62 protein-coding genes, 2 tRNA genes and 1 other RNA gene (2 of these 65 cut by a window edge) are annotated in these 57671 nt (G+C 34.1%); 43 read left to right on the top strand and 22 right to left on the bottom strand.

Translation table 11 applies throughout. The features are described 5' to 3' along the window. Together NPX36_RS09165 and NPX36_RS09160 are read left to right on the top strand one after the other, a co-directional pair. Positions 1–204 carry the end of an SDR family oxidoreductase gene (locus NPX36_RS09165; RefSeq protein WP_257498435.1) on the top strand. The gene continues 678 nt to the left of window position 1, outside the view, so the window shows 204 of its 882 coding nt (coding positions 679–882); the start codon falls outside the window, past its left edge; the stop codon is at positions 202–204. A gap of 63 nt (positions 205–267) precedes the next feature. Then, positions 268–1653: an ATP-dependent nuclease gene (locus NPX36_RS09160; RefSeq protein ID WP_257498434.1), complete on the top strand. Its 1386-nt coding sequence runs from the start codon at positions 268–270 to the stop codon at positions 1651–1653. 153 nt (positions 1654–1806) lie between these two features. On the opposite strand, the gene NPX36_RS09155 is transcribed toward NPX36_RS09160, so the two are convergent. After that, positions 1807–2721 carry a phosphatase PAP2 family protein gene (locus tag NPX36_RS09155; protein ID WP_257498433.1) on the bottom strand — a complete coding sequence of 305 codons (915 nt, stop codon included), beginning with the start codon at positions 2719–2721 and terminating at the stop codon, positions 1807–1809. A gap of 232 nt (positions 2722–2953) precedes the next feature. Between NPX36_RS09155 and NPX36_RS09150 the strand changes: the two genes are divergently transcribed. The 7 genes from NPX36_RS09150 to NPX36_RS09120 all read left to right on the top strand — a co-directional run bounded on the left by NPX36_RS09150 (position 2954) and on the right by NPX36_RS09120 (position 9118). After that, positions 2954–3724: a ParA family protein gene (locus NPX36_RS09150; RefSeq protein WP_257498432.1), complete on the top strand. Its 771-nt coding sequence runs from the start codon at positions 2954–2956 to the stop codon at positions 3722–3724. A gap of 2 nt (positions 3725–3726) precedes the next feature. After that, the gene (locus NPX36_RS09145; RefSeq protein ID WP_257498431.1) at positions 3727–4629 is read left to right on the top strand and encodes a ParB/RepB/Spo0J family partition protein; all 903 of its coding nucleotides are present in this window, start codon (positions 3727–3729) and stop codon (positions 4627–4629) included. Then, complete coding sequence (locus NPX36_RS09140) at positions 4629–5201, top strand: DUF5683 domain-containing protein (RefSeq protein WP_257498430.1); 573 nt, start codon at positions 4629–4631, stop codon at positions 5199–5201. The genes NPX36_RS09145 and NPX36_RS09140 overlap by 1 nt, the downstream gene beginning before the upstream one ends. Positions 5202–5234: 33 nt before the next feature. Beyond that, the gene (dapB, locus tag NPX36_RS09135; RefSeq protein ID WP_257498429.1) at positions 5235–5936 is read left to right on the top strand and encodes a 4-hydroxy-tetrahydrodipicolinate reductase; all 702 of its coding nucleotides are present in this window, start codon (positions 5235–5237) and stop codon (positions 5934–5936) included. Between the two features lie 216 nt (positions 5937–6152). After that, positions 6153–7724 (top strand): signal peptidase I, encoded by a 1572-nt coding sequence (gene lepB, locus NPX36_RS09130; protein ID WP_257498428.1) that lies wholly within the window; start codon positions 6153–6155, stop codon positions 7722–7724. Beyond that, positions 7724–8341 (top strand): WbqC family protein, encoded by a 618-nt coding sequence (locus NPX36_RS09125; protein ID WP_257498426.1) that lies wholly within the window; start codon positions 7724–7726, stop codon positions 8339–8341. The genes lepB and NPX36_RS09125 overlap by 1 nt, the downstream gene beginning before the upstream one ends. A 66-nt stretch (positions 8342–8407) precedes the next feature. Beyond that, the gene (locus tag NPX36_RS09120; protein ID WP_257498425.1) at positions 8408–9118 is read left to right on the top strand and encodes a YebC/PmpR family DNA-binding transcriptional regulator; all 711 of its coding nucleotides are present in this window, start codon (positions 8408–8410) and stop codon (positions 9116–9118) included. Positions 9119–9168: 50 nt separating this feature from the next. Here the strand turns inward: NPX36_RS09120 and NPX36_RS09115 are convergent, their stop codons facing one another. Then, positions 9169–9327, bottom strand: coding sequence for a hypothetical protein (locus NPX36_RS09115; RefSeq protein ID WP_257498424.1), 159 nt, complete (start codon positions 9325–9327; stop codon positions 9169–9171). A 156-nt stretch (positions 9328–9483) separates the two neighbouring features. On the opposite strand from NPX36_RS09115, the gene fumC reads away from it, so the two are divergent. The 3 genes from fumC (at position 9484) to NPX36_RS09100 (ending at position 14015) form a co-directional block, all read left to right on the top strand. Next, on the top strand, positions 9484–10869 hold the full coding sequence (gene fumC, locus NPX36_RS09110; protein WP_257498423.1) for a class II fumarate hydratase: 1386 nt from the start codon (positions 9484–9486) through the stop codon (positions 10867–10869). A gap of 83 nt (positions 10870–10952) precedes the next feature. Next, positions 10953–12242, top strand: coding sequence for a UDP-N-acetylmuramoyl-tripeptide--D-alanyl-D-alanine ligase (locus NPX36_RS09105; RefSeq protein WP_257498422.1), 1290 nt, complete (start codon positions 10953–10955; stop codon positions 12240–12242). A gap of 531 nt (positions 12243–12773) precedes the next feature. Then, positions 12774–14015, top strand: coding sequence for a DUF445 domain-containing protein (locus NPX36_RS09100; RefSeq protein ID WP_257498421.1), 1242 nt, complete (start codon positions 12774–12776; stop codon positions 14013–14015). Between the two features lie 29 nt (positions 14016–14044). Here NPX36_RS09100 and NPX36_RS09095 read toward each other — a convergent pair whose 3' ends face one another. From NPX36_RS09095 to NPX36_RS09060, 8 genes are all read right to left on the bottom strand, one after another. After that, the gene (locus NPX36_RS09095; RefSeq protein ID WP_257498420.1) at positions 14045–15424 is read right to left on the bottom strand and encodes a nucleoside permease; all 1380 of its coding nucleotides are present in this window, start codon (positions 15422–15424) and stop codon (positions 14045–14047) included. Positions 15425–15486: 62 nt separating this feature from the next. Then, positions 15487–16176: a (d)CMP kinase gene (gene cmk, locus NPX36_RS09090; RefSeq protein ID WP_257498419.1), complete on the bottom strand. Its 690-nt coding sequence runs from the start codon at positions 16174–16176 to the stop codon at positions 15487–15489. Positions 16177–16202: 26 nt separating this feature from the next. Continuing rightward, positions 16203–17213 carry a type IX secretion system protein PorQ gene (gene porQ / locus NPX36_RS09085; protein ID WP_257498418.1) on the bottom strand — a complete coding sequence of 337 codons (1011 nt, stop codon included), beginning with the start codon at positions 17211–17213 and terminating at the stop codon, positions 16203–16205. 107 nt (positions 17214–17320) lie between these two features. After that, the gene (locus tag NPX36_RS09080) at positions 17321–17950 is read right to left on the bottom strand and encodes a hypothetical protein (protein ID WP_257498417.1); all 630 of its coding nucleotides are present in this window, start codon (positions 17948–17950) and stop codon (positions 17321–17323) included. Positions 17951–18018: 68 nt separating this feature from the next. Continuing rightward, complete coding sequence (gene lon, locus NPX36_RS09075; protein WP_257498416.1) at positions 18019–20484, bottom strand: endopeptidase La; 2466 nt, start codon at positions 20482–20484, stop codon at positions 18019–18021. A 144-nt stretch (positions 20485–20628) separates the two neighbouring features. Beyond that, on the bottom strand, positions 20629–21225 hold the full coding sequence (locus NPX36_RS09070) for a hypothetical protein (RefSeq protein ID WP_257498415.1): 597 nt from the start codon (positions 21223–21225) through the stop codon (positions 20629–20631). Between the two features lie 84 nt (positions 21226–21309). After that, positions 21310–22620, bottom strand: coding sequence for an MFS transporter (locus tag NPX36_RS09065; protein WP_257498414.1), 1311 nt, complete (start codon positions 22618–22620; stop codon positions 21310–21312). Between the two features lie 38 nt (positions 22621–22658). Then, the gene (locus NPX36_RS09060; protein ID WP_257498413.1) at positions 22659–23465 is read right to left on the bottom strand and encodes a M48 family metallopeptidase; all 807 of its coding nucleotides are present in this window, start codon (positions 23463–23465) and stop codon (positions 22659–22661) included. Between the two features lie 90 nt (positions 23466–23555). Here NPX36_RS09060 and NPX36_RS09055 point away from each other — a divergent pair, with 90 nt between their 5' ends. Further along, positions 23556–24410 (top strand): alpha/beta fold hydrolase, encoded by an 855-nt coding sequence (locus tag NPX36_RS09055; RefSeq protein WP_257498412.1) that lies wholly within the window; start codon positions 23556–23558, stop codon positions 24408–24410. A gap of 82 nt (positions 24411–24492) precedes the next feature. Continuing rightward, positions 24493–24876 carry a peptide-methionine (R)-S-oxide reductase MsrB gene (gene msrB / locus NPX36_RS09050; protein WP_257498411.1) on the top strand — a complete coding sequence of 128 codons (384 nt, stop codon included), beginning with the start codon at positions 24493–24495 and terminating at the stop codon, positions 24874–24876. Here msrB and NPX36_RS09045 read toward each other — a convergent pair. Further along, a complete protein-coding gene (locus tag NPX36_RS09045) occupies positions 24873–25601 on the bottom strand; it encodes a biotin--[acetyl-CoA-carboxylase] ligase (RefSeq protein WP_257498410.1) in 729 nt (242 codons plus the stop codon). The two genes, msrB and NPX36_RS09045, sit on opposite strands and share 4 nt — an antisense overlap. A gap of 86 nt (positions 25602–25687) precedes the next feature. Between NPX36_RS09045 and rsfS the strand changes: the two genes are divergently transcribed. From rsfS to NPX36_RS09010, 7 genes are all read left to right on the top strand, one after another. Continuing rightward, positions 25688–26068 (top strand): ribosome silencing factor, encoded by a 381-nt coding sequence (gene rsfS, locus NPX36_RS09040; protein WP_257498409.1) that lies wholly within the window; start codon positions 25688–25690, stop codon positions 26066–26068. Between the two features lie 7 nt (positions 26069–26075). Then, positions 26076–28016: an ATP-dependent zinc metalloprotease FtsH gene (gene ftsH / locus NPX36_RS09035; protein ID WP_257498408.1), complete on the top strand. Its 1941-nt coding sequence runs from the start codon at positions 26076–26078 to the stop codon at positions 28014–28016. A 108-nt stretch (positions 28017–28124) separates the two neighbouring features. Further along, positions 28125–28724: an LUD domain-containing protein gene (locus tag NPX36_RS09030; RefSeq protein WP_257498407.1), complete on the top strand. Its 600-nt coding sequence runs from the start codon at positions 28125–28127 to the stop codon at positions 28722–28724. Position 28725: 1 nt separating this feature from the next. Continuing rightward, complete coding sequence (locus NPX36_RS09025) at positions 28726–29520, top strand: phosphatidate cytidylyltransferase (RefSeq protein ID WP_257498406.1); 795 nt, start codon at positions 28726–28728, stop codon at positions 29518–29520. Continuing rightward, positions 29520–30173 carry a phosphatidylserine decarboxylase family protein gene (locus tag NPX36_RS09020; RefSeq protein WP_257498405.1) on the top strand — a complete coding sequence of 218 codons (654 nt, stop codon included), beginning with the start codon at positions 29520–29522 and terminating at the stop codon, positions 30171–30173. The genes NPX36_RS09025 and NPX36_RS09020 overlap by 1 nt, the downstream gene beginning before the upstream one ends. Further along, the gene (locus NPX36_RS09015) at positions 30174–30434 is read left to right on the top strand and encodes an acyl-CoA-binding protein (RefSeq protein ID WP_257498404.1); all 261 of its coding nucleotides are present in this window, start codon (positions 30174–30176) and stop codon (positions 30432–30434) included. A gap of 4 nt (positions 30435–30438) precedes the next feature. Further along, positions 30439–31203, top strand: coding sequence for a superoxide dismutase (locus NPX36_RS09010; RefSeq protein ID WP_317618255.1), 765 nt, complete (start codon positions 30439–30441; stop codon positions 31201–31203). A gap of 49 nt (positions 31204–31252) precedes the next feature. Here the strand turns inward: NPX36_RS09010 and NPX36_RS09005 are convergent, their stop codons facing one another. Genes NPX36_RS09005 through NPX36_RS08995 form a run of 3 tightly spaced genes read right to left on the bottom strand, consistent with a single transcriptional unit; the run spans position 31253 to position 36154 of the window. Continuing rightward, the gene (locus NPX36_RS09005) at positions 31253–31996 is read right to left on the bottom strand and encodes a hypothetical protein (protein WP_317618254.1); all 744 of its coding nucleotides are present in this window, start codon (positions 31994–31996) and stop codon (positions 31253–31255) included. A gap of 20 nt (positions 31997–32016) precedes the next feature. Continuing rightward, on the bottom strand, positions 32017–34473 hold the full coding sequence (locus NPX36_RS09000; protein ID WP_257498403.1) for a TonB-dependent receptor: 2457 nt from the start codon (positions 34471–34473) through the stop codon (positions 32017–32019). A gap of 10 nt (positions 34474–34483) precedes the next feature. Continuing rightward, positions 34484–36154 (bottom strand): M23 family metallopeptidase, encoded by a 1671-nt coding sequence (locus NPX36_RS08995; protein WP_257498402.1) that lies wholly within the window; start codon positions 36152–36154, stop codon positions 34484–34486. Between the two features lie 156 nt (positions 36155–36310). Here NPX36_RS08995 and NPX36_RS08990 point away from each other — a divergent pair, with 156 nt between their 5' ends. The 4 genes from NPX36_RS08990 to rny all read left to right on the top strand — a co-directional run bounded on the left by NPX36_RS08990 (position 36311) and on the right by rny (position 38701). After that, positions 36311–36610 carry a hypothetical protein gene (locus NPX36_RS08990; protein ID WP_257498401.1) on the top strand — a complete coding sequence of 100 codons (300 nt, stop codon included), beginning with the start codon at positions 36311–36313 and terminating at the stop codon, positions 36608–36610. A 9-nt stretch (positions 36611–36619) separates the two neighbouring features. Next, a complete protein-coding gene (locus tag NPX36_RS08985; RefSeq protein WP_257498400.1) occupies positions 36620–36925 on the top strand; it encodes a cell division protein ZapA in 306 nt (101 codons plus the stop codon). A 55-nt stretch (positions 36926–36980) separates the two neighbouring features. Beyond that, positions 36981–37087: non-coding RNA, 6S RNA (gene ssrS, locus NPX36_RS08980), on the top strand. Positions 37088–37135: 48 nt separating this feature from the next. Beyond that, on the top strand, positions 37136–38701 hold the full coding sequence (gene rny, locus NPX36_RS08975) for a ribonuclease Y (protein WP_257498399.1): 1566 nt from the start codon (positions 37136–37138) through the stop codon (positions 38699–38701). A gap of 49 nt (positions 38702–38750) precedes the next feature. On the opposite strand, the gene NPX36_RS08970 is transcribed toward rny, so the two are convergent. Both NPX36_RS08970 and NPX36_RS08965 read right to left on the bottom strand, forming a co-directional pair. Then, positions 38751–39017: a ferritin-like domain-containing protein gene (locus tag NPX36_RS08970; protein WP_257498398.1), complete on the bottom strand. Its 267-nt coding sequence runs from the start codon at positions 39015–39017 to the stop codon at positions 38751–38753. A gap of 14 nt (positions 39018–39031) precedes the next feature. Continuing rightward, positions 39032–41590, bottom strand: a complete 2559-nt coding sequence (locus NPX36_RS08965; protein ID WP_257498397.1) for a T9SS type B sorting domain-containing protein — start codon at positions 41588–41590, stop codon at positions 39032–39034. 107 nt (positions 41591–41697) lie between these two features. On the opposite strand from NPX36_RS08965, the gene NPX36_RS08960 reads away from it, so the two are divergent. The 6 genes from NPX36_RS08960 to NPX36_RS08935 all read left to right on the top strand — a co-directional run bounded on the left by NPX36_RS08960 (position 41698) and on the right by NPX36_RS08935 (position 45696). Continuing rightward, positions 41698–42069: a helix-turn-helix domain-containing protein gene (locus tag NPX36_RS08960; RefSeq protein WP_257498396.1), complete on the top strand. Its 372-nt coding sequence runs from the start codon at positions 41698–41700 to the stop codon at positions 42067–42069. A 74-nt stretch (positions 42070–42143) separates the two neighbouring features. Then, complete coding sequence (locus NPX36_RS08955; protein WP_257498395.1) at positions 42144–42899, top strand: SDR family oxidoreductase; 756 nt, start codon at positions 42144–42146, stop codon at positions 42897–42899. A 68-nt stretch (positions 42900–42967) separates the two neighbouring features. Then, positions 42968–43318, top strand: coding sequence for a DoxX family protein (locus tag NPX36_RS08950; protein WP_257498394.1), 351 nt, complete (start codon positions 42968–42970; stop codon positions 43316–43318). 1 nt (position 43319) lies between these two features. After that, entirely contained in the window at positions 43320–43748 is a 429-nt protein-coding gene (locus tag NPX36_RS08945; RefSeq protein WP_257498393.1) for a hypothetical protein, read from the top strand. A gap of 231 nt (positions 43749–43979) precedes the next feature. After that, positions 43980–44645 carry a potassium channel family protein gene (locus NPX36_RS08940; RefSeq protein ID WP_257498392.1) on the top strand — a complete coding sequence of 222 codons (666 nt, stop codon included), beginning with the start codon at positions 43980–43982 and terminating at the stop codon, positions 44643–44645. Positions 44646–44694: 49 nt separating this feature from the next. Beyond that, positions 44695–45696 (top strand): bestrophin family protein, encoded by a 1002-nt coding sequence (locus NPX36_RS08935; RefSeq protein WP_257498391.1) that lies wholly within the window; start codon positions 44695–44697, stop codon positions 45694–45696. A gap of 104 nt (positions 45697–45800) precedes the next feature. On the opposite strand, the gene NPX36_RS08930 is transcribed toward NPX36_RS08935, so the two are convergent. Genes NPX36_RS08930 through NPX36_RS08920 form a run of 3 tightly spaced genes read right to left on the bottom strand, consistent with a single transcriptional unit; the run spans position 45801 to position 48131 of the window. Beyond that, the gene (locus NPX36_RS08930; RefSeq protein WP_257498390.1) at positions 45801–46610 is read right to left on the bottom strand and encodes a hypothetical protein; all 810 of its coding nucleotides are present in this window, start codon (positions 46608–46610) and stop codon (positions 45801–45803) included. Between the two features lie 2 nt (positions 46611–46612). Next, entirely contained in the window at positions 46613–47377 is a 765-nt protein-coding gene (locus NPX36_RS08925; RefSeq protein WP_257498389.1) for a hypothetical protein, read from the bottom strand. Between the two features lie 4 nt (positions 47378–47381). Further along, positions 47382–48131 (bottom strand): hypothetical protein, encoded by a 750-nt coding sequence (locus NPX36_RS08920; RefSeq protein ID WP_257498388.1) that lies wholly within the window; start codon positions 48129–48131, stop codon positions 47382–47384. A gap of 276 nt (positions 48132–48407) precedes the next feature. Here NPX36_RS08920 and NPX36_RS08915 point away from each other — a divergent pair, with 276 nt between their 5' ends. From NPX36_RS08915 to NPX36_RS08870, 10 genes are all read left to right on the top strand, one after another. After that, complete coding sequence (locus tag NPX36_RS08915) at positions 48408–49109, top strand: hypothetical protein (protein ID WP_257498387.1); 702 nt, start codon at positions 48408–48410, stop codon at positions 49107–49109. Positions 49110–49239: 130 nt separating this feature from the next. After that, positions 49240–49719 carry a hypothetical protein gene (locus NPX36_RS08910; RefSeq protein ID WP_257498386.1) on the top strand — a complete coding sequence of 160 codons (480 nt, stop codon included), beginning with the start codon at positions 49240–49242 and terminating at the stop codon, positions 49717–49719. A gap of 171 nt (positions 49720–49890) precedes the next feature. Beyond that, entirely contained in the window at positions 49891–50574 is a 684-nt protein-coding gene (locus NPX36_RS08905; RefSeq protein ID WP_257498385.1) for a hypothetical protein, read from the top strand. 216 nt (positions 50575–50790) lie between these two features. Further along, entirely contained in the window at positions 50791–51420 is a 630-nt protein-coding gene (locus NPX36_RS08900) for a hypothetical protein (protein WP_257498384.1), read from the top strand. A gap of 23 nt (positions 51421–51443) precedes the next feature. Then, positions 51444–52043, top strand: coding sequence for a hypothetical protein (locus NPX36_RS08895; protein WP_257498383.1), 600 nt, complete (start codon positions 51444–51446; stop codon positions 52041–52043). Further along, positions 52040–52393, top strand: coding sequence for a hypothetical protein (locus tag NPX36_RS08890; RefSeq protein WP_257498382.1), 354 nt, complete (start codon positions 52040–52042; stop codon positions 52391–52393). The genes NPX36_RS08895 and NPX36_RS08890 overlap by 4 nt, the downstream gene beginning before the upstream one ends. Next, the gene (locus tag NPX36_RS08885) at positions 52386–53660 is read left to right on the top strand and encodes an energy transducer TonB (RefSeq protein WP_257498381.1); all 1275 of its coding nucleotides are present in this window, start codon (positions 52386–52388) and stop codon (positions 53658–53660) included. The genes NPX36_RS08890 and NPX36_RS08885 overlap by 8 nt, the downstream gene beginning before the upstream one ends. Before the next feature lie 21 nt (positions 53661–53681). Beyond that, positions 53682–54173, top strand: coding sequence for a hypothetical protein (locus tag NPX36_RS08880; protein ID WP_257498380.1), 492 nt, complete (start codon positions 53682–53684; stop codon positions 54171–54173). Positions 54174–54185: 12 nt separating this feature from the next. Next, a complete protein-coding gene (locus tag NPX36_RS08875) occupies positions 54186–55031 on the top strand; it encodes a hypothetical protein (RefSeq protein ID WP_257498379.1) in 846 nt (281 codons plus the stop codon). Positions 55032–55035: 4 nt separating this feature from the next. Then, positions 55036–56052 (top strand): hypothetical protein, encoded by a 1017-nt coding sequence (locus tag NPX36_RS08870; RefSeq protein WP_257498378.1) that lies wholly within the window; start codon positions 55036–55038, stop codon positions 56050–56052. A gap of 53 nt (positions 56053–56105) precedes the next feature. Here the strand turns inward: NPX36_RS08870 and NPX36_RS08865 are convergent. After that, positions 56106–56179: transfer RNA gene (locus NPX36_RS08865), tRNA-Arg, on the bottom strand. A gap of 24 nt (positions 56180–56203) precedes the next feature. Beyond that, positions 56204–56277 (bottom strand) — tRNA-Arg (locus tag NPX36_RS08860). 61 nt (positions 56278–56338) lie between these two features. On the opposite strand from NPX36_RS08860, the gene NPX36_RS08855 reads away from it, so the two are divergent. Continuing rightward, positions 56339–56959, top strand: coding sequence for a hypothetical protein (locus NPX36_RS08855; RefSeq protein WP_257498377.1), 621 nt, complete (start codon positions 56339–56341; stop codon positions 56957–56959). On the opposite strand, the gene NPX36_RS08850 is transcribed toward NPX36_RS08855, so the two are convergent. After that, positions 56956–57372: a DoxX family protein gene (locus NPX36_RS08850; protein ID WP_257498376.1), complete on the bottom strand. Its 417-nt coding sequence runs from the start codon at positions 57370–57372 to the stop codon at positions 56956–56958. The genes NPX36_RS08855 and NPX36_RS08850 overlap by 4 nt on opposite strands. A 164-nt stretch (positions 57373–57536) precedes the next feature. Between NPX36_RS08850 and NPX36_RS08845 the strand changes: the two genes are divergently transcribed. Next, positions 57537–57671: the 5' portion of a cob(I)yrinic acid a,c-diamide adenosyltransferase gene (locus tag NPX36_RS08845; RefSeq protein WP_257498375.1), read on the top strand. Its footprint extends 438 nt past the window's final position; only the first 135 of its 573 coding nucleotides appear in the window; the start codon lies at positions 57537–57539; its stop codon lies beyond the right edge, outside the window.

Here is a 57671-nt window from a genome sequence, read left to right as displayed (position 1 = left end):
AGACGCGTAGGTAATCATCAAGAATTGGCGAATTTAGCTGCTTACTTAGTTTCCGATTTTTCACAATACATCAACGGCGAAGTGGTAACAATTGACGGAGGTGAATGGTTGCAAGGTGCCGGCGAATTTAATATGCTGGAAAATATTCCAAAAGAATTGTGGGACATGCTGGAACAAATGATTAAAGCAAAAGGGAGTAAATAATAAAAAAATAGTTTATTTTTAGGTGCTAATCGAAATATTATATGTAAAAAAAGATAACATTTTATGTTCAAAAAAATTTCAATTTCTGGCTTAAGAGGCTTTTCTCAAAAAAGCGAGTTTATACTTAGTATTCCAAATGATAAATTGGGAAGTGGTCTAACAATATTAGTTGGTCCAAACAACTCCGGTAAATCAACTATTATTGAAGCCTTTAAAGCTTTAAATAGTATAAAAAGTTATAATAAACCAAGTTTTACTGAAGGTAAGAGAAATAAAATTGCTAATGATAGAGTTGAGATTATTCTGGAGAATGTTAATGCAAATAATATAATTTTAAAAACCTCAAGTCACGGAGGAAGTGAAATTGAAACAATCGAAAATGATCTAATTGCAAAAGATGTAAATATTTTTGTAATAAAATCACGGAGAACTTTTGAACCTTATTTTATAAAAAATAGTTGGTCTAGAAATGATTTTTTTCAAAATGATACTTTTGAAAGTCAGAGAAGCGCTAACTACAATAATTTCTCCTATAGACTTTTCAATATAAATAAAAGCCCGGACGAGTTTAATAAAGTTTTGTCAAAAGTATTAAACCCTTTACCTAATTGGACTATAGACCAATCAGATAATGGGAATTACTATATTAAATTTAATTATGATAACCATTATCATAGTAGTGAGGGGGCAGGAGAAGGCTTGTTAAGTATTTTTACAATAATTGATGCTTTATATGATTCGAAAGAAGGCGATATTATAGTAATTGATGAACCTGAACTTTCATTACATCCAAGTTTACAAAGAAAATTATCTGAGTTATTGCTAGAATATTCAGCTACCAGACAAATTGTTATCTCTACCCATTCACCATATTTCATAAGTTGGGAATCATTGATTAACGGAGGTTCCCTAGCAAGAGTTATTAGAAAAAATAAGGGTACTCAAATAAATCAAATAGAGTCAAATCAAATTGATTCCATAAGAAGTCTATTAGGAAACTTATTCAATCCACACACTCTTGGAACAGACGCTAAAGAGATATTTTTTCTAGAAGACAACTTAATTCTCGTTGAGGGTCAAGAAGATGTGATATATTTAAAAAAAATAATAGAATTACTAAACCTTAATATTTCAGCTAATTTTTTTGGCTGGGGTATTGGAGGAGCGGGTAATCTGGATAAAATTTTAGATTTATTAAAAAAACTAGGCTATGAAAAAATTAGCGTAATCTTAGATAAAAATATGGAAGTAGAAATTGAGAAAATTTCAAAAAAATATGAAGAATATCAATTTCAAGTAATCCCTACTAATGATATTAGAGACAAAGATGCTACAACTGAAAAACCAAAAGTAGAAGGATTAATTGATAAGTCTGGTAAAAACGTAAAAGAACAATATATTAAGGATATCAAAATAATATTTGAAAATGTAAATAATTATAATTCATAAATACTAAAGATCAACCTTTTTGAATAACATTGTTAATTGTAATGTAAATTAAATTATTCACAACGTTTGCCATACCGTAAGCATCTCTTCAAAAGATTAATAAATAATAAAAAAAATCCTACGGAATGACAACCTGAATCGGTAAATATTATCCTAAAAAGTCCCAATTAATCCAACTCCGTTACCTGAAAGAGAAAAATTCCAATTGATGTTTTTCTTTTTAAACTTTTCCCAAGGGTTTTCGTATTTGGTTTGATCAAATCGTTTAATAACCGTTTTGGTGCAAAAATAGGCTAAAATACCGCCAAAAGCTACATCGCTTAACCAATGCGCATTGGCATACATTCTGCTTGCCATAGTTACCGCTGCAGTTGTATAAAAAATTCCTTTTAACCATGTTTGATCCACTCTTTCGGCCAAAACTATCGCAGTTACAAAAGCAATTTGAGAATGTCCCGATGGAAACGAACTAAAACCCGGATCGTTTTTAAAAGGCCTAAAAGAATAGTTTCCTAAACCCTCTGTTGGCCTAGCTCTGCCCACAATTTTTTTCATTGCCGACTGCAATACACCCGATGTTGCATAAGCCGAAGTTAATATGGCAGCGGTTTCTTTTGTCCATTCATCATTAATAATCCAACCTGTTGCATAAAATCCACCGGCCACAATAACCGAAGCATAAGGCTTTCCGTTGTGGTATCCAAAATTGCCCAATTTGTTTGCAAAAGCACCTTGATCTCTGAACATAAATTCATTCATAGGTTTATCGGCCAAGCTTAAAAGCATTGTTCCTCCCAAAGCAACTCCCAAAGTGGCTAAATCGTTTTTCTGCCAGCGAATGGGTGATGACAACGTGTATAAAAAAGCATCTGAAATGCGGATAATATCTGGAGTTTTAGGGGCAATAGAATGTATGGAATCCGCAGAACTCGTTGCGATTTGCAGGGTATCGGTTAGCGGTGCTTCAAAATCAAATGTTTCAGCAGTTAATGAGTCGGTTTGTGAATAAGCGCATGTCCCGCCCACGAAAAATACAATAAAAAATAATCTTTTTAGATACATGTTCATTTTTAAAAGATGCAAATATATAAAGGAAACTATTTGAAACGAATCGGTATAGCTTATAAATGTTAAATTAACGTGAATAGATGATTTTTAGTATGTTATTATAAATTGAATATAAACACAATACGGGGCTATTAGCTAAATTCATCTTAAAAAGAAATCATAAAAGGAAAATAGCATTTTTTGTTAAGATAATTAATTGTATTTTTACACTTCAAATTTTGTAGAAAAAAAAATGGGTAAAATCATTGCTATAGCCAATCAAAAAGGTGGTGTTGGAAAAACCACTACCTCTGTTAATTTAGCAGCATCTTTGGGTGCGCTGGAAAAAAAAGTACTTCTTATTGATGCCGACCCGCAGGCAAATGCTACGTCTGGTTTAGGAATTGATGTAGAGTCGGTTGAAGCAGGAACTTATCAAATTTTAGAACACAGCGTTACGCCACAAGAAGCTGCTTTAGAATGTTCGGCACCAAATGTTGATTTAATTCCGGCTCATATCGATTTAGTAGCTATAGAAATTGAATTAGTTGACAAAGAAAACCGCGAGTACATGCTGAAACAAGCATTGGCTTCCATTAAAGATCAATATGATTATATTATTATAGACTGTGCACCATCGTTAGGGTTGCTCACTTTAAATGCATTAACAGCTGCCGATTCGGTGGTAATTCCTATTCAATGCGAATATTTTGCTTTAGAAGGATTGGGTAAATTGCTGAACACCATTAAAAGTGTTCAAAAAATTCACAACCCCAATTTAGATATCGAAGGTTTACTTTTAACGATGTATGATTCGCGTTTGCGTTTATCAAACCAAGTGGTTGACGAAGTGCAAAAACATTTCAACGATATGGTTTTTGAAACGGTAATTCAGCGCAACGTAAAATTAAGCGAAGCTCCTTCTTTTGGTGAAAGTATTATTAATTATGATGCTGCAAGCAAAGGCGCAAGCAACTATTTAAGCTTGGCACAAGAAATTATTCAAAAAAACAGCACTAACTAATTATGGCAAAAGCAGTTAAAAAACAAGCCTTGGGTCGTGGTTTATCGGCTCTTTTAAAAGATCCTGCCAACGATATTCAATCGGTTGAAGATACCAATGCAGACAAAGTTGTTGGCAATATTATTGAGTTGGAATTAGAGGCTATCACCGTAAACCCATTTCAACCAAGAACCAATTTTAACGAAGAAACATTACACGAACTTTCTAAATCGATTAAAGAATTAGGTGTAATTCAACCCATCACCGTTCGCAAACTAGAATTCAATAAATACGAACTTATTTCGGGTGAACGCCGTTTGCGCGCTTCTAAATTGGCAGGCTTAAAAACCATTCCAGCTTATATCCGCATTGCAAATGATAACGATTCATTGGTAATGGCTTTGGTAGAAAACATTCAACGCCACGATTTAGATCCAATCGAAATTGCAATGTCGTACCAACGATTGATTGATGAAATTCAGTTAACACAAGAGCAAATGAGCGATCGTGTAGGAAAAAAACGCTCCACAATCACCAATTATTTGCGTTTGTTGCGATTAGATCCAATCATTCAAAGCGGTATTCGCGATGGATTTATTTCTATGGGGCATGGTCGTGCTATTATCAATATCGAAGATCACGAAGCCCAAACCGACATCTATCATAAAATTATTAAAGAAAACCTATCGGTTCGCGAAACCGAAGCCTTGGTAAAAGCTTATCAAGAAGGGTTGTTGAACAATAACAGCGCACCTGCAAAGAAAAAAATCACCTACACGATTTCTGATTCCCAGCGAAAAATCTTTACCGATTTTTTTGGAGCAAAAGTCGATGTGAAAATTGCAGCAAGTGGTAAAGGTGCTATAAATGTTCCTTTTCATTCGGCAGAAGACTTGGATCGTATCATTAAATTGTTAAAAAAATAGTGTTTTCTAAGTTTTATATACTTGTTTCTGCATTAGTTGCTACCTGCGGATTTGCACAAAACGATTCCCTGCAAATGCTTCGCACACAACCCCAGCAAATACAATTAAATCAACAAGCAATGGATCCTTTGGCACCGTCTAAAGCAGCTTTTTATTCCGCAATTTTGCCCGGATTGGGACAATATTATAATAAAAGTTACTGGAAAATTCCGTTGGTTTATGGTGGTTTGGGAACCAGTATGTATTTTTACTTAGACAATCAAAAAAAATACAATCGGGCGCGCGATGAATACAAATTACGCTTGCGGGGCATCGATCAAACCAATAATCCAAAAGTAGGAACATATACCGAAGAGCAATTGCTTGCTGTACAAAGAAATGCACAACGAAACCGCGATTTATCGCTTTTTATTACAATTGGTCTCTATGTTTTAAATATTGTAGATGCCAATGTAGATGCGCATTTGCAGCAGTTCAACGTTGATGAAGATCTTACTTTTAAACCGGTTTTAGAATACAATCCATTAATTAATCAACACCACTTTAACGTAAATGTAAGCTATCGATTCTAATAGCCATTATGCGTTAAAAAAAATCTATACTAAATGAAAATAGCATTGTTAGGCTACGGAAAAATGGGCAAAGAAATTGAAAAAATTGCCTTGGAACGTGGTCACGAAATAGTTTTAAGAAAGACCGAAGAAAACGATTACAGTGGTTTGGAACATGCCGATGTGGCAATTGATTTCAGTATTCCAACTGCTGCAACTGAAAATATCAGCACATGTTTTGAGCATAACATTCCAGTAGTTTCAGGCACAACGGGTTGGTTGGAACAATACAATGATATGGTACAGTTGTGCAAAGAAAAAAATGGTGCTTTTTTATATGGATCGAATTTCAGCGTAGGTGTCAATTTATTTTTTGAACTGAATTCGTATTTGGCAAAATTAATGGCGAATATTAAAGAATACAATGTATCGATGGAAGAAATTCATCATACACAAAAATTAGATGCGCCCAGCGGAACAGCCATTTCATTGGCACAAGGAATCATTGCCGAAACAAATTATGAACAATGGACCATGGATTCTGCTAAAGAAAACCAAATTTATATCGATGCTAAACGAATAGAGGATGTTCCAGGAACACACAGCGTTTATTATAAATCTGCGGTTGATGAAATTGAAATAAAGCATACCGCATTTTCACGACAAGGTTTTGCTTTGGGTGCTGTGGTAGCTGCCGAATGGATTTTGGGCAAAAAAGGCATCTTTACCATGAAAGACGTTTTGAATTTAGGTTAGTAAACAAACCACATAAGCACATAGATTATTGAAATCCCTAAACAAAAAGTATCTTATAAATACTATGTTTAATTTTGTAAACACCAACCTATGTATCCTTATCAATAAATCTAATAGTAATAAAAAGCTATGTGGTAAAAAAACATTGGTTATTTTTGTTGCAGAGCAAAAGTAATTTTACAAAAAAAAGTATATTCGTTAAAAAATATTTAGGTTATGACATTTACACAATGGTTTTTATTTTTCCTTGCGGTTCAAGTGATTCACTTTTTAGGCACATGGAAATTATATGTAAAAGCAGGCAGAAAAGCGTGGGAAGCAGCTGTTCCTGTTTACAATGCAGTGGTTTTAATGCAAATAATCAATCGACCAAAATGGTGGGTTATTCTTTTGTTTATTCCTATTGTAAACCTTATTATGTTTCCGGTTGTTTGGGTGGAAACCTTGCGCAGTTTTGGTAAAAACTCCACAGTAGATACTATTTTAGGTGTTGTTACACTTGGTTTTTACGTGTATTATATAAATTATTTTGAAAATGTTAGCTATATACAAAATCGCAGCATAAAACCAAAAACCGAAGCTGGTGAAACAGTGAGTTCTATATTGTTTGCAGTGGTTGTTGCAACCATTATACATACGTTTTTCATTCAGCCATTTACAATCCCTACATCATCGTTAGAAAAAACGTTGTTAGTAGGCGATTTCCTTTTTGTGAGTAAAGTAAACTATGGTGCACGTGTTCCGCAAACTGCCATTGCGTTCCCAATGGTGCACGATACCATTCCGTTGGCAAAAGTAAAATCATACAGTAAATTTCCGCAAATACCAGCGATGCGTTTTCCTGGTTTTGAAAAACCTGCCCACAACGACATTATGGTTTTTAACTGGCCTGTTGATACGGTGTATCAATTCTTTGATCGTTCAGGAAGAAGAGCCGATAAACCATTGGATAAAAAATCGAATTACGTTAAAAGAACTGTTGGTTTACCAGGCGACAACTTACAAATTAAAGATGGAATTGTATATATCAACGATAAAGTTTTAGATTTAGGTGATCGTGCGAAGATTCAGTACTCATATACAGTAGAAACAAATGGGGACAATACTGGATTATTCAATTTAATACAAAAACATCAGATAACAGATGGAGGTCAAAATCCACAAAACCCAAATATCTTTTTATTATCAATGACTGATGAGGCTTTTAATGATATGAAAACACTATCGTCAATTGTAAAAATAGAAAAAGATATTCGCTATGGATCTGAATTAAATATTAATGATAAATTAGCAATCTTCCCACATTCAAAACCTTGGACTCGTGACAATTTAGGTCCGATTCATATTCCGGCAAAAGGCGAAGTGGTGCAGTTAAATACCGAAACATTGCCTTTTTATAAAGCCATTATTACCGATTACGAACACAATAAATTAGACGTAAAAAATGGTTCTATCTTTATAAACGATCAACCAGCAACGACCTACACCATTCAACAAGACTATTACTATATGATGGGTGACAACCGCCACAATTCAGAAGACAGTCGTTATTGGGGTTTTGTTCCTGCCGATCATATTGTAGGAAAACCTGTTTTCATCTGGATGAGTATGGATCCTAACGTACCATTTGGTAAATTGTTCGATAAAATTCGTTGGGAGCGTTTGTTTACAACTGTTCACGGAACAGGTAAACCACATTCGTTCTTTATTTACTTCATGGTGCTTTTAGCAGGATGGATTGCGTATAGTTTCGTTAAAAAACGTAAATCAAAAAAATACAATTATTAATGGATATTTTAATACATCCAACTTATTTTGCATCGGTAAGTCATTATGTGGCAATGCTTCAAGCTGAAAATGTTGTTTTCGAAGCAGATGATCATTTTCAAAAACAAACCAACCGCAACCGTATGTACATTTACAGCGCAAACGGTTTGCAGTTGTTAAACATACCCATTAAGCACAGCAAAGAACAATTGCATCAAAAATACCGCGATGTGAAAATTGAAAACGATTTTAACTGGCAAAAGCAACACTTTAAGTCGTTAGAAGCCGGATACCGCACATCGCCTTATTTCGAGTTTTTTGAAGATGATATGCGACCGATTTTCGAAAAAAAGCATACTTTTTTGATGGATTTGAATTTCCAAATTCATGAAATTGTAGCAAATTGCTTAGGCATACAGCTTCCGTACACACAAACCGAAGAGTATTTTAAAGAAGTTTCGCAAACCGATTTCAGACATTTAGCAAACGGAAAGAAAGACAACAACACCTTTGAAACCTACACCCAAGTATTTGATGACAAACACGGTTTTTTGAATAATTTAAGCATTCTAGACTTGCTTTTTAACGAAGGCCGACACGCAGTTGACTATTTAAAAGAACAGACTTTAATGAAATAAACTAGGTTTTTTTTTTAAGAAAAACAACTTTTCTATAATTTTGTATAAATTTAATAAAAAGAAGAAATGGGAAGAGCATTTGAATTTAGAAAAGCAAGAAAAATGAAACGCTGGTCGGCAATGGCTAAAACGTTTACACGTATTGGTAAAGACATCGTTATGGCTGTTAAAGAGGGCGGTCCAAACCCTGAAACCAATGCCCGTTTGCGTGCTGTTATTCAAAATGCTAAGGCAGCTAATATGCCGAAAGACAACGTAGAACGTGCAATTAAAAAGGCATCAGACAAAGATACAGCTAACTATAAAGAAGTTTTGTTTGAAGGATATGCACCCCACGGAATTGCCGTATTAATTGAAACAGCCACAGATAATAACAACCGAACAGTCGCGAACATTCGTTCATACTTTAATAAGTGCAATGGAACTTTAGGAACCCAAGGTTCGGTTGAGTTTATGTTTGATCATACCTGCAATTTCAGAATAGCTAAAGTGGAAGGTTTGGATTTGGAAGAGTTTGAATTAGAGCTAATCGATGCAGGTGTAGATGAGATTTTTGAAGACGAAGACGGTATTTTAATCTATGCACCATTTAATAGCTTTGGTTCGATTCAAAAAGAATTAGAAGAACGCAATATGGAAATTTTATCATCTGGTTTTGATCGAATTCCGCAAGTAACAAAAGAACTCACTGAGGAGCAAATCGCAGATGTTGAAAAACTTTTGGATAAAATCGAGGAAGACGATGATGTGCAAAATGTTTATACCACAATGGGTTAAAAAACAAAAAATCCTTTTCGTTTGAAAAGGATTTTTTTTAATACATTTTTTTATGCATCTCTTTTAGCTTTTTTCTCTTTAATAAGATCAGCTGCTCCTCCAAAAGCCCAGTAAAATACAAAGCTAACAAGGAAAAACATCAACCAAAAACCCATGGTTAAGATTGTTAACCCAATTAAAAAAGCTATAAATTGTTGAAATTCAAACATGATTCCGGAATTTTTTGTGTATACAGTTACAAAGATATAACGAAACTTTAACTACCCAAACAAAAATCTTAATTAATTCTAAAAAATATTTCTAAAAATGGATTAATCGATTTTAAGCCGTACCTTTAATTGTATCAACAAAAACAACTAATAAAGATGGAATATAGAATTGAAACCGATACAATGGGTCCTGTAAAAGTACCAGCAGATAAACTATGGGGTGCACAAACTGAACGTTCCCGAAACAATTTCAAAATTGGTGCAGAAGCATCTATGCCTATCGAAATTATTGAAGGATTTGCTTATTTAAAAAAAGCCGCTGCTTATGCCAATTGCGATTTAGGGGTACTTTCGGTAGAAAAAAGAGATGCCATTGCTGCCGTTTGTGATGAAGTTTTGAGCGGAACATTAAGCGATCAGTTTCCTTTGGTGATTTGGCAAACGGGTTCCGGAACGCAATCTAATATGAATGTAAACGAAGTAATTGCCAATCGTGCACAAGTTTTAGCTGGTTTAAAGATTGGTGCCGAAAAAAGTGTTTTAAAAGCAAACGATGATGTGAATAAATCGCAATCATCAAATGACACATTTCCCACTGCGATGCACATTGCGGCTTATAAAATCATTCAGCAAGTTACCATTCCGGGAATCGAACAATTGCGAAATACCTTACAAGAAAAAGCAGAAGCATTTAAAAATGTAGTAAAAATTGGAAGAACACATTTAATGGATGCCACTCCGCTTACTTTAGGTCAAGAATTTTCAGGTTATGTATCTCAGCTTAACCACGGATTAAAAGCTTTAAGAAACACATTGCATCATTTAACCGAAATCGCTTTAGGAGGAACTGCTGTTGGCACCGGTTTAAACACTCCAAAAGGCTATGATGTATTGGTAGCAAAATATATCGCACAATTCACAAAATTTCCGTTCATAACCGCTGAAAATAAATTTGAGGCTTTGGCTGCACACGATGCCATTGTGGAAACCCATGGTGCGTTAAAACAATTAGCCGTATCATTAAACAAAATTGCAAACGATATCCGAATGCTTGCATCAGGACCTAGATCGGGCATTGGGGAATTGTTACTTCCCGAAAACGAACCAGGATCGTCTATTATGCCAGGTAAAGTAAATCCTACACAATGCGAAGCGTTAACAATGGTTGCCGCTCAGATCATTGGTAACGATGTAGCAATTACATTTGGCGGTGCGCAAGGTCATTTCGAACTGAATGTATTTAAACCACTCATGGCAGCAAACTTTCTACAATCCGCACGATTAATTGGCGATGCTTGTGCATCGTTTAACGAACATTGCGCAAAAGGTATTGAACCAAATTATGATCGAATTAAAGAATTGGTAGATAACTCGTTAATGCTGGTAACAGCTTTAAACCCAAAAATAGGCTATTACAAAGCCGCCGAGATTGCCCAAATGGCGCATAAAAACAATACCACTTTAAAAGAAACGGCAATTACCTTGGGATACCTCACTTCGGAAGAATTTGATGAATGGGTAAAGCCAGAGAATATGGTATAGATTGTTTTACAGCAATCGTTTCGCCAAAAACTAAATAATGTTAAATTTGCAACACAAAACACTTAAAGACTTTAAGTACAATTATGGAATTATTCGAACTTTACGCATTGTTCACACAATGCAATGGTGTGAGCACCGACACACGAAACATTTTGCCCAACAGTATGTTCTTTGCTTTGAAAGGAGCCAATTTCAACGCCAATGAATTTGCTTTGCAAGCCCTTGAAAAAGGAGCCGCATACGCCGTTGTAGATGATATCAACCTAAAAAAAATAGAAAATAATAAGCTCATTATTGTAACCGACGTACTTAAAACCCTTCAAGATTTAGCAGGTTTTCATAGGTTTCATATTGGATTACCCATAATCGCACTAACTGGAAGCAATGGAAAAACCACAAGCAAAGAGCTCCTTCACGCGGTTCTAAGCAAAAAATACAACACCATTGCCACCATTGGCAATTTAAACAATCATATAGGCGTACCACTCACCCTGTTGCGAATTACCGAAGAAACAGACCTTGCCATCATTGAAATGGGAGCAAACCATCAAAAGGAAATCGAATTATTGTGCAAAATCACCCAACCCGATTTTGGTTTCATCACCAATTTTGGCAAAGCACATCTAGAAGGTTTTGGCGGTATAGAAGGAGTCATTATAGGCAAAAGCGAAATGTATGACTACCTAAGTGAAAACAAAAAAACGGCTTTTGTAAACTTTGACGATGCCACACAAGTTCAAAAAACACAATCTATCAACCATTACGGTTTTTCCACCAAAAACAATCCAGCTGCAAACCTGCAAATCAGCAATGCAAACGCCCAACCCATGGCGTCTATGCAAGTAAACAATATCGATATACAATCCAATCTCACCGGATCATACAACCTGCCCAACATCGCTTTTGCAGTCTGCATAGGTAATTATTTTAACATTCCATTCGAGACAATTAAGCAAGCCATCGAGGAATACATCCCGCAAAACAACCGCTCACAGTGGACAAAAATAAACAACAAAAACATCCTATTAGATGCCTACAATGCCAATCCAAGTAGCATGCAAGTAGCCATTGATAACTTTTGCCAACTACAAGAGCCTTCAAAAGCCATGATTTTAGGTGATATGTTCGAATTGGGCACCGCATCCAATACAGAGCATACAACCATTATCAAACAAGCAATCGAAACCAAAATACCAACCATTTTTATAGGGCAACACTTTTACAGCAATCAAATAGTATCCGATACCGTAAAATATTTTACCAACTTAGACGATTTCATTACGCATCTCAAAAAACAACCCATCAACAACCATTTACTGCTCATCAAAGGATCGCGCGGCATGGCATTAGAAAAAATTATTGATTTCATATAATTTCATAAGGGCAATCCCTTCCACTAACGTTTCAGGTCGGGCTTTCCGCCGTCGCTTTTGTTTTTCTTTGCAAAAAACAAAGAGCTCCAACAAGGCTGCAATCCCTATTGCGGTTAGCTGATGATTGCTCTGTAATGTAGATTATATGGATGTATAATGTAAATTGTATTGCTGTATATTGTAAAAAAATATTGTGCATTATGCACAGTTGCAATAAGAACAATAAAAAAATTTGAACTTATTCCTTTTTAAAATTAGTTAACTTAAACCTTTTTAGAAGTATATTTTTTACTTATTACTTGAGTTAGCTTAATCATTCGATATAAAATATAATTATTCACTAAAAAAAACTTTAGTAATTAAAATCTGGATAATTTGCTCTAATAAATATTAGCAAACAATGGAAATTTAGTATTAGATTACAACAATCTACAATACAACATCTTTTCAGCAACTCTACTTTAAATTTCTATATATGTGTTTATAATAATTTATACAAAAAATCGTACCTTACATAAAAAGTGGCAACAAATGAAAGAAGATTTTAAAAAGAAACAATTAAAAAAACATAAATTATTGGCAACTGGGCTGTTTGTTTTAATGGCAATAGTTTATGTGAGTATGATGTACCTTTTAGAGCATAATCCCCAAAATTGGATGGAATATGTTCGTGCATTTTCAGAAGCGGGAATGGTTGGAGCTTTGGCAGATTGGTTTGCTGTTACTGCGCTGTTTAAATATCCTTTGGGGTTAAAAATTCCACATACAAATTTAATCACCAATAATAAAAATGCTTTGGGTACCAATCTAGGAACTTTTGTTAGTTCAAATTTTTTAACCGCAGCCAATATTCGTCCGTATATTGATCAGTTATCAGTGAGCGATTATTTAAAAGACTGGCTTTCTAAAGAGAAAAACCAACGTATTTTACATACGGAATGCAACAAACTTATTCAGCGTATTGTGATTAATTTAAACGATGAATCGATTGCTGAAATGCTTGCAAACAAAGGTTTTGAGCTTACTAAAGAAATTAGATTAGAAAAATTGGCCGCCACTTCCCTACTCTATCTTTTAGATCACAACGAACACGACCGATTATTGGATATTATCTTGCCACAAGCGCAAGAATATGTGGAAAAAAATCGGGAATTAATCTATAAAAAAGTGGTAGAAAAGCAACCTATTTTGGGATTAATCGGTGGAAAATCGGTTACTAATCAATTAATTTCAGGCATCACAACGTTTTTGCAAGAAATTGAAAACAATCCGCAGCATGATATTCGATTGGCGGTGACAACAAAACTGCATCAGGTGGTGGAAGATTTGAATGAAAAAGATGATTGGCACGAAAAATTTGATCAAATCAAAGAAGAATTCATTACCAAGCAAAAACTTTTAGAATACACTCAAGATATTTGGATTCGCTTAAAAAAAGAAGTACTTTCTAAGTTAAACAATCCCGAAGCAACAATCAATCGCTACATAAATCAAAACATACAGCAAATGATTATTACTTTTAATGAAGATCTAGATTTGCAAGAAAATATTGATAAATATGCCAAACAATATGTGTATAAAGTGGTTTTGAAAAACAGTAACGAAGTAGGCAAAATCATTACGCAAACTGTTGAAAAATGGGACGGCAATGAATTAAGCGAAAAATTGGAATTAGAAGTGGGTAAAGATTTACAATACATTCGCATAAACGGCACATTGGTTGGTGGACTTGTTGGGTTGCTTATTTACACTTTGACGCATTTATTTCTATAAAAAAACAGAGGCTTTCACCTCTGTTTTTTTTAATGATTTATCTGATCTAATTCATTAGGGTTGTGCTTATGTTTAAAGAAAATTGCAAACAGAACAGCAATGATTAATGAATAAATAGCAAAACTAAGCCAAATGTTGTTCCAATCTTTAAGCAATACTTCACTGCTTAGCAAACCGCTTTCTGAAAAGGTTACACCGAAAGAATCTTTCAAAATAGAAATAAATTTAGGATTATTGGCTGTGGTGTTTAATTCTTGTGCTAATGAATCGGCTGTAGCAAATGAATGCGTAAAAAATTTATCAATTGCCCAACCTGCTACGTTGCTACCAATCACCGCCCCGAAACCATTAGTCATCATCATAAACAATCCTTGAGCAGAAGAGCGAATTTTGGCACTTGTGTTGGTTTCTACAAATAATGAACCTGATATATTAAAGAAATCAAACGCCATTCCATATACAATACATGAAAGGATAATCATCCACAAACCTCCTGCCGGATCGCCATAGGCAAATAATCCAAAGCGCAACACCCAAGCAAGCATTGAAATAAGCATTACTTTTTTAATACCATATCGCTTTAAGAAAAAAGGAATTGCTAGAATAAAAAGCGTTTCGGAGATTTGAGAAATAGACATGATTATGGTGGATCTCTCTACAACTATTGAATCTAAATATGCCGGATAATGTTCAAACTCTGTTAAAAAAACATCTCCATAGGCGTTTGTTAATTGCAAGGCACCACCCAAAAACATTGAAAAAATAAAAAACAATGCTATTTTATAGTTTCCAAACAATTTAAAGGCATTTAACCCCAACTGTTCAGTTAGTGGGGCTTCTTTATTGATTAAACGCAATGGCGGACATTTTGGCAACGTTAATGCATACAAACCCAACAAAACAGCCGATGCTCCTGCTATATAAAATTGTCCGGCAGTTGCCTTATTATCTGTTAAATTTGTGAGCCACATTGCTGCTATAAAGCCCACGGTTCCCCAAACTCTGATGGGTGGAAAATCTTTAATTACATCGAAACCTTTGTTTTTTAAAATGGTATATGATATGGAATTGTTAAGTGCTATGGTGGGCATATAAAAACACATCGCTAAAAGCATAACATAGAAAAAAGCTGAAGGATTATTCACTTCGGGTAAATAAAACAGCACCAAACCATACAGTATATGCAAGAATCCGTATAAACGTTCTGCATTGATCCAGCGATCGGCAATGATACCGGTTAATGTTGGAACAAAAATCGATGCGATTCCCATAGTTCCAAAAACAGCTCCAAATTGTGTGCCGTCCCATTTTTTATCGCCAAACCAATAATTTCCAATGGTGATTAACCATGCTCCCCAAACAAAGAACTGCATGAAATTCATGGCGATTAACTTTGATTTTATGCCCATTTTTTCTGTTTTTATAAAAAGTGTGTAAAAATATAAATTTTATCCAAAAAAATAGTAGGTAATTAGGCATTTATTGCTTGCGTTGCCAAATCTAAAATTTTAGAAAACTGTTCTTCTTTTGTAAGGTTAGAATTATCAATTACTATTGCATTGGGTGCAATAATTAGTGGAGAATCTTTGCGGGTAGAATCAATTGCGTCACGGTTGGTAACATTTTTCAATACTTCATCAAACGATACAGATGGGTTTGATGGAAGCAATTCTAAATACCTGCGTTTTGCTCGGATTTCAGCAGAAGCGGTCATAAAAATTTTTAATTCGGCATCGGGAAAAACTACTGTTCCTATATCGCGTCCGTCCATCACCACACCTTTGTCTATTCCATATCTTTTTTGCTGTTGCACCAATTTAGACCGCACTTCAGAAACAGCCGCAATTTTGCTCACAAAACCAGATACTTCGATCGAACGAATGGCTTTTTCCACGTTTTCATCGTTCAAAAACATTTCTGCAAATCCTAAATGCTCATTAAACTTAAAAGAAAGATAGATATGCTGCAAATTTGCAACTAGTTCTTTTTCATTAAAATAATCATGTGAGATAAAACCTTGTTGCATGGCATACAAAGTCACGGCACGATACATGGCTCCGGTATCTACATAAATGTAATTCAATTCCTTTGCCAATTGTTTTGCCAAAGTGCTTTTACCTGTTGATGAATGCCCGTCGATGGCTATGGTGATTTTTTTCAAAACAATTTCTTTTTGCTGCAAAAATATTACAGTTTTACCGACAAGCCAAATAAATTGGTGTTTCCTGCCAAGGTAAATCGGTTATAGGCATATTCAAATCGAAAACGCTTAACTTGTAAGCCAAATCCGGCGGTAAATCCGGCGAAGTGTCTTTGCTCTAAAATCCGCATTTCTTCGCCATTTCTAAAGTTGTATCCCAAGCGAACATTGAAATTCTTTTCAGGAAAAAACTCTACTCCAAACACCACATGTCGCAACAAATTGTTTCCAAAACTTACTTCTTCTTGGGTAACATTGTTTTCTAAATCTACTTGTGAACGGTTGGGATTAGAAAATGAAACATCCCATTGCTGCAAGTTTTCAAGGGTGAAATGCCAACGAATAGGCACGTTTTCTAGCAATTTACTTACACCAACAACTGCTTCAAAAGGCAATGATTCGCGTGTATCTTCGTAACTTGAAAGTTGACCGCCCAAATTTTTAAAAGTTAAACCAACGGTCCAACCACTGTCTTTATCATTATACAATCCACCAATATCAGCAGCCACAGCAAAAGAGTTATAGCTTTCTAAAGTCGATGAAATTGCTTTTAAATTGGCACCTACCGAAAAATTGGTATTGCTGAAAGGATGTGCATATCCAACGGAAACTGCCACGTCGCTTCCTGAAAAAGAACCAGTACTCACTCCGTTTTCATCATATCCATCAATAGAACCATATCCTAAATAAGTGACCCCAAAATGAACGTTTCTTCCATTTTTTAATTGATGTGCATAAGCAGCCGCTCCTAAACTTATATCACCATAATAACTACCAAAATTAGCAGCCAGCATATTGTTCATTTCTGCATTTAATGATGCTGGATTATAGAGCACCTGATTTACTTCATTGCCGGTTATGGTAACGTTACTGCCTCCTAAAGCCGCTTGTTTTGGCGATGTGGGCATTTGTAAAAACTGATAAGCATCTCTGCCGCCTACTTGTGCAGTAGCAGTTGTGAGTGTTATAAATGAAACTAAGGTGTATAGTTTGCGCATGTTTAGTGAAATTACATGAAAACGAATATATAACTTTATAACGACAGAATAAAAAAATTGGTATGTTTTTGTGTGGAAAATTATTAAGAAACTTTTATTTAATTTGATTAAAATTTCTCAAACTGTTCAATTTCTTTATCTAGAAATATAAGATGGGATAAAACAAAGCTGTAACCTTTGTACTCATTTTTCTTAGAATTCAAAATATATAAAAACTCATAGTCTTCTATTCCACCCAAAAGTTTTTTAACTGATAAGTCTTTATATTGTTTTTTATAATGATTTATTTTAGAGAATATTCCCTTAGCATTCGAACTATAATTTGCTATTAAAAAAGAGTAATATTCAGAGTTTGGATTATCTGTACTCATTTCATTTATAGATAATTTATAATTTTTGTTATCATAAGATATATACTTAAAAGTAAATACTTCATTTGTTTCAATATCTTTTATAAAGCCTGAATATTTTGGTAATGCATAAGTATATGTTGGAGCTGAAAATTTATGAACATAATATATTAATTCAGTTTTTGATTGTAGATAATGTTCTAATCCACAATAAATTGAATCGTTTATAGTCTCTAAATATTCTAAAAGTTCATTAAAAGACTCATCAGAACGATCTAAACCATTTTCCATATTCTTATTTGCATGTTTAATATTTTCAGAAAAAACATCTTGTGCAAATGAAATTTGAATTGAAAAAACTAAAATAACGAAGATTATATTTTTCATAATACTAATATAACAAAAAAGCTAATACATTTCTGTACTAGCTTTTATATTCAATTAATATATATTCATTAAGCCTCTTTAACCGTAAGTTCTTTTGCGTTTTTAACTTGTTGGTTGGTTAATGCAATATCAATCACCTCGGTCATTTTATCCACGTAATGGAACGTTAAACCTGTTAAATATTCGGGTTTTATCTGGTCGATATCGCGTTTATTTTCTTTGCACAAAATAATTTCTTTGATACTTGCGCGTTTTGCTGCCAATATCTTTTCTTTGATACCACCCACCGGAAGTACTTTTCCACGCAAAGTAATTTCACCGGTCATTGCTATGTTTTTCTTGATTTTACGTTGTGTAAAACTCGAAACCATTGATGTTAACATAGCAATACCAGCCGATGGACCATCTTTCGGAGTGGCACCTTCTGGAACGTGTACGTGAATTTTGTATTTATCAAATATTTTTACATCAATTCCAAACAAATTACTGTTCGATTTGATGTATTCTAGCGCAATCGTTGCCGATTCTTTCATTACATTACCCAGATTTCCAGTCATGGTGAGCGTTCCTTTTCCTTCAGAAAGTATCGATTCAATAAACAGAATATCTCCTCCAACACGGGTCCACGCCAAACCAGTAACCACACCAGCAACATCGTTTGTTTCGTATTTATCGTAATCAAATTTCGGAGCTCCTAAAATGGTAACTATGTCTTCTTCAGTCAATTTTTCATTGTAAGCTTCTTCTAAAACAATCGATTTTGCTATAAATCGTGCAATATTTGCCACTTGTTTATCTAATTTGCGAACTCCTGATTCGCGGGTATATTTAGTTACGATAAATTCCATTACTTTTTTAGGAATAGTTACCGATTTTGATCCTAAACCATGCTCTTTTAATTGTTTTGGAAGTAAATGTTGCTTTAAAATTTCAATTTTTTCTTCTATGGTATAACCGTTCATTTCGATTATTTCCATTCGATCCAATAAAGCTGGCTGAATAGTATTTAAACTGTTTGATGTTGCTATAAACATGACCTTCGACAAATCGAACCCTAATTCTAAAAAGTTGTCATAGAATTCTTTGTTTTGTTCTGGATCTAAAACTTCTAGCATCGCACTCGACGGATCGCCTTGATGACTGCTTGAAAGTTTATCAATTTCATCTAGAACAAACACCGGATTTGATGTTTTTGCTTTTTTGATAGATTGAATAATGCGTCCGGGCATGGCTCCAATATAGGTTTTTCGATGACCGCGAATTTCGGCTTCATCTCGAAGTCCGCCTAGCGAAATACGAACATATTCACGGCCTAAAGCTGTTGCGATTGATTTACCTATTGATGTTTTACCCACACCAGGCGGTCCGTATAAACACAAAATAGGCGATTTCATATCGTTTCGAAGCTTTAAAACAGCCATGTGCTCTAGCACACGACGTTTTACATCTTCTAAACCGTAGTGGTCTTTATCTAAAATTTTCTTGGCATTTTTAAGGTCAAATTTGTCTTTTGTATATTCATTCCAAGGCAGTTCCAGCAAAAGCTCCAAATAATTTCTTTGGATAGAAAACTCGGCAACCTGCGGATTCATGCGTTGCATTTTACTCAACTCCTTATCAAAATGTTCTTGAATTTTAGCATCCCATTTTTTTGCCTTTGCTTTTGCACGCATTTCTTCGAGTTCCTGCTCGTGTGAAACGCCACCTAACTCTTCTTGAATGGTTTTTATTTGCTGATTTAAGAAATATTCCTTTTGCTGTTGATCTAAATCTACGCGAACTTTGGTTTGAATATCATTTTTAAGATTTAGTTTTTGCAACTCAAGATTCATGCGTCGCAGCGTTTCCAAAGCACGTTCTTTTAGGTTGTTGTTTTCTAAAAGCGCTTGTTTATCGGCCACATCAAGGTTTAGATTAGATGCCACAAAATTCACTAAAAACGAATTGCTTTCAATATTTTTAATAGCAAAAGCAGCTTCAGATGGAATACTTGGGTTTTCGCGGATGATTTCTTGGGCAGTTTCTTTTATAGATTCAATAATCGCATGAAATTCTATATCGTTTGTTTCGGGCTTTATTTCCAAAACATCTTTCGTGCTGGCTTTGATATAAGGATTCTCTTGCAAAACTGTATCAATAGCAAAATTCTTTTTACCCTGCAAAATCACTGTGATGTTGCCATCGGGCAATTTTAGGGTTTTTAAAATTTTTGCAACCGTTCCAAAACGATAAATTTCGTTTCCGGTTGGAACCTCAACCGATTCATTTAACTGAGCCACCACACCAATTGTTCGGTCGCCCGCCAACGCATCATTAATAAGTTTTATTGATTTATCGCGACCAGCAGTTATCGGAATTACTACCCCTGGAAACAAAACCATGTTTCGCAATGGTAGAATACTAAGCTCTGCAGGGATTTCTTCTTTGTTCATTGCCTCTTCATCTTCTTGAGAAAACAAAGGAATAAATTCTGCATTTGAATCTAAGTCTTGAAGTGACAAATTGTCTAATGATATAATTTTTTCTTGTGCCATAAATATTTTATAAGTCAAAATGTCATTATTTTATCTTAATAACATTTCAAAACATGTTGTTTACTGTATTTTAAATATATCAAGTAAATGTTTCAATATTTATGCCAATAAAAAAACGCCTTACAAATTGTAAGACGTTTTGTTTTATTCGTATCTCAAATAGTTGAAAGATCCTGTTGTTAGCCTTTGTGGATCGAATGGGGTTCCTTCCTCTGGAAACAAAATCAATTCAAAATTTCCATTCAAATATTTTGCGTTTGAGTTTACTCTGGTTATGTTGGAATAGCCCGCATTTTGATTCTCATCGGCATTGTCAGTTAAATATTCTACCCACACCTTTTGCATCACACCTTCATCATCGGCTACATATTCTTGAATCAATAACCTTGCATCACAAACTAGATTACTCGGATTTTCAACACTTAACTGTGTGGGAAAGTTACCAATTTCTAAGCTACTATAGTTAATATATAGATAAGCAGGTCTATATCTAGTTTCAGGGTTTGAAGTATCCTCCTCATTCACCAATGATAATTTTGCTGTAATGGTCATGCCTCCGTTTGGAAAACCAACAGAAACATCGTCAGAAGTTACAGTTTGTTTCCCGTTTAAGTTAAAACTAAATAATGTTTTACCTGTTAAGGTTTCGTCATTTAACGTTTCATCAATAGGTTCTGTTTCACAAGATGCAAATCCAGCTGCTAAAACTACCGATGCCAAAATATATTTTAATTTTCTCATAAGAATTACTAAGAATGTTAAATTTATCCAAATATAAAATTATTTTTTTTACATACGAAAGTATTTTTAAAAATATTATTTTTTTTAACTTATACGTTCCTTTTTTGCTGTTTTTATTAATAGAAATATACCTACTGCAAAGAATACAATCAAAAATAAGATAGCATTTTGCATTTTTCCTGTTATTTGAGCGATCATTCCATAAAATAGCATTCCTATTACTATTCCAATTTTTTCGGTAACATCATAAAAACTAAAAAAAGAGGTGGTGTCGGTGGTATTTTCTGGCAACAATTTAGAATAGGTAGAACGCGACAGGGATTGAATACCTCCCATAACCATTCCAACCATTGCTGCAACAATATAAAAACTTATTGGTTTTACTACGAAATAGGCGCAAATACAGATAAAAATCCATGCTGTGTTTATAATAATCAAGGCTTTTAGATTGCCTACTTTTTTTGATAATCTTGAAGTTAAAATAGCTCCAATCACAGCTATTATTTGAATGAGCAGAATACTGATAATAAGCCCCATTTGTCGCTGATCATCACTTTCCCATTGCACTTCTTTTTCACCAAAATAGGCAGCAATAATCATTACAGTTTGTACAGCCATACTGTAAACGAAAAAGGCAAATAAATATCCTTTTAGAACAGGATACTGCTTTAATTCTTTATAAATTTTCTTTAATTCTTTAAAACCTGAAAAGAATGCTTGTGTATTTATTTTTTTTGAATTTCTGAAGTTTGGCAACAATCTGTAAGATATCTGACTGAATCCTAACCACCAAATTCCGACCAATACGAAGGAGAATTTCATTGCCTGCATAGGTCCATCAAAACCAAATAATTCACTTTTCATAACCATTGCTAAATTGATAATCAGCAAGATCACTGATCCAATATATCCCAATGAATATCCTTTGGCAGAAATAGCATCTTGTTGTTCAGGAAAAGCAATATCGGGCAGGTATGAATTGTAAAAAACTAAACTTCCCCAGAAACCAATCAGCGCCATCATATAAAAGAGCAAGCTTGTGTATAAATTTTCTAAATCGAAGAAATAAAGCATCATACATGAGAGCGATCCAATCAAACAAAATAATTTCAAAAAAAACTTTTTGTTTCCTAAATAATCAGCAACACCTGATAGCAAAGGCGAAATAAAAGCTATTATTAAAAATCCAATAGCTGTAACATAACTTATTATGGATTCGCTAGGTGTTTCGATGCCAAAAAACGAGGTGGATGTTTTGCCTTCTATCCTAAATAACGCGCCATAAAACAACGGAAAAATGGAAGAAGAAATCACCAAGGCATATACTGAATTTGCCCAATCGTAAAAGGCCCATGCGTTTAGAACCTTTTTGTCGCCTTTTATAAATGTTTTCATAAAGATAAAAAGGCAGCTTTTAAACTGCCTTTATAAAATTAATATTTTTTACCAAATTTAGCGGCTTCTGCCTTTGCCACAGGTATTAATTTTTGAATATTCGAAATACGGGTTTTATCGCTTGGGTGCGTACTTAATATTTCTGGGGTACTACTGCCTCCTTGTGCAGACATTCTTTGCCAGAATGAAATGGCGTTATCAGGATTGTATCCAGCAATTGCCATTAATATCAAACCAATTCGATCTGCTTCTGATTCGTGTTTGCGGCTAAAAGGCATCATTCCAAGCACGTTGCTACCAGCGCCATAAGCTGCCATTGCCATTTGCTGAGCTTCATTACTCATTTCACTAGTTCCAACGGCAACTCCTGCTCCTACTAACTGTTGCAAAAGTCCTGCACTCATACGCTGCTGTCCGTGATTTGCCAAAGCGTGTGCTACTTCGTGTCCCATAACGGTTGCCAAGCCCGCCTCACCTTGAGCTACTTTCATTAAACCTGAATAAACCACAATTTTTCCACCAGGCATACACCATGCATTCACAGCATTGTCTTGTACTAGTTTATATTCCCATTTGTAATCTTTCAAATAATTTGAGTATCCGTTTGCTTTTAACCATTGTTCGGATGCGTTTTTAATTTTCTCGCCAACGCGTTGTACCATTTGTGCGTCGCTGGTTCCTGTTACCACTTTATTCTCTTTTAAAAAGGCAGAATATTGCTGGAACGAAGATGCAAACAGCGAACTGTCTGGAACAAAAGCCATTGTCTTCTTTCCTGTAAACGGATTGGTAGCACATGAGAGCACAAGTGCTGCACAAACAGATAGTACTAATACTTTTTTCATAGTAATAAATTTTTAATCAATTAATTTTTTCTAAAAATATAAAATATTCCCAAGAATACCTTTTAACTTTGTGTGTAAATTTATGAAATCATGGTGAAAAAACAAGCAAAAGTTTTAGAAGTTCCGGGCTATATAAAAAACACCTCTCGTGTTTTAAGCAGACTGAACAAAAAATTAGCTGCGGCTTTTGCTTTAAGGCTTTTCGAAACTCCTATAAAACACAAATTGCCAAAACGTGAACAAAAAATGTTCGAGGCTTCGCATAAATCCAAACTATTATTACCCGAAAGCAAAAAAGAAGTGGTGGTTTATGAGAATAAATTCGGATCGAAAAAGGTATTATTGGTTCACGGATGGAATGGCCGCGGCACGCAGTTGGTATCAATAGCAAAAGCGTTTAAAGAATTGAATTATACCATTATTAGTTTCGATGCTCCCGGACACGGCAAAAGCACTAAAACCACAGCCAATATGAAACATTTTATTGAAACAATTTTTTTATTGAACAAAAAATACAATGGTTTTGACGCAATCATCGGTCATTCTTTAGGAGGAATGAGCGTTATTAATTGTTTAGGGCGAGGCCTACAAACAAACAAAGCAGTAATCATTGGTAGCGGAAACAGAACAAAAGACATTACGAATGAATTTTTAGACACCATTGGAATGAGCAGAAAAATAACACCACATTTGATTCATCTTTTTGAACAAAAATACAATGATAAAATGATTCATTATGATGTGGAACAACATACTGAAAAGGTAGCAACGCCGGTGTTGGTAATTCACGATAAAAATGATAAAGATGTGCCTTTCACCGCAGCAGAAACCATACACCAAACACTACCTAACAGCGAATTAATGATTACTAATGGATTAGGACACCGAAAAATTTTAGGAGATGAAGCAGTTATTCAAAAAATCGTACAATTTGTTACCCTTTAAAATATTTTGGATATTTTTATGTGTACAATTAATAAGTTGCAAAGAACATCATGCAACTGCCCAACCCCAAACAACAAAAGCTATGACAGAACAAGATTGGAAAGAAAAATTAACTCCAGAAGAATATTACATTCTGCGTGAGAAAGGCACAGAACGACCTTTTAGTGGAAAATACAATGATTTTTTTGAAAAAGGAACGTATGTTTGCGCTGCATGTGGCCACAAACTATTTGATTCAAATACAAAATACAACTCTTCATGTGGTTGGCCCTCTTTTGACCAAGCAATAGAAGGATCAGTAATTTATACCAAAGATACTTCGCACGGAATGATACGAACTGAAGTTACTTGTGCAAACTGTGGTGGTCATTTAGGACACGTTTTCGATGACGGGCCGCAAGAAACCACCGGAACACGCTATTGTATGAACTCTGTTTCACTAAAGTTTATTCCTGAAGAAAACTAATACATCAATTTCACTTCCTTTAAATTATAATAGTGTAAACCGTCGTCTTCGCGCAAAACCACCAATTGCCCTTGGCGGTTTACACCCTTTATTATTCCATTAAAAACAATTCCTTCTTGGTCTTGAAAACTACAAACGCACTCTTTTTTAAAAAGATATTCATGAAAAAACGTCCATTGATTTTCTTCTTCGTCTTTTAAATTATTTGCGAAAAACTCTAAAAAAAATACAATTTTTTGAAGCAACTCTTCCCTATTGAGCTTTATGCCAAATTGTTTAAAAACAGATGATGCGTTTGGAAAATTAGTAAAATCAGTTTGTTCTAAATTAATTCCGATACCAACAATCGAAGAAAATCTGCCATCTGTTTGAATGGAATTTTCTATTAAAATACCGGCAATTTTTTTATTTCCTGCCAAAATGTCGTTTGGCCATTTAATCGATATATCTTTCAAATTAAAAAAATGCAAGGCTTTTACAACCGCATTTGCAACCATTACATTCCATGTAAACAAATCATCAATCAATAAGAAATCTGCACTCACATACGTGCTAAATGTTAGGTTTTTAGCACCTTCAGTCACCCACGATGCGCCCATTTGACCTTTTCCCTTTGTTTGAATAGCTGACCAAACAACAGTGAAATCATCAATTTTTGAAGCAACTGACAACTGTTTTAAAAAATCGTTTGTAGAAGATATGGCACTGAGTTTGATTAAATGCATTATATATAGTATCTTTAAGACAAAAATAACTTTTTAAGACGATACTATTTTGATAAATTTGCAATAATTAAGTACAAAATATATACATGAACGAAAACAAAAAGAACAACGAGGCACTTTTAGCCTTGATTATAGAAGGAATAGAAAACGTAAAAGGAGAAAATATTACTATTTTGGACTTAAGATCCATCGAAAATACAGCTTGCGACTACTTTGTAATTTGTGATGGAAATTCTAATACACAAGTAAATGCCATTTCGGGTTCTGTGCAACGCACGGTGTCAAAAGAATTAAAAGACAAACCTTGGCACGTGGAAGGAACCGATCAAGCCAATTGGGTTTTAATGGATTACATTAACATTGTGGTTCATATCTTTCAAAAAGAAACCCGCGACTATTATAATATAGAAGACTTGTGGGGCGATGCTAAAATAACACAAGTAACTTCTAACCAATCAACACAGTAATTAATTTATGAAGAATCCCGTAAATAATAAGCCCAAGTACAATCCTTGGATGCTTTATGCAGGTATTATTTTTGTACTATTCGCCATTTCACTGACCACCGGAGGCGGCGGTTTTGGAGATGGAAAAACGATTGGTCTTTCTAAATTTTATCAATATTTAGATAACAGCCAAGTAGAAAAAGTGGTATTTAGCAACTCTTCTGCACAAGTTTTTTTAAATGAAAGTGTAAAAAGCAATCCTGAACATCAGAAAAACAGCAAACCCACTTTGCTTAGCAATATGGCAAGTGGTCCGGATTATGTGGTAGAAATTGCCAATAAAGATCTATTTGAAGAACGTTTAACACAAGCCCTTGCCGATGGTAAAATTAAAGAATTTACTACCGAAAAAGAAAGCAATTGGGGCAGCATTCTATTATCACTTTTACCTATCATTTTAATTCCAGTTGTATGGATTTTTATGATGCGCCGCATGGGCGGAGGTGCCGGTGGTGGTGGTGGACAAATTTTTTCGATTGGAAAATCACGAGCACGATTGTTCGATGAAAAGAATGACACTCGCACCACATTTAGCGATGTTGCTGGTTTAGAAGGTGCAAAAGAAGAAATCCAAGAAATTGTAGAGTTTCTAAAAAATCCTGAAAAATACACCTCAATTGGAGGTAAAATTCCAAAAGGTGCATTATTAGTGGGACCACCCGGAACTGGTAAAACGTTATTAGCAAAAGCAGTGGCTGGTGAGGCGCAAGTACCATTCTTCTCGCTTTCAGGTTCAGATTTCGTGGAAATGTTTGTAGGAGTAGGTGCATCGCGAGTGCGTGATTTGTTTAAACAAGCAAAAGAAAAATCGCCTGCCATTATCTTTATCGATGAAATTGATGCCATTGGTAGAGCGCGTGGAAAATCGAATTTTTCAGGATCAAATGACGAGCGCGAAAACACCTTGAATCAGTTGCTAACAGAAATGGATGGTTTTGGAACCAATACCAACGTAATCGTTTTAGCAGCTACAAACCGGGCAGAAATTTTAGACAAAGCTTTGATGCGTGCCGGACGTTTTGACAGACAAATTTATGTGGATTTGCCAGATGTAAACGAGCGTAAGCAAATTTTTGCAGTTCACTTGAAAAAAATAAAAAAAGTAGAAAATCTTGATTTGGATTTTCTTGCTAAACAAACACCTGGGTTTTCCGGTGCAGATATCGCAAATGTTTGTAACGAAGCTGCTTTAACTGCTGCTCGAAAAGGCAAAACCGAAGTTGATAAACAAGACTTTTTAGATGCTGTGGACAGAATTGTGGGTGGTTTAGAAAAGAAAAACAAAATAATTACCCCTGAAGAAAAATATGCCATTGCCATTCACGAAGCTGGGCACGCAACTGTTTCTTGGTTAACAGAGCATGCCGCACCGTTAGTGAAAGTAACCATTGTGCCTCGCGGTATGAGTTTAGGTGCTGCATGGTACTTGCCTGAAGAGCGCCAAATTGTTCGCACCGAGCAAATGTTAGATGAAATGTGTGCTACAATGGGCGGAAGAGCTGCTGAAAAAGTAATTTTCGATAAAATTTCTACAGGAGCATTAAGTGATTTAGAGAAAGTAAACAAACAAGCTCGAGCTATGGTAACCATTTATGGTTTGAATGATTCGTTAGGAAATATAACTTACTACGATTCATCAGGGCAAAGCGAATACAACTTTTCTAAACCTTATTCCGAAGAAACGGCAAAATTGATTGATAAAGAAATTTCAATGTTGATCGAAGGACAATATCAAAGAGCAATAACTTTATTAACCGATAATAAAGATAAATTAATCCAACTTGCTGATTTACTTTGTGAAAAAGAAGTGATCTTTAGAGAAGATTTAGAAGAAATTTTCGGCAAAAGACCATTTGATAAACCAGAAGTGATTGATGTTACTACCAACAACAATTCGGAAGTAATTTAAAACGAGCACTTTAACATATACCATAAAAACTTGGTTTAACCGTATGTTAAACCAAGTTTTTTTTTATCTTTGAACTATAATGGCCCTTAAATACTTTTTAATTAGCCAATGAATATATTTAAGAAAATTTTTAGCAGTTTTTCATCTTCTCATCAAAATAAAAATAATGAGGAAAGTAAATATCTGCCCGAAAAAGAAATACCTGTTGATGAGCAATTTACGCACAACTTTAAAATAAATGGCGGTAAATTTTTATATTGTGAGAATAATGAGGAACTAGAAGAAAACTTCATTAGTATTTTACAAGAAAACGATTGGTTTGAAACCGAAGCACTCACTTTTGAAAAAGGTTTGCAACACTTTTTAATTGATAATAAATTAAACTATAAAAACCCAACAAACCCGGTGTTTTTACTAACAAGTTGTGAAGGATTAATCGCACAAGACGGTTCGGTTTTATTATCATCTAAGCAGTTGTTTCACTACAAAACCAACGAACTGCCCGTAAACATTATTGTAATAGCAAAAGCCAGCCAAATAACACGCACAAAAAGTGATGGTTTGCGCAATATAAAAATGCGTTATACCAACGAAATTCCAACAAATATTACCACTATGCAGCATTTTAAAGAAAGTACGAACGATGATTTTCTGCAATATGGCATTCAAACCAAAAATGTGTATTTGTTATTATTAGAAGACTTTTAAAATGAACGAAGTAGTAAAACGCACCTTATCGGGTATTTTATATATTGCCTTGTTGGTGGGTGCCATTTTGTTTTCAAAGAATACGTTTATTGCTTTGTTTACTTTTTTTTATTTAATAGGTGTTTATGAGTTTTGCAAGCTCTACAAGATCAACAAAATAGTTGGGTGTACTCTTGCAATTGCATGGGCAATAACATTTATCTTGCTAAACAACACCGCCTACAATGCACTCTACTTATTGGTTTTACCTTTCAGTATCTATTTAATTGTTGACTTGTTCCAAAGAAAAACATCATCAACAAAAACTACATTTGTAAAATACCTGCATTTATCAGGTTATGTGATCATTCCTTTTATAATCATCACCCAATTGCCGTATCACTTAAAAAACTATACCCCTTTATTGCTATTAAGTATTTTTATAATGATATGGTGTAACGACACTTTTGCGTATATTTGTGGCAAACTTTTGGGAAAACATAAGCTTTTCGAGCGCATATCCCCCAAAAAAACAATAGAAGGTTTTATAGGCGGTTTAGTGTTTACACAAATAGCAGCTTATCTTTTATTTTTATACACCAATATGCAATTATCGCTTGCTTTCTGGATGTTAATTGCCGTTGTTGTTAGCTTTTTGGGAACGATTGGCGATTTAATTGAATCGAAATATAAACGATTAGCAGGTGTTAAAGACAGCGGAAATATCATGCCCGGACACGGCGGTATTTTAGACCGGTTAGACAGCATTTTATTTGCTGCACCATTTTTATTTTTAATTTATAAAATTGTGATGTAATGTTTCATAAAGAAGGCGCAAAAATAATTTTATTTTCACTTTTAATTGCAGTGATTGTTATCATTGGAGTAGAATACTTAATAACTATTCCTTGGCTCATAAAGACTATACAAATAATTGCATTGCTTTTTTTGGTTATTGTTTTGCAATTTTTCAGAAATCCAAACAGAGCTTTAGATGATATTGCAGACCACTTAATCGTGGCACCAGTTGACGGCAAAGTGGTTGTGATTGAAGAAGTCTATGAACCCGAATACTTCAAAGACAAACGCTTAATGGTATCCATTTTTATGTCGCCCATCAATGTGCACGTAACCAGATACGCCTTAAACGGAATGGTGAAATACAGTAAATATCACCCGGGCAAATACTTAGTAGCATGGCATCCAAAGGCTAGCGAAGAAAACGAACGCACCACTGTGGTGATTGATAATCCGGTGTATGGAGAAGTAATGTACCGACAAATTGCAGGCGCACTGGCCAAACGAATTGTAAACTATGCAAAAGTAGGTCATAGAGTAAACCAAGGCGATGATGCAGGGTTTATTAAATTTGGTTCACGCGTTGATTTATACCTGCCTTTGGGTACAAATATCAATGTGGAGCTGAACCAAAAAGCACGAGGAAACAAAACGGTCATAGCAAATAAATAAATGACAACCGATCTTAACACGCTATTTGCTGAAGCATACGAAAAAGCATCAAACACAAATAAACATTTAGCACCTGATGTTCGTTTAAGGTTATATGCTTATTACAAACAGGCTACCTTAGACTATTCTCATAATTTTCTGCATCAAGATATGGATTTAATCCGTGGATTTAAATTCAACGCATGGAAACAAGTTGCACATTTAACACAAGAAGACGCTAAAATTTTGTATATTGAACTCGTTAATTCATTAAATCTTTAATTGTATGAAAAAGAATGTTTTATTACTAACAGGTATTGCATCATTTTTACTTTTTAGCTGTAAAGACAAAGAAGAAATGATTGAAGTAGAGGTTCCAAGTGCTACCACTACCGAAGCTACGCCTGTAAATGGCGATCCCAAAACGGTAGTTGCAAATCAAGGTGCTTTTCAAATGAAAGGCCTTAATTACGGTTACAACGATTTAGAACCGTATATGGACGCTCAAACAGTTGAAACACATTATAGCAAACACCACTTAGGATATTGCAATAAATTAAACGACGCTGTAAAAGGAACGCCACTAGAAACCATGTCTATTGAAGAAATTTTAAATGGTTTAGATTTAAAAAATAGCGCATTGAGAAACAATGCAGGTGGTTACTACAATCACAATATTTTTTGGGAAATAATTGGTCCTAAAGCTGGCGGCAAACCAACTGGAAAAGTAGCTGAATTAATCAATAAAGATTTTGGAAGTTTTGATGCTTTTAAAACACAGTTCACAGATGCTGCTAAAGGATTATTTGGTTCTGGATGGGTTTGGTTGGTATATCAAAACGATGGTACACTAAAAATTACCACAACTACTAATCAAGACAATCCGTTAATGCCAAATGCTGAAGTAAAAGGGTATCCTTTGATGAATATTGATGTTTGGGAACATGCTTATTATTTAAAGTATAAAAATGAACGTCCTAAATACATTGAAAACTTCTGGCAATTGATAGACTGGAGTAAAGTAGAATACAGAATGTCTTTGGCTAAGTAATTTTAAAAAAAAAAATCGAACCTTAAAAACGTTCGATTTTTTTTATGCTTTATCCCAAAGGATTATATACTTGCGGTTGCCATTCCTCATCTAAAAGGTGAATATATGAATAATGCACGGCATCTTTTGAATCAAATTCGCCATTTTTGTTAATGTCTTCAATTGATCGGAAATACAATTTATCGTCGATCACCTGCCAATCAAGCAATTCCTGTAAATCTTTTGTAAGTTTGGTAAATTTCAAACCATTGATACTTGAAATGTAAAGTGCCTTGATATCGTTGTCATCATACTTTCCATCTTTATTAGTATCCATATCAACCAATGTATAAACCAAAAACTGTTTATTGGTTTTTAATGCCAATTCATCTAAATAATTTATAGAAAGAATTTCCATTTTATGGGTCGTCAATGGCTTTAACTCTAACGAATCTTTATGTTGAAACATCACATTGGTAATAAACCCTGTAATTTCAGGTGTGGAGTAATTTGAAATTTTGTAGCTTACCTGATTGTTTATTTTTGTGCTGCCGTAACGCGATGAACCGGTATTATATACCCGCACATTTCCCACTGGATGCAGCAAATAATTGGTTCCAGAGAATTTTATTGGTAAATCGGCAATTTTAATTTCGGTTGAATCTATTTTTTGGTAATTAACATCTGCAGTTTTTTCCTGATTCCCGTAAATTACCTTTGGTGTTTCTGCTTCTTTTTTGCATGAAGCAAAAACGGCTAAACTGATTGCTAAAAGCGTTAAATGGTATTTCATAAGCTTTAAATCTTCGTTCAAATATACATATTTTTAAAGTGTTACCAACTCATATTTAGTTTTAAATTAAACGTACGCATAGTCATACGGTTTGGTATGGCATACATTACTTTTGAATATACATCGCGCACCCAAGTGTTGGTGATGGCATTTTCATTGTTGAACAAATTGTAAATTTCAAAACCAACAGCCACTTCTTTAAAAGGTTGCAACCATTTTTTATTAGAGTTAAATGTTTGATCTTTAAAAATATACGAAAAACCAGCATCGCTTCGCATATAATTTTTCAAACGCAATTGATAATCATACGGATCTACATACGAGGGCGATCCGCCCGGCAATGGGGTGTTGTACACCTGATTCAAATACAATTTTAAGTTGGGAATGGCAGGCATATAGTCTTGAAACATTAATCCCAATTTTAAGCGTTGATCGGTTGGGCGGGCAATAAAACCTCGATTGTTATAATTTTCTTCGGTTTTTAAATATCCAACAGAAAACCAAGATTCAATTCCGGGAACAATTTCTCCGTTTATCCGCACATCTGCTCCGTAAACATACGCCTTTGCATTGTTATCGGCTCTGTATCTGATTCTTACATTTTCTAACGTATAGGTATTTACGTTGGAAAGGTCTTTATAGTACAATTCCGTAAACAATTTAAACGGAGTACTTTTTATTTTGAAACTATAATCATTCGACAAAACCACATGAATGGATTGCTGGGCTTTTACGTTTGGACGAATAGATCCATCCATTGCGCGCAATTCTCGATAACTTGGCGGTTGATGATACAAACCACCTGACAAACGAAACACCATATCGGTTTCCCAATCCGGTTTTATAGCAAACTGTGCACGCGGACTTACTGTAATTTGACCTTTAGAGGTTTCGTATCCTTCTGCAGCAACGTTCCAATAATGTGCACGCACGCCAAAATTTAGAAATGTTTCATGTTTCCCAATAGTTCCTCTTTTGTTCCATTGTGCAAAACCATTTAAGCGGTTAATTGTTACAAAATTAGTAGCACGAACGTTTTGAAAAGGCACTAATTCGCCTTGATAAGGTTCATAAGGTTGGTTGTTAGGTGTTGAAAAATAAGGATTTGCTAATGAAAACCCTGCTGAATCAATCACTTCCCATTCCAATAAACGGTCGCGGATGTCTTCGCTCACATAACGCACACCCCACTCTATCTCGGTTTCGTCTAACTTGTGTTGTCCTTTCATTTCGGCACTAACTATGAATGCATCGTAATTATTTCTACCGTGATTCAACTGCGACCCTAAACCTACCGTATATTCCACTTCGCCGGCATTTCCACCTAAATCTCCACTCACATTGCCCAATGCATAGCTTCCCCAAATGTCGTAATATTCTTCTTCTTTTGTATGATATGCCGATGCTATTAGGGTGTAGCTGTTTTGCAAATTCGGTTTAAAAACACCTTTCAAAGCACCAAAATATGTTTGGTATCGGTCTATTTCACCTCCTTGATAACGCACTTGTAATTCTTTAGCATCTTGAATGGTTCCAAACTTGGTTCGTTTAAAGAGCGGCGTATATTCATACACATTGCTCGATGCATTTAGCAACAAACTCCACTCCCATTTTGCTGTTGGTTGAAAAGTTATGAGCGATTGCGCGTCTAAAAAACGAGGTGTGAAATCTACATCCACATCTTGTGATTTTACCAACAATGCATTGTTTCGGTAGCGCACTCCGGTAATCGCCGTCCATTTTTTATTTTTTGAAGCAAGATCCACCGTAAGACCGCCTCCCAAAATACTGGCATCAAACGAGCCTCCAAATTGTGATGGTTTGCGGTAGGTGATGTCTAAAACAGATGACATTTTATCGCCGTATTTTGATTGAAATCCTCCGGATGAAAAATCTACTTTATCGGTCATTGAGGTATTTGTAAAGCTCAATCCTTCCTGCTGACCCGATCGAACTAAAAACGGACGATATACTTCTATCTCGTTTACATATACTAAGTTTTCGTCGTAATTTCCCCCACGAACTGCATATTGTGTTGACAATTCATTGTTTGAATAAACTCCGGGCAAGGTTTTCAAAAGATTTTCCACACCTGCATTTGCCCCAGGAATTTTCCGAATCACATCGGGCGATATAACGGTTGTACCTTCAAATCGCTTTCTTAAATTAGAATCAATTACAAGTTCTTTCAACTCTTCTGCGGCTGGACTTAAACGGATATTAAGCTCAAAAGATTGATTAGCTGCTACCGATTCTATATATGTTACTGGTTGATAATTTTCTGCTTGAAATTGAATAGTGATGTCATTGCCCGCTTCAACATCCATATAATAAAATCCGTTGGCATTGGTATAAACTTGCTTGTTTTGCGCTTGCACCATCACATTTTTTATAGGAAAATCTTGATCATTCAACACAACTCCTTTAATCTGAGCCGTTTGTGAAAAACCGCTTGCACAAAGCAACGCAAACAAAATACTGTATAGGTTTTTTTTCAAAATATCTTATTTAATTCACCACAATTGTTTGTTCAAATGTAGTATTATTTCCAACACGGTCGGCAACTTCCAATCGCAAAGTATTGCTACCGCTATTAAATTTTTTATCGCTTAATTTATGAATTATTTTTTTTGTTTTGTAATCATATTCCAATAAAATCCATTCATTGTTCAAATATCCGTTAAAAGTTCCAATTCCCGAAAGTTTATCTTCAATTTCAAAAACTAAATTATCATTGACCGAAAATTCGCTTTGGTTGTTTAAAAAATGAACAATTGGTTTTTCTGTGTCTGTAACCAATTGATACGTTCCCAATTCTTTTGTACGAATACGAAAATCATTCTCGCGCTTCCATGTATCAAAAAACTTGATTTTTTTCCCATCCACTTTCCCAATAAAAGTTTGATCTTTATTGGGATAATCTTCTGGCAGGATGATTTTTATGTTGATGTTTTTTTGCAAAGCATATTCGTCTTTATGCAGCACCAATCCATTTTCAATAAAATCGATTTTTAGGTACACATCTTCAAAAAAAGTACGTGCATCCCATTCAACTGACACATTTTTATCCTGAAAAACATAATCTTTCAAATAATCTATATATTTTCCCTCTGGTTGTGGTTGTGCCACAAGTTCATAATCGTGATATTTAATAGGAATTTCAATAGTTTGTTTGTTGTTATGCACATCAAAAACTTCAATTTTAAAATTCAAATCTTGAGCACCATCAACCAAAATCTTTCCATTGTTTTTTTGGGTTTTGATTAAATTTAAGGGCAATTCATTTAAAATAAATAATTTTTGAATTCTATTGCCCGATTGCTGGTAATATTTATAATCAATATATTCATTTAGATATTTAGATTCATCAAAAGAAAACTCATCGAAAACCACTTCAAAATACTTTGATCCATTCAAAAAAGTAACCAATTTATAAACTCCGTTTTTGCCTCGGCTTTTATTTTGAGTGTCGTGCGTATTGATGCCAAAACCAATCACTCCTTTTGCTTGAATGGTTTCACTTCGATAGGTGTTATTCACTTTATTTAATCCTACTTCAAAAAACGAATGGGAGTTGTTAATTATTGTTTCATTGGTCAGCGGATAAACAAAAACACCGTTTATGATAGGTTGCTCGGTATCGGTAACAGCTTCTTTTAATGAAAAAACCAACGGATTTAAAATATGTTCTGTTCGTGTGTTGCGAATTTCGTAGTGCAAATGCGGACCACCCGAACCGCCCGTATTTCCAATATAGCCAATGATATCGCCTTTTTTTACAGGTAGTTCGCTTGCCAATGGAAACAATTCCATTTCAAATTGTTTCAACTCATAATGATGCTTGTTTACATAATTTGCAATATCGTGTCCGTATGCATTCAAATGCCCGTAAACAGTGGTATAACCGTTATTGTGTTTCACATACAATGCCTTTCCATAGCCAAAACTACTCACTTTAATTCGGTTTACCACACCGTCTGCAGGAGCAAAAATGGGATCGCCAATTTTATAGTTAGCCGTAAAATCGATACCTGCATGAAAATGATTCGGACGCAACTCACCAAAAGTACCCGCAACCAATAGTGGAATTTTAATCGGCGGACTGAACTCTGTAATTGTATTCGTTTGCGCGAAACTATTCCAACAAAGCAGTGCAAAAAACAAAAATCGGTAAATCATACTTAAAAATTTAATTAAGAAGAAGATACCAAAAAAACGAATACCACAAAATAAAAATCAAAAAAAAATATCGGCTCGAATATGCGATTAATTGCAATTTTTTTTTTACTTTCGGTTAAAGAATTGTATTTTTGTATAAATTAGAATGCTCTATAAATGGAAAAGCTAAGTGACCTAACCAAAGCGGTTGAAACGAAGTTAAACAAACTTGTACAGCATTTGGAAAAAGTTGTAAAAGAAAATGAAGCTTTAAAAAGCGAACTTTTGCAACAACAAACACAGCAAAACGATTTGCAAGAAAAATATATGGGCTTACAAGAAAAGTATGATCAATTAAAAATTGCAAATTCGTTGTTGGGCAGTGAAGATTTTAAAAAAGAAACAAAACTAAAGATAAATTCATTAGTTCGAGAGATAGATCATTGCATATCACAATTAACGCACACAACTGATTAATTAACGGATATGGAAGAAAAACTAAAAATAAAAGTTTCTATTGCAGATCGCGTATATCCGTTAACGGTTACGCCCGACCAAGAAGAGGGCATACGAGCTGCTGTTAAGAAGATAGAAGCAATGACACTGCAACTTGAAGAAAATTTTGCAATGCGCGATAAACAAGATGTTTTGGCATTTTGTGCATTACAATTTGCTTCGCAAGTAGAACAAAATAGAATACAAAACGAAGAAGGTTTAGAAGATTCTAAAGAAAAATTAATGGAATTTAACAATAGTTTAGACACTATTTTATTAAAACATCATATAAAGTAACAACCTAATTTTTTAGGTTTGAAAATTACTGCTCACATTAGCTTCTGTTTGATAAACTCAACACTAACAAATTAAAATGGGCGAAGCATTATCACTATAGCATGCCATCTTTGAATGGATCCTTGAACGATAAGATAGCTCAAAACTTGTTTTCTAGAGTTTATGCAACTCTTCTAATGTGGGCTTTTTTTATTAACTATTTACACATAAATGGAAACAACAATATTTATTATTAGTGCAATTATAGTTGGTGCCGTAATTGGTTTTGCAATAGCAAAATATCTTGAAAAGAACAATGCATCCTCTATAATAAAAAATGCGAAAAACGAAGCCAAGGGCATTTTAAAAGACGCTCGTGCCGAAGGAGAAACCATTAAAAAAGACAAAATCCTTCAAGCCAAAGAAAAGTTCATTGAATTAAAATCAGAACACGAACAAATCATTTTATCGCGCGATAAAAAAATAGCCGAAGCCGAAAAAAGAACACGCGATAAAGAATCACAAATTTCTAACGAATTAAATCGTGCTAAAAAAGCTGCCGATGAAAGCGAAAAAAGCATCAAAGAATACGAAGCCAAATTGCAATCGTTAGAAAAAAAACAAGAAGAAACAGAAAAACTACACCGCATTCAGGTTGAAAAATTGGAACAAATTGCCGGTTTAACAGCAGATGAAGCCCGATTGCAGTTAGTAGAAAGCTTGAAAGCCGAAGCAAAAACTCAGGCAATGGCATATATTCAAGACACGGTGGAAGAAGCCAAGATGACTGCTCAGCAAGAAGCTCGAAAAATCATTATCAATACCATTCAACGCGTTGGAACTGAAGAAGCAATTGAAAACTGTGTGTCGGTTTTCAATATAGAATCAGACGATGTGAAAGGACGTATTATTGGTCGTGAAGGTAGAAATATTCGGGCTTTAGAAGCTGCAACAGGTGTTGAAATCATTGTAGATGACACGCCCGAAGCAATTATCTTGTCATGTTTTGATCCGGTGAGAAGAGAAATTGCCCGATTGTCGCTACATCGTTTGGTGACAGATGGGCGTATTCACCCTGCACGAATTGAAGAAGTTGTTGCCAAGACAGCCAAACAGATCGATGAAGAAATTATTGAAACCGGAAAACGTACCGTTATTGATTTAGGTATTCATGGATTGCATCCAGAATTAATAAAAATGGTAGGCCGCATGAAATACCGTTCCTCTTACGGACAAAACCTATTGCACCACTCCCGCGAAGTTGCCAGACTGTGTGGATTAATGGCTGCTGAGTTGGGATTAAACGTAAAATTAGCTAAACGCGCTGGTTTATTACACGATATTGGTAAAGTGCCAGAAACAGAAAGCGATTTACCACACGCATTATTAGGTATGCAATTGGCAGAAAAGCACGGTGAAAAACCAGAAGTTTGTAATGCTATTGGTGCACACCACGACGAAATTGAAATGAATTCATTAATATCCCCAATCATTCAAGTATGTGATGCTATTTCTGGTGCGCGCCCAGGTGCTCGCCGACAAGTTTTAGATTCTTACATTCAACGCTTAAAAGACCTTGAAGATATTGCATATGGCTTTGGTGGAATTAAAAACGCATACGCAATTCAAGCTGGTAGAGAATTGCGCGTGATTGTAGATTGTGAAAAAGTATCCGACGAATTGGCTGCTAATTTATCTTTCCAAATTTCGCATAAAATTCAAACTGAAATGACCTATCCCGGACAAGTAAAAGTTACAGTAATTAGGGAAACAAGAGCAGTAAACATCGCTAAATAAGAATAAAAAAACAGAGCCGTTAAGCTCTGTTTTTTTTATGTTCTTAATCTTACTGCAAAGGATTTACATCATCTGCAATAGGAAAATCTTGCTGGGTGTCTCCAATAGCCTTGTTCAACTCAAACTTGGCAGTATTACTCATGTTTTCTCCTCCTGCAAGTTTCACTTTATCTAATAAATCCAACGCCAATTTCTCTTCTTCGCGTTGTTCAGCTACCAACCATTGCATGAAATTCCACAAAGCCCAATCCTCTTCATCCATGCTCATTTTAACCAATTTATAAATCGCAGTGGTGTTTTCAATTTCTTGTTTCAATATAGAATTACCTTTTACCTCACCTCTCTGATAACTTCTATATAGCCTGTTTTGTATGGATTATTCAGAATATATGCAGTATAAAAATAGGTACCTGATGGTAATATTCTATTATTGTTGTCTTGACCATACCATTCATTCGTATAATTATTTTTAGAATATACTTCTTGTCCATATCTATTAAAGATAACAATTCTACTCACAAAGAAGTACGACAAATCTAGGTAATCATTATCCCCATCACCATTAGGAGAAATTCCACGAGGAATATTAAATTCGGGAAGATCTGTATCCGAACATCTAGTACATACCGGGTTTGGATCAACTACATACTCAGAACTAACATCTACGCTGTTTGTAAAGACACCTTTATGATCTGCGGGTACTCTTAAACGAACCTTATACTCTACTACATCATTAGGGTTTAAAGCATTAATTATATCTATCAAATCTCCCGTTCCAGATTTGCCATTTCCACTCCAACTCATCTCTGTTGTGGCATGTGGCATTTCATCTTTCACAAGTACATTTAATGCTCGTTGTGGTCCTTTATTGGTTACTTTTATTGAATATTCTAAATAATCGTTTGGAATGTAAAGTTCTCTAAAATCATCTTTAACTGCATCAAGATCTGCAACTAATGCTTCTACTGTTGCTGTATCTTTATTATTTTTAGTATTTGTATCTTCAAAATCCCCAGCAACTGTTGAAGTATTTACATAATCACCTGAAGATCCAATAGTGCAATCTATTACTAAAGTTTGCGATTCATTGGGCGCTAATGAACCTATATTCCAAATACCAGTAGTATTGTTATAAACACCTTTTGTTGTAGTGGAATTAACATAAACTAAGCCTTGCGGCAGTATATCGGTGGCAATGGCGTTGGGTTCAGTAAAATGTGGATTTCGGTTTGTAACGGTTATTGTGAAAGTTACATCCAAATCTTTTTGATACGTGCGTTCTTTTACTACTTCCAGATCGGAACATGGTTCAATTTCTACATCTAAAGCTACAGATACGTTTGATAATCCGCAGTCGCGCATCACTTGTACAGAATAACTACCCGATTGGGTTACTTGAAGAGTGTTTTTTGTTGTTGTTTGATAATTTATTTCATCTTTATACCATACATATTGACTGTAACCATCCTCGGCTTCTAATGTTACACTGCAATCACTATTTCTTTTTGCAAACACGGGAGGATCAGCAGCTTCACCAAAAGAGGAGAAAAATGCCGACATTGAAAAGCCTCCACCTTGCTGCACCAAACTTGAGGTTAATGGCAACGTAGAAGTGATAATTAGATTGGCTGGATTATTTATTTGTACATTATCAAAAGTAATTAAATAAAAACCGGTGGTTCCAATAGGTACTCTCAAATTTCCTGTAAGCACTTCGATATTCTGTCCGTTCACAAAAACCGGAACCGTATTACTTTCAATAATGCAAAATCCATAGTAGGGTAAGTTTCCATTATTATAGTCTATAAACTTTTTGGTTTGGATATTCAATGATCCTGAGCAACCTCCAATAGGCAAAACAGTTGAAATATCGGTTTCACAATCAACAGCTGTTCCTGAGTAAACAATTATAGGTTGATCAGAAGTAATCATTGATGATGATAACAAATCTAATCCATTTCCATGGTAAAATGTATAGGAATCGCCAGTGTTTAAAAACATTGATAATGGTGCACCGGCTACAGTTCCGTTTGCATTGAAATTTTGAATGGTAACTATAGTATTGTTTTTTGAAGCTACAATTGTAGTTTGTTCCGAACCAAAACCTTGTTGTGACTGGGCGATTGTTGGTACGCTTCCTTCTCCCCGCACCACCATGTACTTAGTTCCTAATGATTGAAGAGGTGCAATTTGATCAAATGTTCCATCTTCGCCATCTTGACCTGCTGCTCCACAAATTTGCGGGGTATCTCCATAATTTCCAGTATTCATAACAAGGGGCTTATCTGCGTTTATCAAAGATCCCATAGGAGCGTTAAACAAATAGCTTTGTCCTTTATTCAGTGAAATAGTACTCGCAGGTAAATTAACCAATGTATTATCTTCTGTTGCCATAACTGAATATACGGGTGCTCCCATATTTAACCCTTGAACAGAATTTCGATAGTACCCTACCCTGAATTCCAACCCCAATCCTTCCGAACCAAAACTTACTAATGATGCATTGCCTTTTATATTAGCCACAGTACTTCCAACTGCATCTGAAGCAATATTCCTAACATTTACCATTACAGGATGTGTAGCCTCTATGATTAATCCTTTATCGTTTTCAATAATATTCAAATTGTTTTTAGGTGTAGTTGTGAAAGCACCCGTAAATATGTACGAAACTGGGTTGTTTTCAGTGACATTCAAAGTAGTAACCAAAGTACCATCACTCTTACTAACTTGTACTACCACATTTACATTGGGTTCTATAGTTCCTATAACAATTTCGTTGGCATTGTTCCAATATTGCCAAGGTGCTGGAGCTATATAATGTTGTTCATAGTATTGACCAAAGCACACGCTGGAAAACAACAACAAAATAAGAATATATATGTTTTTCATAAATTATTTTATATTTCAGCAAATATACAATGAGATGCAAAAAAATCAACATTTTTTTAATAAAAAAAACACTATTAATTAATAAATAAAAACACTAATTTTGCTGCATGACGAAATCTAAACAATTAAGCAGAAGCGATGAAATATCTGTTGATTATTTTCATTTCTTAGATCATCATATTAATGAAGTGGTGACTGGAAAAGCACTTTCATTTTTAGAACTTAATGAAATTGCTAGTGAATTAGCTATTTCTCACCAACATTTATCTGACACAATTCAAAAAAAATTTGGTCAACATCCTTGCTATTTTTATGATCATAAAATCATTGAAGTAGCAAAAAAAATGCTCCTAGAAACAAATTTATCCATTGCCGAAGTGGCAAGAAGGCTTACTTATGACCCTTCTAATTTTTCGAAATTTTTTAAAAAATTCACTGGCGAAACTCCTGGTAAATTCCGAAAAAAAACTGTTCCTTGAAAACTACCGAAAAGTTCACCATGATTTAAACATTTCTGTAACGGAACTTTGTAAAAATATTAAAAACAAAAATTATGTTACGAAACGATTTAAACGGAAAAATAGTACTAATTGCTGGTGGAGCTAAAAATTTAGGCGGATTATTGAGCCGAAATTTTGCGGCGAAAGGTGCAAAAGTAGCTATTCATTACAATAGCGACAGTACAAAAACCGATGCGGAACAAACTTTAAATGACATTAAGAACGCCGGCGGAGAAGCATTTTTATTTCAGGCAGACTTAACAAAGGTAGAGAATATATCAAAGTTATTCCTTGAAGCTAAACAGCAATTTGGCGGTATTGACATTGCCATCAATACTGTTGGAATGGTGCTTAAAAAACCTTTTTTAGATACTACCGAAGCTGATTACGACACCATGTTTGATATCAACTCTAAAGTGGCATACTTTTTCATCCAAGAAGCCGGTAAACATTTGAATGACAATGGTAAAATCAATACTATTTTAACTTCTTTATTGGCAGCCTATACTGGTTTGTATTCTACCTATGCTGGTGCTAAAGCTCCTGTTGAGCATTTCACACGAATGGCTTCTAAAGAATTTGGTCATCGCGGAATTTCGGTTTCGGCAGTTGCACCCGGACCAATGGACACACCTTTTTTCTATGGTCAAGAAGCACCTGAAGCTGTTGCCTATCACAAATCTGCTTCGGCTTTGGGCGGTTTAACAGATATTAAAGACATTGCTCCTTTAGTAGAATTTTTGGTAACTGATGGCTGGTGGATTACAGGGCAAACCATTTTTGCAAACGGTGGTTATACTACACGCTAATTTTAAAAAATAGTTTATATTTGCTGGGCAAGTAACTTGGTTATTTGCCCTTTTATTTAGAAAAAAATATGTTGCTAAAAATTTTAAACACCGGATTTATTTTTGGTGCTATCTTCATGGGCTTAAAGCAAGGTTATGCAATGCTTTCAGGCAAACCAGAAATGCTTAATATGTTCGCTAGATTTGGTTTTTCTAAAACAGCAGTGATGATTAACGGAGTTGTTACAATGCTTGCTGCCCTTTTAATTCTTTTTCCAAAAACATTTGTTTGGGGCAATTTTATAATGGCTACTGGCATTTTAATGATTATTTGTTTACAATTATTGAATAAGGATTTAAAAGGTGTGGCAGTTGAAATTCCTTTTTTATTATTGAATTTACTGATTATCTATTTGCAGCATCCTTTAAAATCAACTTAACATGAAAAATATATTTGCAATACTTGTTGCAACTTTGTCTATCGTTTCGTGTGCACAAAAAAAAGAGAATATTACACCTATTTTAAAATCAGAAACCAATACCATAATGGATTTAAACAAAATTACTAATGAAAATGTAAGAAAGGCTATCGAAGCTTTACAAAACAATGATAAAACAGCTTTTTACTCTTATTTTACCAAAGATGTTGTTTTTACAGATGACGGTAGAAAGTTAGACTTTCAATCATTTTTTGATAATGCTTTTCATCACAAAGAAAAATTTTTGTCGATTGATACAATAGAAAACAACGGGCAACTTATTAATGGAAATTTCTACGCTGGTCAATGGGGAACTTTTCGTGTATATTTTCACTTTCATGAAAACGAAAATAAAATGTTTAACCGACTAGATATTGGTCAAAAAAGATGATTCGTATGCTTTTATAGCAAATTGTGTATCATCACAATTCCAAATTTTTTTTATCGTTACTCATAGGAAAACATTCAAATTTAACTATTTGCAACTTTCATCTATTAAGGTTCTGCCATAAATTTACAACAGAAAAAACAAATAGCGATTAATCTGCCGTTAAAATTTATTATTTAACGCATTAATTTATCTTAAATAAATTATTTTTATCACTATTGATAAAAAACAAAAATGAAAACATTTTTACAAAAACGAAAATACGAACTGCTTCTTGCAGCACTTATTCAACATCTTTTTATTGGGATTGTGGTAGAAGATATTCCTTTTTATATAGAAGTGTTATGGCCGCTTAATATGGTGTTTTTAGGGTTGGCAAGTATTGGTGTGTTTATTGAAAAAGGCAAAGCAAAAAACTTCATAAAAAATGTTTTAACCATCTTGGTAATAGCTCTTCCCGTGCTGCTCCCCTTTTTTAAGGAAATCACATGGTTTATGAAGCTTTTAAATATTTGCTATGTAATTTTTTATTTTTTCATTTTTCTTGAGATTTTTAAGTTTTTAACAAAACCCAGCTATATCAATACAGATATCATCTCGGCATCGGCTTGCGGGCTTTTATTGCTGTTGGAAGCATTTGTATTTATGCTGCAGATTTTTGCATATACCGATCCAAATTCGTTCAAAGGTCTTGACTATAGCAGTCCGGCACACACGTTTATAGATTTGGTATATTTTTGCTCTATTACCCTAACCACAATAGGATATGGCGATATTACACCTAATTCGTATCAAACCAAACTCATCACATCGCTCATTGGTATCATTGGTCAATTTTATTCGGTTGTTTTGGTGGGAATTATAATTAGTAAATTTTCTAGTAAAACAAACACCCATTAATCATTCATTTCAAAAACAATACTTTTCAGTATCCTAATTATTAAAAAACATGAACGCAGGAAGAAGATTTAGCCCAACAGAGTTCATTATGTGGACCCGCAGAACCATTTACAAAGTTTTTATACTTTCTCTAATCCCCACATTGTGTTATTTTTTAGGCGCTCATTTTATATTGTTGCCTTGGCAGCCCATCACTATTTTAGGTACGGCCGTGGCTTTTATCGTTGGTTTTAAAAACAATGCCAGCTATGCCCGCTTGTGGGAAGCCCGACAAATTTACGGTGCCATTATCAACGACAGCCGTTCGTTTGCTTATTCGCTTCGAGATGCTTTGAATGGATCCAATAACGAGGTTAAAACGATTTTTTACAGACACTTTGCTTGGTTAACTGCCCTGCGTTTTCAACTACGTGATCCACGCACTTGGGAAAATATGACCGAAAAATCAAATGAAGAATATTTACAGTATTATGCAATACCCGAAAGAGTATCTAACATTGAAAACGAGTTAAAACCTTTTTTGTCAGCAGATGAATATTCATACATCTTACAAAAGAAAAACCGTGCCACACAACTTTCGGCTTTGCAGTCAAAACATTTGGCGCAATTGTACAAAGACGGTGCTATTAACGATTTTCAATGGAATTTACTGCAACAATCGCTAACAAAATTTACCGATCATCAAGGGAAAGCAGAGCGTATTAAGAATTTTCCGTACCCGCGTAACTTCAGTTCTATAACCACTTATCTACTGTTTTTGTTTGTGTTGTCTGTTCCGTTTGGTTTGCTGAATGAATTTGACAAACTAGGCACAAATACTATTATCGAAGGGTATTCGGTTTGGTTAAACGTACCTTTTTCAATGATTTTAACTTGGGTATTTATTACCTTAGATACCGTTGGCGAAAGTTCAATGAACCCTTTTGAAGGCAGTGCAAACGATGTTCCCATTACACAAATAAGCCGTACCATCGAAATTGATATGCGCGATATGTTAGATGAAGAAAATCTTCCACCAGCAATTACTCCGACGAATAATATTGTTTTATAAAGAAACTTTCGATACCGTAAAATTAAAAAAACAAAACCACATAGATTTAAACTATTTACGTTTTACTCTATGTGGTTTTTAGTATTTTTAGAATACACATTATTTTAAAAATCGCCCATAAACCTTAGTGTAATGTTTGACTTTGCATTTGGATCAGGAATTATGATATGTCCTGCAGGGTCATCTTGGGCATCTCTGTAAGACCGAATAATTTTCATAGATAATCGATCGTTTGCATCAAGTTTTAAAACACCAGCTGCATTGATTGCAATAGTAAAAAAACCAATTGGATAGGCCTTGGTGCCTTCTATATTAAAGTTTGCACTATTATCTATCGAAGCATCTACTCCATTCACATAGATTTTCATATCTAGTTGATCTCTTTTATTTTGAGTTGTTCCGCTGTTTTTTCTAATAAATGATGCTGCCTGAACGTGGAAATACCCTGACTTTTTTACTACCAACTCCCCTGCTGCGTTTAGTTCAAAACTTGGGGTGTCGTTGGTGTTTATCTCATCAAATTCAAGTGTTCTGTCGTTTGTTGCTACATCTTCTGTCATGTTTCCTTCCTTAAACGTGCTTTTTGTAGAAACATAGGTTATCGATTTATTGTTTGTAACATTGCTAAGCGATAAAAACGGGTTCCATTGCACGCCGTCCCACCAATAAAAACCTCTTTGTGTGCTGTCTGCAACATTTAAAAAAACCAACAAGCCTTTTTCTTTGGTATCGGTAGTGTTTAAAACACTTACTCGTGGGATAATGATACCCGATGTGTTGGATGGATTTGCTTGATTTGCAGCGACAATGTCTAGTGTGGCTTGGGGTGTGTTTTTATTAATACCTATTTGAGCAAAAGATAAATTTGTGTGAGCAAACATTGTAGCTATTAAAATTAAAACGCTTTTTTTCATACTTAATCTAAATTTATCATTGTTAAGGTATATGGTGTATTAACACTAACGGTATTAGGAATTGTTGTACTGCCGCGCGTTGTACGAATTGTTAACACATCGTCTTTGGTTAAATTTACAATAGCAGCAATATAAAACGTAGCTGATCTTCCATCAATAGATCCGCCTGGAGCAGAATCAACAGAAGTTAAAGTTCCCACAGTTCCGTTGATCAAAATATCTGTAGTATATTGACTGGCTTGGTTACTTGCTGTTTTATAAATACCTCCTGTAAAAATGAGATAATATTTTGCTGTTTTCCCTACTTTTAAACCTCCGTTTGTTGTTAATGAAAAACTGGGGTCTAAACTATTAATAATTGTTAATGGAATAAACCTTGAATCTGTACCTGTTCCTGTGATATTATTAGGTGTAAAGGCATTTCCGCTTACAATGGTTTTGGAAGTGTCTAAACCAATGGTTTTAAAATCTACAATATATTCCCAGCTATTGGTTGCTGCATCCCAATAATAAAACCCTTCTAAATTAGAATCGGTTGTATTTCGCAGAAATATTAACATGGCATTTTGATCGTTCGTTGGGTTTATTGCCGGAAAACGGTCTAAAACCGGTATTCCTAACCCCGCGCTTGATTTTGGTGTTACCGCATTTTGAGGTTCAATATGCAATGCTGCTTTGGGAGTTTGTGTCCCAACACCTGTAAGTGTTTGTGCTTTTACAATTAGTGTAGCCAAAAGTAAAGCGGAAGTGAAATATACTTTTTTCATAAAACTAATTTTGTATAAAGTACAAGGTTAAATTATTAATACCGAAAGCCTCATAATTGCTTAAGGTTGTCACCGTTGACCCTACATTTGATTTGTTAACACTTGCGGTGATCTTATCGCCTGCATTTAATCTTTTCAGAAAACTAAAAGATGCGCTGGTTGACGATACCTCTTCTGCGGCAATTGATGTTTGAACTGCTGAGGCTGCCGTGCCATTCACTAAGATTGTATAAGTGAAATTTGCCTGCTCATTGACTCCTAATGGTTTTTTAGTATTTGCTGTAAAAGAAATAAGGTACAAACCGTTTTTACCCACTGTAACCTCGTTATTATTTACCGAAAAACCATCAGTAGATGCTTTTAAAAAACGTGAAAAGTTTATAGTTCTCTGGGGAGAAGCTCCTGTATAACCCTGTCCGTCAAAGGCATATATCGTTTCATCTAAATCTCTGTTTAGCACTTTTGTAAATGGTATCCAATTGGATCCATCCCAATAATAAAACTCGTCGTTTAAAGTGGCATTACCTGATAAATAAACCAACTGTCCCAATCTTGTGGGGTTTGTAACCGGAAAATTTTGAACTCTGGGTACCAAAATTCCATCTTGCCCCGTGGGGTTTGTTATAGACGAAGGCTCTATATGCAGATTGGCCTTTGCATTTTTTGTGACTATTCCCGATTGAGAAAAGGCAGAAAAACTGCTGAATAAAGCACTATATAGTAGTACATGCGTTATAGATATATAATATTTCATAACAACTTCATTAATTTGTGTATCATTTTTTACAAAAAGAACAATTGCTATATGCTCTATTAAATATTAATTGGTAATAATGTTCCCTAAAACATTATAAAAGCATATATCAAAAGCAAAATTAAACTTTATTACCGTAAACTCTAGCATAATAAACATAGTATTTTGTTTATATGTAGAACAAGTTCTACATCACACTTATTAAAATTTGATATTTTTATAACTCAATTAGTTGGATTGCTCGTACTTGAAAAAGGAATTTAAAAATTTTGAAAAGTGAAAAATTGGTGTTGTATATGTATTGTTCTTAACTTTCTAATTGCTCAGAATATATCTGGTCAATCACGGAAAGCGGATACTTTATTCCTTAAAAAAGACACTCACTACGGAAGCCAGCAATCGGTTTTTATCGAAAAAAATAAAAATAGCGTATTTTATAATTATATTCTCGATTTTGAATTTGATGAGTTTGACAAACAGCATTTTCAATGGTCGCTTGATTATTTAATGAAAAACAAAATCTCGTTAACAAAACAAAAAAATATACTTCCTTCAAACAAATGGATTCAGATTAAGTTTTTAAATAACGATTTCTATGCCTATCATCCGTGCGACTTTTTCACATTTTTTCAATCATCAGTCACAGACTCAACTTATCTTGAAATAACGGGCGAAGGTCCGGTTGCGAACAAAATTCTCAGTCAAAGAAAAATAAATCAATCAACTTTTGAGTTGAAAACCACTGGAATGTATCAACAAAACAGAACAATAAAAATATATCTCTTAAATCAAGATAAGGGAATTGCTGTTTTTGAAAAACATTTAAATGACGGTTCTCAATTTCGGTATTTAATGGCTGAATCAAACAAAATAAAAAAATTGCCCTTCATAGTAAATCGCTGTGATAATTACAAACAAGAGGAATTTGAATTTGAAGAACCAGATTTTGATCTGTTAATAAAAAACACAACCCAATGAAAAGTAAACTATTACTATTGCTGTTTTTTTGCATTGTAAATATTATATATGTACAAAAAAGTACCGACTTGCAAGAACGTGCATTAAACGGAAAAATAATTTTCTGAAAAACATATAAAACACAAAACTTATGCAAAAAATTCCACATCTATTAATATTGAGTTCCATTTTATGCTTTTCTCAAAATGAAAATAAAAATTTTGGGCAAAAAAAACAATGGGAATTCAGAGCAGGTTTGGGTGTACAAAAATCGTTGTTTACAGAAGCGGGAATTGCCTATCACAAAGCTAATTATTCTGATGTAGGTTTTTATTCACAGAGTTTTTATTCGGCTGTTGAATATTCATTTTCTGGCAATATTTATGCAATAAAAGCGGGCTATGAAATCAATACTATGATGATTGCAACAGCTTTAGAAACAAAATATCAAACCAATTTCTGTCAAAATGATTTTGTTATAACACCAAAAATTGGCGTAGGTTTGTTCGGAGATATGATGCTTTATTACGGTTACAATATTTCTACCAATCACAATCCCTTTCAGAATATGGGGAGACATCAATTTTCTTTGATTGCCAATATTGGCAAAGGATTTTTGAAATATCATTAAAAAACACAAACCCAATGATTATAAATTAGAAATCATTACCCAAGACAACAAAAAAATTGAGTGCAAAACCAATCGAGTATTTAGACTAGATACATTTACCAATCGATGTTTTCAGCTGTCGCGGGGATTATTAATTTAAAGTTGAATACATTCCAAAAAACTTCAAATCCTATGCAACTAAAATATATTTTTCTCCCATTGTTGTTACTTGTTTTTAATTTGAACATTTACGGTCAGCGAAAAGAATTGGTCGTAAATAATCAAAAATTTCTGATTGAAGTTCTAAAAAGCAATACTTCTGATGGCTTTGGACAAGAAACGATTCATTTTTATAGAGGAAACAAACAACTTCTTACACACACCGCATACAAAGAAGAAGGAGATTGCAGCTCAGTGAGTGTTGAATTGGGAACTTATAAAACTACCGCAAACGCTATTATTTTTTATTCTTATTGGGCAACTGCAGACAGAATGCCCTCTTTTGTAGTTCCTTTTGGTTTTAGAAAACAAATCTATTCCGTTGACAAAAATGGAAAACTCGCATTGGTAAAATCCGAAATTTACATTGAAGATTACCTCCAAAAAAATGCTAAAAATGCAAACTTTTACAAAGAAAATGAAGAATGGAAACATCTTGGATTAGCATTTCTACACGAAAAAGCCAAAACTACTTTTCAGCAGAAAGCATTGAAAAATTACATACAAAATATAGAAGAAAAATACCATTCTGAATTTGTTTTAGGTAAAGAAAAAAAATCCCTCGAAACAGAAGTAAGACAGGCATTGAAAAAAGAAATTGCAGAAAAGACAAGCGATTGGATTTCAGGAGAAATTTATGGAAATGTGAAAAAATAGCACCATTTTTTATTAAAAAATAATTAAAAATTAAGACATTATACACAAATGAACATCACTTTAAACTACACTTACACTCAAGAACAGCTCAAAAGAGCCATATGTTAAAAATTTAAAGACCTGCACGAATCGTAAACCAAACCCTGCAAATTGTAAATGACTTTCTGTTTTAAGAATTTTGTTTCTAAATTTGAGAGAGTTATAAAAAACATTAAAATGTCAAAATTAAAACTACTTTTCATACTAGCGACAATTCATATTTCATTTGGAGTATTTTCGCAAATTTTAATTCCAAATAATTACAAAGTTTTGGAAAAAAGTCCTGCCAATGGTAGAAATATGGAAAAAATTTCGATCGATTTGGATCAAGACAACCAAAAAGACATCGCATTGATTGTGCAAAATACATCCGAATTTGCAGATTATAAACTCCTTATTTTTCTGACCCGTTTGAACAAAACTTTTCAACTAAAACTTATCAACGAACACGATATGAATATCTATCCTGTTCAAATGAAATCCAAAAAAAATGTGCTGGAAGTGGGTTATTTTCTTGACGGAACCGCTACTTTCGGAAGATTTTTCAAGTTAAGGTTTGATGAAAAAAAATTAAAAATGAGAGTTATTGGTTACGACAGTGGTTATAAAATTGGAATGGCAGAACATTGCGATAAATCCTTTAATTTACTTACAGGAGATTATGTGGTGAAAAATCAAAAATCAATCCCCAAAAACCACATCAAAATCTTTAAAGGAAAGAAAAATTACCCGCCAATTTACCTTGAAGACATCAATATTAAAACTTTAGAAAAACTAGATAAAATAGGGAGCGAATTCGAGCTTTAATGAAATTTTATAAAACACAAACAATGAAAAACATATTATCAATACTCATCATCATTTTAGCTTTACAAAGCAGTTTTGCCCAAAAACTCATCAAAGACATTGACTTTGATGGCAAAAAAGATTCTGTCTATATGGATGACAAAGAATCGCGGATTGTGTGCAGATTATCCACTCAAAATTTCAAAAAAATAAAAAGCCAGCCAATCGAGATTTTAAACGAAATGTCGGGAATAATTGATGCTAAAAATGGATTTGTTTTTTTTAATGATTGGATGCGGGCTGGCTACAAAAACCATTTTCGTTACAATAAAAAAACTAAAAAAATACAGTTAATAGGTATGAGTCGATATGAGTTTGGAAACGCAGTCAATGACGGTAGTGGTGAGTCGAGCGTGAATCTGTTAACCAGCGATTATATTGGTAATTGGAATTACTTTGATGACCTAGCTAATAATGAAGAAGGCGAATTAGTAAAATTACCAACCATAAAAACCAAAATGAAATTTCAGGAAATTAATTTAGAAGATTTTAGCGAAGACACTTATTTTGGATTTTCTGAAAGATGCTCAAAATTATATTATCAACAAAAAGAAAAGATTCAGAAAATGAAATTAAAACAATGAAAAAAATAATAGCCCTGTCATTATCAATCAGCACCATCATTATTAGCGGTTGGCTTATTCTGAAAAACATAGACCATTTAGATATTGCTTCAAACAAAATCGACAGCTATATAATATGGGAAAAGAAAAAAATAGATGAAAGAATCGATATAGATTTTTGTGAGAAACAACTGCTGAAAAACAATTTAGATTGCAGACGAAAAAACGACAGAATAGAATCTGAAATCGCTTTTCAAACACAATTTTTTGCACTTATAATAATTATTATTCAGTTAATCTTGCTGGTTTTTATATTAATGAGCCCAACCAAGTTAAAAAATCATAACCCATCAATACAAATCGATGAATAAACTTAAAAACAAATTTCTTCTTGCAGTCGCATTGTTTTTGACTACAAATATTGCATTTTCTCAAACTAAAAACGTGGACACATTGCAATTGGTTATTTCAAAAGGTTTAAAAGTATTTATACAAAAAGTTGAAATAACAGAATACAATTCTTATTTTTATAATGAAGTGAAGTTGAATAATGGATCATATAAAATCAACAATAAAAGTCAAGAAGCAGATTTTATTGTAGAAAATAACCTGATTTCTGGAACTGTTACAACATTCGAAAACTTTAAAAAAGGGCAACATAAAGAAGGTGATAATTTTAAAACAGAGTATAAATTAAGTAAATCTTTGGTTACAGAATACACCGTGTTTGCCGATGATAAATTATTCGTAAAAGCTTATCGTAAAGACAATCAAATTTTCGTGAAAGAATTTTACAAAACCGGAGAAGTTGAAAATGAATCTCAACTATCTGTAGCTCCAGATAAAACGTATGGTTTATCCATTACAAAAAGTTATGATAAAGATGGGAAAATATATCAAATAAATGATGAAATCACAGAAACCATTACCGAATTTTACGAAAACGGAAACAAAAAAAGGGTAATGGGAAAAACCGAAACCATTTATTACAATAAAAACGAAATCATTACACGCAAAACAAATTTCAAAACAAAACCTTTTTATGATGATGAATTTGTCAACGGAAAGCTTCATTCCCGCTCATACAAAAATGACCAAAACGAAGAAGTAAAAGAATATTTTAAAAACGAAAGAAAAGAAAAAAAAGAAATTACGAAAATCATAAACGGAGAAAAAATAACATTTGTGTATGACAAATTGGGGAAACTAATTGATAAATATCCTTATTTCATTCAAGATCTAAAAACTTCAGGAATCGTCCCTGGTCAAAAAGCAATTGTAACCGCCGAACAACTTCCTAATCCGCCATCTGTAGCAACTGAAAAATTAACAGAACCCGAAACAATTCCAGCCAATTTTGCAGGCGGATACAAGGCCTATCATCAATATATTATTGATCAATTTGATACTTCTGTAACAGAAACTGAAGGATTAGTTAAGTTTGAACTTGATTTAACTATTGATATAGACGGAACGGTTTCTCTTGAAAATCAAAATCAAAAAATTTACTCCGACAAATATCTATCCGATGAAATGAAACGTGTTTTAAAAAAATCACCCAAATGGAATCCTGCCACACAAAATGGAATTCCTGTGAAATCCTCGGTAAAATTTCCTTTAAGAATTAACATTCAATAAAAAATTTTAAATAGATCCAAAATGAAAATAAACAAAATGATTATTGCTGCAACCATTGCTTTGGCATCACAAGTGCATGCACAAGACAACATTTTTGAAAATGCAACGTGGAAAATTGAATCAATTGCAGACGATGGCACTGCAACGCTTATAAAAACCAAAAAATTAAACCTATTTGAAGATCAAGCTACTTTTCATTTTTTGCATTTTAGTGATGAACGCAGTTACACAACTGGGAACAACTGCTTTGGAATGACTGGTATTTATCAAATATACGAAAACGAAACCATTGAATTTTCCGAAGGCACCTCTGGAATGGCATCAGATTGTGAAGAGCCTAAAAGTTTATTGGGATATTATATGCTTACTGTTGATAACAATACGGTAACCCTCACTCCTTTTGCTGCACCAAATTACGAAGAGCCTTATCCAGGAGAAGCCCAAATTGCTGTTGATGCTGCTGTGGAAGAAGCAAAGCGTGCGAAAGAAGCTGCAAAGAAAAAAAACAATTAATCCCTTAAAACAATGAAAACACGCCTATTTGCTCCCTTATTTTTTTGTGTATTGGTATTTGCTTGCAGCAATCAATCGACCAATAAAAATTCTCATTCACCAAATGAATTAGACGAAGAAAAAACACCTCAAAAACAAAATAACACATTTTTTTCTGATGCCAAAACAATTCATGTTTTCGTGGCTTTGTGCGACAATAAATTTCAAGGAATTGTGCCTGTGCCTCAAAAAATAGGAAACGGGCAAGACCCAGACAACAATTTGTATTGGGGTTGTGCCTTTGGGGTGCGTAGCTATTTTAAAAAAAGTACTGATTGGAAATTTTTGGAAAGCCGAACCTTTAACTCTGAAAAATTAGAACGAATTATTTTTAAACACACCACAAAAAACTACTATTTGGTAGCCGATGCTTACAACGGTAAATTCATTAAACAAACTACAGTGGATTTTTTGAACAGTAGTTGTGGTAAAATAAAAGACACTTTAAAAATAGGCAAAACCACAATTGGCATAGAAGGCAATGCAGACCTTTTGGCATATGTTGGACACGACGGTTTAATGGATTTTGAAATTAAAGATACTTTCGAAAACACTGATAACATAAAACGCAACACAATTATTTTGGCATGTTACAGCAAAAATTATTTCTCGCAGCATCTCATGCAAGCAAACATTAACCCGTTGGTTTGGAGCACCCATTTAATGAGCCCAGAAGCTTATACATTGCACGATGCATTGACCGGATATATTAAAGGTGAAACCAATGCCGAAATAAGAACCCGAGCTGCAAAAGCCTACGCAAAATATCAAAAATGCAGTGAAAAAGCTGCAAAAAATCTTTTAGTAACTGGTTGGTAAAATAATGAAGAAAATAATCGTACTCTTGTTTCTTTTCCCATCGATACTTTTCGCAAATATGGCGAAACCTTGGGTAGATGGTTCTATGCATTCTGTATTATTTGGAGCAGCCAATGCAACCGTGAAAAATGAAATTATTGATATTCGTTTGGTTCGGGATTCAATCGAGGAAACCTATTTTGCAAATTTCTCCATTAAATACCGGATTTTATCCGAACAAAAGCAAAAACTTCCGCTATTGTTCATTGCTATTGATCTTTACGATAAAAAGTATATCAAAGTAAATAATCAATCGACAGTGATTCTGCCATTAGATTTTGAAAAAAACACTTATCCATTCTTTAAAAAAAATGAAAAAGGAACATTCATTATGTATGATAAATACAATGAAGTACCTGTAAATCAAAATGATGTAATTTATTTTTCTGCCGATTTAGAAAAAGGTGAAAACGTAATTGAAGTACGATATGATGCTTCCTTACAGTATAACACTTACGGATTTGTAACCACTTATGAATTGCTCTATTCCCTTTCTCCATCAAAGTTTTGGAAATCTTTTGGCGATATTGAAGTAAATCTGATTTTGGATGAAAATTTGGAATTCATAAAATCGAATTTGGGAGCAGAAAAAACAGAAAACAAAATTTTACACTGGAATATTTCACCAAAAAATCATGAAAATATAGCGATTTCGATTACTGAAAAAACATCATTTCTTTCAAAAATTTTGTTGTTTTTACAACCTTTAGGAATCTCGATTTTAGCCTTAATCGGCATGCTGTTTCTACACTTTAAATGGATGAAATTCAATCCAACAAGAAACACGCTATTTTTCGGGCTAATTATTTTCCCCATATTGTTTTTTGTGGTTTATTTTCTGTCGTTTCATTTAATAGATTTCAGTCTGAGTAAAACAAACACCAAACACGGTTATACATTTTTTATTGTAATAATCTATCCAATTGTACTGCTACTTTATGGATTATTTGCGTGGGGCTGTTATAAAATAATACGGAAATAGAAATTATTTAAAAAACAATAAAAAAAGCAACCCTTTTTGAAGAGTTGCTTTTGTGACGATGGCAGGATTCAAACCTGCAACCTTCTGAGCCGTAATCAGATGCGCTATTCAGTTGCGCCACATCGCCATGATGTTTTTAATTATTTTTTTGTGACGATGGCAGGATTCAAACCTGCAACCTTCTGAGCCGTAATCAGATGCGCTATTCAGTTGCGCCACATCGCCTTGTTCTGTTTTTGAACGGTGCAAATATAGGGCGTTTTATTCTAAAACACCAAATATTTTAATGTTTTTTACAAAAAAAACACTTTCAAAACAGATAAGTTATTTGTTTTTAATGTCTTGTAATTCTAAAAAAATAAACTTGCTTGGTTATAAAACTTCAAATACCTTTGAACGTTTATTCAAAATTAGCTGTATTTTGTTTTCGTATTTGCAATTTTTATTACAATCTACCAATCAGCATGGCGTTCATTCGCCTTTTGTTTACAATTACATTACTAAAGGTTTGTATGAGGTTAAAAAAGATGCCAACATATCCAATAAAACCAATCAATGGTTATTGCAATCAATACAATACTTTAAACCATCTAAAATTTGTTTTTTAGATGAAGGTTTGTCAGTAGTGGCGTGCAAAGTAAATACAAATGATAATGTGGAATTACCCGAAGCAGATTTAATTTTAGATCGCTATGAAGCTAAAAATCACGCACGCATACTTCAAACAATAGAAAACATGAACAATTCTCAACTTTTGTTGATTGCTTCGTACAAAAAATATCCAAAATCTTTCTTTGATGCATTACGGCAAAACCCCAAGATTACTCTGGTTATCGATTTTTATTACGGCTGCTTGGTTTCAAAACGAACCGAACAACCGAAACAAAATTTTTTTATTAGGTATTAAAAATAGGTTCGCTTCTCCATTCGGGCATCAATACTGTTATCCCCGGGACCTGCAATCATTAAAAACACAAAACCTATTAGATATAAAAAGCTCATTTCTGCTTCACCAAATATTTGCCAACCGTGCACAGTTGTTGCTACCAACATAGTTATTATAAGCGGAATCAGTGCCCATCGAGTGTATAATCCAAAAATTAATAATATCGAACATAAAATTTCAGCAATAATTGCCAAAATTAATGATACATGCGACCCCAACCCTAAAATACTTAGAAATTGGGTTTTCAGCGTTTCAAAGTGAACAATCTTAATCCAACCGTGATTACTAATCATTAATCCTCCTAAACAAAGGCGTAACAATAACAAACCAAAACTCAAAAGTTTAGGAGCTGTTTTTGTAGCACTAAATTTCATACTTTTCCTGCAATTTTTATGTTTGCTGAAGTTACTTTGCGCTATTTTAAACCAGCAAATACTTCAACAAAATCGATTTCTAATTAAATAAATTACAATTTACTCAATTAAAGTTAAACGCACAACTTATTTTTTTAGTGTATCTTTACACAAAAGAATTTTTTATGAAAGTTTATACAAAAACTGGCGACAAAGGAACCACCGCTCTATTTGGAGGAACACGCGTACCCAAATACCACATACGCATAGAAAGTTATGGAACGGTTGATGAATTAAACTCGTATATTGGGCTTATTCGC

Origin of the sequence: Paenimyroides aestuarii, from assembly GCF_024628805.1 — a bacterium.
Lineage (GTDB): Bacteria > Bacteroidota > Bacteroidia > Flavobacteriales > Flavobacteriaceae > Flavobacterium > Flavobacterium aestuarii_A.
Note: the sequence above shows the minus strand (reverse complement) of the source record. Positions and strands in the feature narration are given on the sequence as shown.

What these genes read in the sequence shown, in the direction of transcription:
- NPX36_RS09120 (WP_257498425.1), top strand. Translation starts at nt 8,408, where the DNA reads ATGGGAAGAGCATTTGAATTTAGAAAAGCAAGAAAAATGAAACGCTGG.
- lepB (WP_257498428.1), top strand. Translation starts at nt 6,153, where the DNA reads ATGACATTTACACAATGGTTTTTATTTTTCCTTGCGGTTCAAGTGATT.
- NPX36_RS08995 (WP_257498402.1), bottom strand. Translation starts at nt 36,154, where the DNA reads ATGATTTACCGATTTTTGTTTTTTGCACTGCTTTGTTGGAATAGTTTC.
- NPX36_RS09080 (WP_257498417.1), bottom strand. Translation starts at nt 17,950, where the DNA reads ATGAAAAATATAATCTTCGTTATTTTAGTTTTTTCAATTCAAATTTCA.
- NPX36_RS08965 (WP_257498397.1), bottom strand. Translation starts at nt 41,590, where the DNA reads ATGAAAAACATATATATTCTTATTTTGTTGTTGTTTTCCAGCGTGTGC.
- NPX36_RS09025 (WP_257498406.1), top strand. Translation starts at nt 28,726, where the DNA reads ATGAACGAAGTAGTAAAACGCACCTTATCGGGTATTTTATATATTGCC.
- NPX36_RS08885 (WP_257498381.1), top strand. Translation starts at nt 52,386, where the DNA reads ATGAATAAACTTAAAAACAAATTTCTTCTTGCAGTCGCATTGTTTTTG.
- NPX36_RS09020 (WP_257498405.1), top strand. Translation starts at nt 29,520, where the DNA reads ATGTTTCATAAAGAAGGCGCAAAAATAATTTTATTTTCACTTTTAATT.
- NPX36_RS08920 (WP_257498388.1), bottom strand. Translation starts at nt 48,131, where the DNA reads ATGAAATATTATATATCTATAACGCATGTACTACTATATAGTGCTTTA.
- NPX36_RS09150 (WP_257498432.1), top strand. Translation starts at nt 2,954, where the DNA reads ATGGGTAAAATCATTGCTATAGCCAATCAAAAAGGTGGTGTTGGAAAA.
- rsfS (WP_257498409.1), top strand. Translation starts at nt 25,688, where the DNA reads ATGAACGAAAACAAAAAGAACAACGAGGCACTTTTAGCCTTGATTATA.
- NPX36_RS09125 (WP_257498426.1), top strand. Translation starts at nt 7,724, where the DNA reads ATGGATATTTTAATACATCCAACTTATTTTGCATCGGTAAGTCATTAT.
- NPX36_RS08850 (WP_257498376.1), bottom strand. Translation starts at nt 57,372, where the DNA reads ATGAAATTTAGTGCTACAAAAACAGCTCCTAAACTTTTGAGTTTTGGT.
- NPX36_RS08985 (WP_257498400.1), top strand. Translation starts at nt 36,620, where the DNA reads ATGGAAGAAAAACTAAAAATAAAAGTTTCTATTGCAGATCGCGTATAT.
- NPX36_RS08955 (WP_257498395.1), top strand. Translation starts at nt 42,144, where the DNA reads ATGTTACGAAACGATTTAAACGGAAAAATAGTACTAATTGCTGGTGGA.
- rny (WP_257498399.1), top strand. Translation starts at nt 37,136, where the DNA reads ATGGAAACAACAATATTTATTATTAGTGCAATTATAGTTGGTGCCGTA.
- NPX36_RS09070 (WP_257498415.1), bottom strand. Translation starts at nt 21,225, where the DNA reads ATGAGAAAATTAAAATATATTTTGGCATCGGTAGTTTTAGCAGCTGGA.
- NPX36_RS09105 (WP_257498422.1), top strand. Translation starts at nt 10,953, where the DNA reads ATGGAATTATTCGAACTTTACGCATTGTTCACACAATGCAATGGTGTG.
- NPX36_RS08960 (WP_257498396.1), top strand. Translation starts at nt 41,698, where the DNA reads ATGACGAAATCTAAACAATTAAGCAGAAGCGATGAAATATCTGTTGAT.
- NPX36_RS08910 (WP_257498386.1), top strand. Translation starts at nt 49,240, where the DNA reads ATGCAAAAAATTCCACATCTATTAATATTGAGTTCCATTTTATGCTTT.
- NPX36_RS08905 (WP_257498385.1), top strand. Translation starts at nt 49,891, where the DNA reads ATGCAACTAAAATATATTTTTCTCCCATTGTTGTTACTTGTTTTTAAT.
- dapB (WP_257498429.1), top strand. Translation starts at nt 5,235, where the DNA reads ATGAAAATAGCATTGTTAGGCTACGGAAAAATGGGCAAAGAAATTGAA.
- NPX36_RS08875 (WP_257498379.1), top strand. Translation starts at nt 54,186, where the DNA reads ATGAAAACACGCCTATTTGCTCCCTTATTTTTTTGTGTATTGGTATTT.
- NPX36_RS08945 (WP_257498393.1), top strand. Translation starts at nt 43,320, where the DNA reads ATGAAAAATATATTTGCAATACTTGTTGCAACTTTGTCTATCGTTTCG.
- NPX36_RS08880 (WP_257498380.1), top strand. Translation starts at nt 53,682, where the DNA reads ATGAAAATAAACAAAATGATTATTGCTGCAACCATTGCTTTGGCATCA.
- NPX36_RS08870 (WP_257498378.1), top strand. Translation starts at nt 55,036, where the DNA reads ATGAAGAAAATAATCGTACTCTTGTTTCTTTTCCCATCGATACTTTTC.
- NPX36_RS08855 (WP_257498377.1), top strand. Translation starts at nt 56,339, where the DNA reads ATGTTTTTTACAAAAAAAACACTTTCAAAACAGATAAGTTATTTGTTT.
- NPX36_RS09045 (WP_257498410.1), bottom strand. Translation starts at nt 25,601, where the DNA reads ATGCATTTAATCAAACTCAGTGCCATATCTTCTACAAACGATTTTTTA.
- NPX36_RS08925 (WP_257498389.1), bottom strand. Translation starts at nt 47,377, where the DNA reads ATGAAAAAAGTATATTTCACTTCCGCTTTACTTTTGGCTACACTAATT.
- NPX36_RS09010 (WP_317618255.1), top strand. Translation starts at nt 30,439, where the DNA reads ATGAAAAAGAATGTTTTATTACTAACAGGTATTGCATCATTTTTACTT.
- NPX36_RS09030 (WP_257498407.1), top strand. Translation starts at nt 28,125, where the DNA reads ATGAATATATTTAAGAAAATTTTTAGCAGTTTTTCATCTTCTCATCAA.
- NPX36_RS08990 (WP_257498401.1), top strand. Translation starts at nt 36,311, where the DNA reads ATGGAAAAGCTAAGTGACCTAACCAAAGCGGTTGAAACGAAGTTAAAC.
- porQ (WP_257498418.1), bottom strand. Translation starts at nt 17,213, where the DNA reads ATGCGCAAACTATACACCTTAGTTTCATTTATAACACTCACAACTGCT.
- NPX36_RS08900 (WP_257498384.1), top strand. Translation starts at nt 50,791, where the DNA reads ATGTCAAAATTAAAACTACTTTTCATACTAGCGACAATTCATATTTCA.
- NPX36_RS09055 (WP_257498412.1), top strand. Translation starts at nt 23,556, where the DNA reads ATGGTGAAAAAACAAGCAAAAGTTTTAGAAGTTCCGGGCTATATAAAA.
- NPX36_RS09060 (WP_257498413.1), bottom strand. Translation starts at nt 23,465, where the DNA reads ATGAAAAAAGTATTAGTACTATCTGTTTGTGCAGCACTTGTGCTCTCA.
- NPX36_RS09065 (WP_257498414.1), bottom strand. Translation starts at nt 22,620, where the DNA reads ATGAAAACATTTATAAAAGGCGACAAAAAGGTTCTAAACGCATGGGCC.
- NPX36_RS08935 (WP_257498391.1), top strand. Translation starts at nt 44,695, where the DNA reads ATGAACGCAGGAAGAAGATTTAGCCCAACAGAGTTCATTATGTGGACC.
- NPX36_RS09115 (WP_257498424.1), bottom strand. Translation starts at nt 9,327, where the DNA reads ATGTTTGAATTTCAACAATTTATAGCTTTTTTAATTGGGTTAACAATC.
- NPX36_RS08940 (WP_257498392.1), top strand. Translation starts at nt 43,980, where the DNA reads ATGAAAACATTTTTACAAAAACGAAAATACGAACTGCTTCTTGCAGCA.
- ftsH (WP_257498408.1), top strand. Translation starts at nt 26,076, where the DNA reads ATGAAGAATCCCGTAAATAATAAGCCCAAGTACAATCCTTGGATGCTT.
- NPX36_RS09145 (WP_257498431.1), top strand. Translation starts at nt 3,727, where the DNA reads ATGGCAAAAGCAGTTAAAAAACAAGCCTTGGGTCGTGGTTTATCGGCT.
- NPX36_RS09160 (WP_257498434.1), top strand. Translation starts at nt 268, where the DNA reads ATGTTCAAAAAAATTTCAATTTCTGGCTTAAGAGGCTTTTCTCAAAAA.
- NPX36_RS09100 (WP_257498421.1), top strand. Translation starts at nt 12,774, where the DNA reads ATGAAAGAAGATTTTAAAAAGAAACAATTAAAAAAACATAAATTATTG.
- NPX36_RS09155 (WP_257498433.1), bottom strand. Translation starts at nt 2,721, where the DNA reads ATGAACATGTATCTAAAAAGATTATTTTTTATTGTATTTTTCGTGGGC.
- NPX36_RS08895 (WP_257498383.1), top strand. Translation starts at nt 51,444, where the DNA reads ATGAAAAACATATTATCAATACTCATCATCATTTTAGCTTTACAAAGC.
- fumC (WP_257498423.1), top strand. Translation starts at nt 9,484, where the DNA reads ATGGAATATAGAATTGAAACCGATACAATGGGTCCTGTAAAAGTACCA.
- NPX36_RS08890 (WP_257498382.1), top strand. Translation starts at nt 52,040, where the DNA reads ATGAAAAAAATAATAGCCCTGTCATTATCAATCAGCACCATCATTATT.
- NPX36_RS08930 (WP_257498390.1), bottom strand. Translation starts at nt 46,610, where the DNA reads ATGAAAAAAAGCGTTTTAATTTTAATAGCTACAATGTTTGCTCACACA.
- NPX36_RS08950 (WP_257498394.1), top strand. Translation starts at nt 42,968, where the DNA reads ATGTTGCTAAAAATTTTAAACACCGGATTTATTTTTGGTGCTATCTTC.
- msrB (WP_257498411.1), top strand. Translation starts at nt 24,493, where the DNA reads ATGACAGAACAAGATTGGAAAGAAAAATTAACTCCAGAAGAATATTAC.
- NPX36_RS09015 (WP_257498404.1), top strand. Translation starts at nt 30,174, where the DNA reads ATGACAACCGATCTTAACACGCTATTTGCTGAAGCATACGAAAAAGCA.
- lon (WP_257498416.1), bottom strand. Translation starts at nt 20,484, where the DNA reads ATGGCACAAGAAAAAATTATATCATTAGACAATTTGTCACTTCAAGAC.
- NPX36_RS09095 (WP_257498420.1), bottom strand. Translation starts at nt 15,424, where the DNA reads ATGGGCATAAAATCAAAGTTAATCGCCATGAATTTCATGCAGTTCTTT.